We start from the raw sequence: 57,671 nt of genomic DNA, 5'->3' as shown, positions 1-57,671 counted from the left end.
ACGGAAAACTCTTGTAGTAAGCCGCGCCCATGTCTTCGAAGGCATCGGGATAGCCGGTAACACGCTTTCCACTGACCAGTGCTGAGCCATCCGACAAGATCAGGTTCACCAACCCGGCACTGCCGTGGCATACCGCAGCGACGACCCCGTCCTGTTGCTCGTAGATCCGCACCGCCAACGATTGCAGGCCGGCGTTGTCGGCAACGCCATACATTGCAGCATTGCCACCGATATACATCAGCGCGGCATAGTCGCCGGGATTCACCTCGTCGGGACGGCGCGAGTTCGCCAGGGCCCACATGAAGTCGCCATTGTAGATGCCGGCTTTGTGCTCGCTATTGCTGGTATCGATGTAGGCCAGCGGCACGGCGCCACCTTCGGGACTGACGAACTGCACGCCGTAGCCCGCCTCGCGGAATCCGGAGTAGGCATGGATGAGTTCGGCGAAGCTGTTGCCGGCTGCCAGGCGGGTGCCGGGAACGGTGCCGACGCTGGAGACCACCAACAGCACCTGGCGCCCATGGGCTGGGGCCGATTCGCGGGTGGCCGTTTTGCTGATGATCTTCCACTGTCCCTCCAGCTTCTTCAGCAGGAACAGATCGACGAAGCGCGCCTGGTCCTTGTCGACCAGGATCTCCGCCTTGGCGGTCGCGATGTTGCCTTCGACCTGGACGCCGAGCAGGCGGCCGATGCGGCCATTGAACTGGCCGGGGTTTCTGCTGAACCACCCGGCATACTCCGTGATTCCCACCTCACGCATGCCATCGGTTCCCTGGCTGAGGTAGAGCCGCGCATCGGGATGGAAGGCGCGCCGGAGCTGGTCGTCGCGGTTGTAGGAGCTGCCATGCAGATAGTCCTGGATGACTGCAGAGACCTCACGTCCATCCGTGACCGCATCGGCATGGGCCTGTTCGCCGCACAGCAGCGCGAAGCAGGCGAGGGCGAATCCTCTGATGAGGCGTGCTGGCAGTGAGGACGCGCCGATCACTGCCGGCTGGGGACGCGCTTCTGACATATGGGAGACTCCGTTGGGTATGTATCCGGAATCCTGCGGAAGTCCCTTTTGAATCAATACACTGAAGTGCGTTCTGCGACTCCCGGAACGCGTTTCAGGAGTCGCGCAGCTGGGCCTGCCGCCATGCCGCGGGGCTTGTTCCTTCCACCTTGCTGAAGCTTCTGTAGAAGGTGGAAGTGGACAGGAAGCCGGATGCCTCCGCGACCTGCTCCATCGATGCCGTAGCCTGTTGGCGCAGCAGCTGCTTGGCGGCCTCGATCCTGATCTGTGCCAGATAGGGCTTGAAGGCGGTCTTGTGGTTGTCATTGAGCAGCTGCGACAACCGCGCGGGGGGCATACGGAGGCGCCTTGCCAGCTTGGGCAGGGTCAATCCAGCGTCCTTGTAAAGGCCTTCGTCGACCATCAGCGCCTGCAGGGAGCGCAACGTCGCCTCGGCTTCGGTCTGCGCGATCTTGCGATCCCGGTAGGGCTCGACGGTGGCGTGCGGCTTGCGCCGGGCGAGCATCACGCTGATGCTCAGGTACAGCACCAGCGAGAATGACAGCGCGCCGACGATATACGATGTCAGGCCGGCGGTGGCATAGGCCAGCCAGATCAACGCCACGCCCGCGATCACCGATGCGACATGGGCACGGCTCAATGCATCGGCTGGCCCGACGGCGGGAACCTGGTTGGGTGTGCGCAGGAGCATGCCCGTCGCCAGCACCAGGCAGGCCAGCCAGCTTGCCTGGATGAAGCCCCAGACCGGTCCAGCCCACAGGCTTACATGGTCGGTATAGGGGTAGGCGACGCCAAAGGCGATTGCGAGCACGAGCAGACCCAGCGCGAAGAAGGGATCCTTCCGGGTCTGTCGTCGATCAGGATCACGCCAGGCGCGCACGAAGCCGATCAGGCAGACGCCAATGAGGAAACAGCCGGTCAGGCCGATCTGCAGAACCAGCTTGGAAATGTCCGGCCAGAAGTAGAACAGCACGGACTTTCCGGTGCGCAGGCTGAGCATCAGCACCAACGCTGCCAACCAACATTGCGCCGGCCTGACCGGTCGTCGCCATAGCAGATAGACAGACAGCGCCGCACCATTGAAGGCACCCAGGCCGGCGAAGAAGAACAGCAGGTAAGAATCCAGCATGTGGGCGTAGACGCGCTATCCAGTGCCACGGAGTATGCCCGCTTCACACCATGGTGTCCTGCGGCCGGGCCGGCGCCGCAACGGGAGGCCGCCGTGCCGTTTAAACCTTTCCCGTCCTGCGCGCATCCCTATCCGGACAGTGTGTAGACGACCGCCCATGGAGCGAGCATGAACTGGAATGTGATCGGACTGGCAGCCGTGCTGGCCACCTTGATGACCTGTGTGGGCACATCACAGGCGCAGGATCGGGAATCGCTTCAGAACCATCTTTCCTCAGTGGAGGCCAGTTTCGAGTCCAACCCGGATCGCTTCAAGCAACTCTTGGGCGAAACGGCGCCGGCTGTCGCTCTGGTGGAGGACGACCACCCACGACGTTCCAGCCCGGCGCGCGTCATTGCCTTCGACGAAGCCCAGGGGGCTGCTACGGTATTGCTGTCCGGCCGGCTTGTGGCCGGGGTCAGCGGCGATCAGACCTTCAATGCCCTTCTGTACTCAGGGCTGCACCGGATGCGCTGGACAGGCCAGCAATGGCACATCGCCGACCGTATTCCGATGGAGGCCAATGCCATCGTGTCGCAGGACCTGCGCGTTGAGCTGCAGCCTGGCCGAGGCATCCGGGTCGAAGACGTGATCGAAGCCGAGGTTGATTCCGAAGCGGGATTCTTCTTCGGCTTGAACCTCCAGGCCAAGGTGGACGACGTAACGGTCGACGGACGCAAGGCCGCATACGCCTTCCAGGATGGCTTCTTCTGGGTTGACGCGCCACGCGGGAGGCATCGCGTGAAGGTCTCCTATCAGCTGGAGGTCGAGCAGGAGATGGGCGGGAACTCCGCCATGTTCGGCGGCAGTTTCGGTCATCTGCGCAACCAGAACTGGTGGCACCCCTTCATGGGGTTCGGCATCGACAGGGGAGACGGCGAAGTCAGGGTGTCGATCCAGGCGCCGGAACGCTTCAGGATTGCCACCGACCTGCCGCAACAGGAGTCGGTCAGCCACGGCGTGCGGACGGTGGTTGCGCGCTCGACGGGCAAGGTGGGCGCGGTCAGCTGGGCCTACGATGATGCCTGGACGCCGCGGCACTACCAGGTCGGTGACGTACGGCTGGACATCTTCGCCACGGCAGATTATGCGCCGTCCGATGAAGTACTGAAGGCCAGCGTGGCGCAGGCCGTGCACGTGCTGTCGGCCCGTTTCGGCATGCCGCAGACGCGGCGCATCGCCATCATCCAGGCGCGTGGCCGTGATGGGGCGGGTTGGCACTTCCTGTCCAACCAGGCGATTTTCACCGGCGTGCGGGGCGGTAGCCCAACCCGGCTTGAGGGCTACCCGATACGGGCCTTCCTGGGGCATGAGGTTGCCCATCTGTGGACACGCCCCTCGGGCGCCGCCCGCAACTTCCTTGCCGAGGGCTGGGCGACCTATGCGGAGAGCCTGTTGATTGAAGACCTGCAAGGCGCTGAGCGCGCCCGATGGTTCTGGCGCGACCAGGCGCGATTGTTCGCAGCGAGCACGAACGCCAACACGACGGCACTCGACAATGATCCTTCCAATGGTGGCGTTGCCTACAGCAAAGGGGCGTGGGTGCTTGCTATGCTGGAACGGGCCGTGGGGCGGGCGGCGTTTGACCGTGGCATGCGCGCCTTTGCGGCTGCACCTCAAGGGCGAACCAGCTATGAGGACTTCCTGCGTAGCTTCGGTCCTGACGCAGCGACCGCCGAGCGCTTTCTCACGCCTTGGGTCAAGGAAATGGGGGCTGCCACGATCAAGCTTGAGCAGGCAGAGGGAGGGCTGATACTGCGGCAACCGGGGCCTGCTTACTGGCTGCCAGGATTCGAGCTGTTGCTGGAGATGGAGGACGGCTCGATGCACTGGCGAACCGTGGACATCGCCGGTAGCGAGACGTTCGTGCCGCTGGATGCACCGGTTCGGCAGGTTCACCTGGATCCTCTGGAGAAGGTCCTGTTGGTGGCAGGGCGCACGATTGACCTGGATCCGCGTCCGTCGCAGGCAGAGAAGCCGTAACGCGCCGGCCAGAGACTTCGATCACACTGGCTCTCTCGCTCTGTGAACGGACGGAAAGTGACTGATCCTTGCTCCCTCTCAATCAATCAGGAGTGGAGATGGAAACCGTCTTGGAGCAGCCTCCTACCGGGGAGGGGCGGCAGTTCAGTCACTATCGCATCGGAGGCACGTTGGGTGAGGGTGGCTTCGGGCGTGTCCACCTCGCATGGGATGAACGTCTGGCGCGCGAGGTCGCGATCAAGTTCGCGGTACGCGATGAAAGCGGCCAACGGGGACTGCGCTACGAGGCCCAGCGGCTCGCTGCGCAGGCGCATCGTGCGTTTGTAGCGGTGTATGCGCTGGAGGAGCATGCCGGTCAGCTCGCACTGGTGATGGAGCGCATCCATGGCAACACCCTGGCACACGCGTTGGACCGCGCCGGTGCGCTGCCTGCCGAGCGGGTACTGCGGTTGGGCACGGCGGTGGCCGAAGCACTCGCTGTCGCCCATCACCACGGCTGGGCGCATGGTGACCTGAAGCCTTCCAACGTGATGCTCACCGAATGTGGGGACGTGCGCATCCTGGATTTCGGCGCGGCTGCGGCAATCGATCCAGAGCAGACCGTCACCACGGTGTCGGCGCAGGGTGTAGCGGGGACGCTGGCCTATCTGGCCCCCGAACGCCTGCTCGGCGCTCGCGCCGGTGCATCCGGCGACATCTACGCGCTGGGACTGGTGCTGTACGAGGCGCTCAAGGGCGTTCGCGATTTCGAGGTTGACGCGGCCTGGGGCGGATTGCATCGGCGATTGCATGGCAGCGCTGCTGGACGACGGCTCCCACGGAGCATGGACGCAGCGTTGGCCGATCTGATCGAGCGCATGACACGCCGTCATGCGCAGGACCGTCCGCGCTCGATGTCCGAAGTCCACCGCCGGTTGGTGAAGGCGCAGGAACAGCAGCGCGAACGTGGGCGCAAGCGCGCGGATCACCGTGCAGTGCTGGGGCTTATCGTGATGTTCGGCCTGTTCGTCATGTTCGTGCATGATCGCGATATGCGTCGCACCGCGTCGCTTACCGGCGCGGAGCATACGGCGGGCATCAGCGATCCGGTGGCCCGCGCGGAACAACTGTTGGGCGAATTCGACACATCCGGCGCCGTAGCCGAAGCCGTGGCTCTGCTGGAGGGCAGGCTGGCTGCCGACCCGCACGATGCCGGCGCCGCAGCGTTGCTGGCCATCGGCTACTGCCTGCGCTACGCCGGCGATGAACGCGATGAAGTCTGGTTGAAACGCGCGCGCCAGGCGGCCGAGCAGGCCGAACGTGAGGAGCCACAGCAGGCCCTCGTGCAGGCGGCGCGAGGCTGGGTAGAGGAGTATCTGAACAACAAGGCCGGTGCCGAAGGTCACTATCTGCGGGCACGGAGGCTGGACCCGGATGATCGCCATGCACTACTGGGGCTGGCCCGCCTGTACTCCCAGTCGGACCGGGCGGCGCTGGCCCAGCGGGTGCTGACAGATGCCATGCGGCGCCACCCGGGTGACCGTGGGTTTGTCGATACCCAGGGGACACTGCTCTACCAACAGGGAGATCTCGCCGGCGCGGAGCAGGCGTTCCGGCGCAGCATCCTGCTCAAGCCCAGCGGCGTGCAAGCGTACGTTAGCCTGAGCGGCGTGCTGCTGCGCGCGAACCGTATTGATGATGGCCTGCATGTGCTGCAGCAGGGCCTGCGGCACGGCAGCAACGGCCGCCTGTATGGCAATCTCGGCACGCTGTTGTACATGCGCGGCGATTACGCAGAGGCCGCCACGGCGTTCGAGCGCGCACTGTCCGATGCGAAGGGCAGTCCCAACGACTATCTGAAATGGGCGAACCTGGGCGATACACTGCGCTGGTTGCCCGGCCGTGAAGCGCAGGCGCACGCAGCGCACCTGCGAGCCTTGCAGATGGTGGACACCCTGCTGCAACGTAGCCCGGACAGTGCAACGCTGCAGAGTCGCAGCGCGGTGTATGCCGCACGGCTGGGGCAAGCCTCGCTGGCACGGCAACGCATCGAGGCCGCGCTCGGGCGTGGCAGCAACAGTGCCGACCTGCAGTTCCGTGCCGCGCTGGTGGCCGAACTCGGCGGCGCACGCGAAACCGCATTGACGCACCTGCAGGACGCTATTGCGCGCGGCTACCCCACGCATATGATCGCCAGTGAGCCGGACCTCCTGGCTCTGCGCCGGGACCGGCGCTATCACCGCATGCTTACAGGGAAGCCAGAATGAGTGTGAACGCCATCCCGCCCGCGGCCGATGCCGCGATCATCCGGGTCAGTTTCGATATCGAACAGGTCAGCTCGGACCTGCTTTGGCAGGCTGCAGAAGTAAAGACCCATCGCGATCTCTATTCGCCGGTCGGCCGCTATGCCGGGGCCGTGCATTTCCGGGAAGGTGATACGGTCAGCGTGGAGGTCACAGCCTATGGGCGCACAGGCACCCTGCTGTCGACCAACATCCTCGACGCCATGCTGTACACGGTTCCGCATACTTCGGGCGAACGCTTCTCGGCACCGTCGCCTTTCTCGAGCGTACGAGCCACCACGCCGATCGAGCAATGGCAGCCGGCCCAGATCAAGCATGACCAGGAACCCGGCGTCAGCGCTTCGGTGCAGCGCTCGCTGACCCCGTTGACCGTCGTACAGGACGACGGGCGATGGAAGCTGTCGCTGATTCTGACTGTGGTGATCGAGCGCCAGACCAGCGCCGGTCCGCAACAGGAAATCCGGGTCTTCTCGTTCGACCCGGAAGCCGAAGTAGGGTCGGGCACCGAGCCGCCGGTCTGACATTGCGGCCGCCGTCACTACTCGACACGAATGATGTAGTAGGCGGCCATATTGCGTGGGCGCGTCTCGTGCGCGCTCACGCGCCCGCTGACAGGATCGCTGGTCTGTTGGCGCTGCACCGGCAGGTTGCAGGCCGCCACGGCATCGCCGGAGACCGTGCTGCCTGCAGGCTCGCTGTAGTCATGCTGATGCACCTGCAGGGCATCCCATTGCAGCGAGCCGACACCAGCATAGCCGGGGCTGCCATCCGGACGCCGTCGCTGGTCCAGGTCCGGATCGACGCCGGCGCCGTCGTCGACACCGCGCAGGAACATGCCGCGCAGATCCGGCAGGTTGAAGATGCCGCGAGCGAAGTCGCCGCCGTACAGACAGCCCAGCGCAGCGTACAGCTCCCGGTAGCGTGCGATGAGCATCTCGCGGCCATCGCAGGCCATCCAGCCCAGCGGCTCCAGCAAGGCCTGGAGCTGATCAGCCGGCTCGGCCACGGGGGCCGTCGGGCTGCCAGTGGACCATGCCGGGTTTGCCTTGTGGGAGACCTGGGCGAGGGCCCCGAAGTACAGGCAGACGCTGCCGACGGGTTGGATGGCGCTCACGGTTCCTCCGTGAAGTCGGGCAGGGCGTCGCCGTCCTGCAGCACGCTGATATCGGTGGCCACCATCAGCTCCCAGGCGTCCCGGACAGGTGCGAGGGACGGGCTGGCCAAGGCCACCTTGAGATCGTCGGCAAGGTCCAGATAACGCAGTGTTGCAGGCTCATTCACGAGCTCTGCCTCGAGCGTGGCCTGGAAGGTCGGTACGAGCGCGTCGTCGCCCAGCCACATCATTCCAGTTGCGAGGAAGTAGAGAAGTGCATTCTCGTGGCCTGATGCGACCGGAAGCAGCACCCGTGCGTGCGTGGCCTGCAGGAACGGGGTCAACCCTGAATCATCCGGGTCCAGCGCGGTGGCTGCCTCTGGATCATCAATCAGGGTATAGGTCAGCTCCCGCCATTCCAGTGCCTGATCCAGCCACAGCTGCAGGGCCGGCGTCAGGTGTGCATCGAGTGCATCGGCGCCGGTGCGCCGACGGGAGAGGGCAAGCAGCGCACGTAGTCCGGCCCGTTGCAGTTCAAGGCGGACGCTGCGCTGCTGCGCTTGGCGGCTGGTGTGGTGCCGGGGTGACGCGCCGGCGGCATCGAAGTAACGAAGCAGATCGTGCCTCCAGGCCTCCATCAACCGATCGTAGAGGCGTGACTTCCAAGCCGAGAGCAGATCCGGCGTACAGGCCAGTCGCACGTCGATGTTCAATCCGTAGACGGGGAGCGGCGTCGTGGCAGGCCCAGGGGAGGGAGCGTCCAACGCGCCGACCGGCGCGACCAGGACGATACTGATCGGCAGTGCGCCGGTCTGCCCGGCTAGGGCGAGATCGACCTTGGCGCCAGTCGCATCGCCTCCCGCGGTGAACCCGGCCGCACCGATGTTGCCGCACACGCTCCAGCCCGGACTGGCGTTGGCCAGGGCAATGCTGGCTGAAACCGCCTGGTATCCCGATGGCAGTGGCAGTTGTTGGCTCAACAATGGCGTGCCGTTCTCGAACACCGCGCAGGCATGTGCCTCGGGGGCGGGCGGAAGCTCGGTGATCGCCACGCCATAACGTGCAGACAGCGTGGCGTAGTAGCAGGCGCTATCCGGATCCAGCGACAGGTCATTGAACTGGCGCAGGCCCAGTTGCGACGGCGCCAGCGGCTGCGCTAGGTCCTCGCCGTATTGGTCGCGACGCGCGTTCACCATTCGCTCGCCCGGCCGCGGAACACGATATTCCAGCATCAGCCGATGGCCGACGGATACCACCCAGCACCGGTAGCGGGCGTTGAGCCAGCGATAGACGCCGCGCTGGTTGTCCACGCGACCGCGACGATCGAAGCACTGCGACACTTCACTGCGGCGGGTGTGCCGATGTCGCTGCAGTCTCTGCTCGCTCAGGCGGGTGGTGACACGCTGTGCGGCGCGCTGGACGATCCGGCGTGCCAGCGTAGCGCTGTCGGCACTGCTGCCCCGGGTGGGATTGGCGTCCACCGGCATCAGCGTGCAGCTTCCGTCCTGCTGGCACTGGGTGGGAGGGCCGTAGGTCGTCGAGTAGTCCAACTTGAACTGCTCGCGCAAGGCGCTGTGTACCTCCGACTCCAACGTGCTGGCGGCGCCGTTGCGCTCCTCCAGGTCGGTGGTGGCTTGACCTACCTGATTCGTATGCACGCTCTGTGTATCGATGCGCTCATGCCGGGCACGCACCTTGCGCTCATCGGCCATCACGCTCTCGATATGGCTGATTTCACCCAGGGAGTAGCCCAGCAGCCGGCGCTTGACTTGTTGCAGCTCACCGATGGCATAGGGTTGAATCGAGATCGCCAACGGGTCGCGCCCCCTGGCCGGACCCACAGCGGGCAGGGGGAAAACAGGGGCAGGCAACAGCAGAGTGGCGGTCAGGCCATCGCGCAGCCGTTGGGGTGGCCAACGGTCCTCCAGGCCCTGGGAAGTATCGCGTGACAGGCGGCCCAGCAGCATTGCGGCCCGGAGGACATGGGTGAGCGCGTCGCGCTGGCGGCGGTCGTAGCCAAGCACGCAGTTCAACGCGAACACGTTCTGCCATGTCCGGTCGATGGTCTGGGCAAATTCCGTCGAGGCCAGGACATCGGTGATGATCGCCCAAGGTTGGCCCCACACCTGCACGATCAGGCTGATCAGGTCCTCGCGCGTGGGCAGGGCGATGATCGCGGCGGCCATCGCGAAGCGCTCCAGTGCGACAACGTCGGGCCCCAGTGCGGCGATCGTGTGCGCGAACTGGCCGGCGTAGGGCGCATCTCCCTGTACGAACAGCATCGCCTGCTCGAGCATCTGGCTGCGGGCGCTGTCGCCACTGGGCAACAGCGCGGCCAGCTGGCAATACAGGCGCGAATCGTCGGTCGCGCAGTCTGCGGTGTAAGCGATGAAGTTGTCCTCCTGCGATCGGGCCGAAGCACCCGGCCACGCCCGCAGCTGGATGTAGGGGAACAGGTCGCCCGCCTCCTCGACCCGAGACTGTATGGGCTCGCTCTGCACCTGTTCGGGCAGTGGCTGCGGCGGCATGGCCTCGCCTAGAAGCTGCGGCGCGGCGCTACCACCTGGATAGCGAAGCTGGTCCAGCAGCAATGCGGCACGGCTGACATCGAAATGCAGCTGACCGACGATCTGCTGGCCCGGCGAGGTTTCGGCGCGCGCGTCGAACGCCAGTATTGGATCGCTCGGCACCAGCTGCATGCGTGCGAGCAGCTGCCGCTGCCAGAACACATCCACATCACAGGCAAGGGCATCGTCACTGAAGGTCCAGTCGATGCGTACCGGTCCATGCTCGAACACTCCAGTGGTGTCAGGGGTGTGCGTGCCCATGCGCACCTCCCTCGAACGGCCCTGCAATCCTGGCTAGGTCGGTGAAGCCGCCGGGATAACCGGCATCTACCAGCCACAACCCAATGGAACCCTCCAGATCGACACGCAGCTCGATCCGGCCCCACAGGATGCGATTGCTGGAGTACTCGTCCACAAGCGAGAACCGCAACCGCGAGGTGGTGCCATCCAGGATCCGGCGGGCAATGAGGTTGGTGGGGTTCATGGAGGAGATGGCCCTGTCGACCAGCATCAGGGCCACGTCGAAGGCACCCTCCACCGGATCACTCCAGTAGATCTCGATACTGGCGTCGGGCGAGGGGGCCCAGATGTTGCTGGGCAGCGGCGGCGAATCGGTGGACAGGGTGGGCGCAGTGGTCATGATGGGCTCCTTGCGGTGGAGCGGGACAGGCCGGAGCCTGTCCCGCTGAGGATCAGGCCTTGGTCAACGAATAACCCTTCCACTTGGAACCGGTGACGATCAGCGAATCGCCCTCCAGCACTTCGAGCTGGGTCTGGCTGATCTCTTCCTGCACGAGGCGCTGGCCCTTGTAGGTGAACTGCGAAACCACGGCGACGAACATGCTCGCGCGGACATCTTCCATGAACAGTCCGCCCGGCCAGATGACCTGCGGCTCATAGATGGCGTCCTGGCCACGAAGGATGGACGCCTCCACACCGATGCTGAAGTTGTTGACCACCCGCACTTCATTGAGCACCAGATCGGTGAAGCTCTGGTTGATCACCGCACCGTTGGAGCGGCGGTCCTGCGAGGCGACACTGTCGATGGTGAACGCGGCGGAGGTTTCGGCGAAAGAAGCCGGCTTGGCCGAGGTGTCCAGCTGGTCGGGACGGGAAGCGTCGTTTGAGTAGCGCACCTGCAGGCCGAAGTCATCCGGAATCTGGATGACCGAGTTGCCACCCGGCGGCGGCGCGGCAACCTGCCAGGCAATCGTGGCCAAGGTGGGGTTGCTCACCGGCTTCTGGAACACGGCCAGACGGACGGTTTCGCCGGTTTCGTTGATCAGAGTGATGGTCGACATGAAGGACTTCCTTGAGGTTGAGGGTGGATGGACGAGACGCCGAGCGCGCCTCGACAAGGGACTACACACAAACCGTGCCAACTGCGCCGAACCCGCAGCGGCAAGGGCCTAGCGCTGGTTCAGGCGGTTCCCGGTCGGGCATGGAGCGTGAACTGACATGTCGACTGACATGCCTGGCATGCCAATACGCAGCGCCTGTCGACTTCGGGTACGATCCGCCAACGGCAGGGAAGGGGCACGGACCGGTGTCGCGACGCACAACTGACAGGGAAGCCACGTTGTCCGCGCCGATCGAGGCGATGGCAGCACAGACCGCCGCAATACTTGGGTTCACCGTGCTCTGGCATCCGCGCCGCCGCCGCATCGGCGAGCAGGCGGCGCTGGTCCCTGAGGGCGGCGTGGCTGAGTTGAACCGGAATACGCCGGAGTTCTTTGCCGCCGGCAGCGAGGTCGGCGAGGCCTTGGAGCACCAGGGCATTTCCCGTCGGTCCGTGTGCTTCCGTGCCGGTGTCGACGGCGGTGTAGTGATGAGCATTCCTGCCTCGACAATGCGCTGCGAAATCGATGGCGTGCCGCTCGGCGAAGACATGCGTGAAGCGCCGATTGCGTTCGACCCGGCGCGACTTCGCCGCGGGGTCGTGCTTCGCTTAGGCGGCAGTGTCCTGCTGTACCTGGGCCATATCGCTCCCGGTGGTGCCGGGCAGGGCGACAGCGGGCTCGTCGGGGTGAGTCCGGCCATGACCCGGATCCGGGCAGCAATCGCCCAGGTCGCGGCCACCGACATGCCAACCTTGATCCTGGGCGAGACTGGCACCGGCAAGGAGCTTGTTGCGCAGGCCATCCATGCCGCCAGTGCGCGTTCGCACCAGATGCTGGTCAGCGTGAACATGGCCGCGCTGAATGAGTCGCTCGCAGCGGCGGATCTGTTCGGTGCGAACAAGGGCGCCTACACCGGTGCACAGGTCTCGCGCGAAGGCTATTTCGCCGAGGCCGATGGGGGCACGCTGTTCCTCGATGAAATCGGCGACACACCTGCCGCGATACAGCCGATGCTGCTTCGGGCGCTGGAAACCGGCGAGTACCGTCCGCTGGGAAGCGCACGCAGCGAGCGCGCCGACGTGCGCCTGATTGCGGCGACCGATCGGGATCTCTCGACGCCAGGTTTCAACCAGCCGTTACTGCGTCGCCTGGAGGCTTTTGTGATTGCGATGCCGCCGTTGCGCGAGCGTCGCCAGGACATCGGCGTACTGATCGTACAGTTGCTGCAGCGCTGGCAAGGGAGCGACGCAACGCCGTTGGAGCTGCCAGCAACGGTGATCCAGGCGCTGTGCCTGTATGACTGGCCGGGCAACGTCCGTCAGCTGGCCCACGTGCTGCGACGGCTGACCTTGTCCGCACAGGTGCAGGAATGGCCGGACATGCAAATGTTGCTGCCGGCCACGTTGCAGGCGTCTACGCCGCCGCTGGATACAGGGCCGGCAATGCCTGCGGCACCTTCGGTGCGCTACCGCTCACCGTCGCGGGTAGGCGAAGGCGATGTGATTGCCGCGCTCGAGGCGCACCAATGGTGTGTGCGCAAGGCCGCCGAGCACCTTTCCGTATCGCGTGCCTCCTTCTACGTGCTGCTGGAGGCATCACCGACCATTCGACGCGCCGATGATATTCCGCTGGATGAAATCAGTCGCGCTGTCGCACAGGCACCGGATGATCCGAGTCATTGGGCCTCGCAACTGCGTACGCCGCGCGAATCCCTGCGCCGACGCGTGCGCCAACTGGGCCTGATCGGGCGCCGCTAGTCCACAGGTCGCAAGGTGCAAAGTGGCGTGCGCAAGGCACGCACATGACTTGGCATGGATCGTGCGTTGACCCTTCGTGACAGCCATCCGGCCTGTCTCAACCTAAAGAGGGTCATCCCATGACACGCATCGACTTTGTCGGTCGCGGGCTGCTTTTGTCCGCGACTCTAACGCTGGCTGCCTGTGGCACAGGCATCATCAAACCTGCACCGCCGCTGGAGGGCGCTCCTGTCGTCAACGTGGTGGATCCGGGCAATCTGATCGTGCATACCCTGCCGATCGGCGCCGGAAACTGCCAGATCGCCCAGTGTCCTTCGGGAAACCGGCTGGTGGTGATGGACTGTGGCTCCAAGGGCGCTGGCACCCAGGATTGGGACGCAAGCAAGGTAAAGAGCTACGTCGAAACGCTGATCGATGACAAGAGCGAGATCACGGTAAGTGTCAGCCATCCTGACGAGGACCACTACAACTACCTTGCTCCCGCGTTTGCCGGCATGAATGTGAAGACGTTGTACCTGGGTGGCGACTGGAGCCAGTACAACAGCACCTTCCAGGACTGGGTGGAGACGCAGAGGATCAACCGCGCGGCGGCGGTCAACCTGTATCCGGGCTTCTACGCTTCCACCACGCCCGAGCCAGGGCTGAGTTGCTGGAAGCCACAGCAAGGGGGAAGCAGCATGCAGGTGGCCAGCTACATCCTGGGCGTCAACGCGGGCACAACCAAGAACGATGGGAGTATGGTTGTGGCAATGCGCTACGGGGATTTCACCACGACCTTTACCGGCGACATGACCCAGGCGACCGAGAACAAGCTGCAGTTGCCCACTGGACTCGGAAGCTTCAGGGCCAATCTGCTGGCCGGCGCACATCACGGCGCGTCCAGTCAGGGCAGCAATTCAGCGGAGTGGGCCGCTGCCACCCGCCCCGATTTCGTGGTCTTCAGCGCCGGCCTCCGATACAGCCACCCGCGTTGCGATTCCGTGGACCGTTACACCACCGTGGGGGCCTCGCTGCCCGAGCACGAGTACTTCTGCGGGGATTCCACGGGGGGGGAAACCCGGAAAACGAAGAACAATATCCTGGTGACAGACTCCAACGGGCTTATCGTCATCGAGGCCGACAGCAAAGGCGTGATGAAGGTGCTTCCGGTCAAGTTCTAATCCACGAGGCTGGGCGCTTGACGGGGCGGCTGCCCAGGGGTGGTCGCCTCTTGCGCCCCGGTGGGTGTCCTGGGAATCCAGCCTCGCTTGGAACGAATCACGTTTTGCAGATGCCTGCCTCTGACCGAGATCGGACAATACGAGGGGATAAGCGTGCGTTATCAGTGGTGGATCCAAAGCGCCTCTGGCAGAGCTCTAGCTAGTATGAGGATGACAAGGCGATGGAGCCATCCAGTTGATCACCTACGGAGTAATGGTCATCTCTCTCCTGGCGCCCTCGGTGGCAGCCTGTGGTCGCGTTGGTGCCAGGGTGGGAGCTCCGGTGCGTGGCGTTTGAGCATGGCCTGGATGTACGCATGCGCCTGATCCCTCTCCACGTGCTCGCATTGATCCAGAATCTCCGCAGCCAGCAGTTCAAACTGCGGCCAGAACTGCGCCGGATGCCGCACCTGTGCCAACCAGTGCACCAGCATGTCGGCCAGCGCATCAAGCTGCACCTTTATCTCGAGGCGAACGTTCATCCCGTGGCCGCACCCAGGTCAAGCGCGACCCGGTAGTGGTGGCCGTCATCCCGAAGCAGGACGGTAAGGCCAGACTGCAACATGCCATCCACATGTAGCGTTGGCTGGCCCTGCGCAGTGCGGGTCACCACGAACTCATAGAAGCTGCGACCGAAGCGGTAGCTCAGTTCGAATGACGGCCAGTGATCGGGCAGGCAGGGTGCAAGCGACAAGCGATCGCCTTCACGGCGTATACCGAGCAGGGATTCGACCAGCAGGCGATACATCCAGCCGGCCGAACCGGTGTACCACGTCCAGCCACCGCGCCCGACGTGCGGTGAAACAGCATATACATCGGCTGCCAGTACGTAGGGCTCGACGCGATAGGTCTGCACCGCCTCCGGGTCCAGCGCGTGATTGAGCGGGTTGATCATGCCGGCCAGCTCCCACGCACGCACCGCATCTCCCTGCTGTGCGAATGCCATGGCCGCCCACACGGCCGCGTGGGTGTACTGACCGCCATTCTCGCGTACGCCCGGTACGTAGCCACGGATGTAGCCGGGGTCCTCCGTCGTCTGGTCGAAGGGCGGATCGAGCAGCTGGATCAGCTTGGTGTCCTTTCGCACCAGATGCGTGTAGAGCGAATCCAGAGCTTGCATGGCGCGCTCAGGCGCGGCAACGCCCGACAACACCGACCAGCTCTGGGAAATCGAATCGATGCGGCATTCCTGGTTCTGTGACGAGCCCAACGGGGTGCCGTTGTCGAACCAGGCGCGGCGATACCATTCCCCATCCCAGGCATGCTGTTCCAGATTCTGGCGCAGGCTCTCGGCCTGCTGTTGGCACCACCGCGCACGGGAGGCATCGCCACGCACGTTGGCCACCCCGATGAAGCGGTGGAGCGTGTCATGCAGGAAGAACCCCAGCCACACACTTTCACCGCGCTGCTGGTCACCGACGCGGTTCATGCCGTCGTTCCAATCACCACTGCCCATCAACGGCAGACCGCGCTCGCCGAGCAGCCGGCAACCCCGCTCGAGGGCGCGGACGCAGTGCGCATACAGCGTGTCCCGCTGTGTCGAAGGTGTAGGCAGGTCGTAATACCCTTCCTCTTCAGCCGTAACCGCGCGCCCCTCGATGAAGCCGACCACTTCCTCCAGCACGCTGGCGTCGCCGGTGACCTCCAGATAGCGGCATGCGCCCTGGGGCAACCAGAGATAGTCGTCCGAGCAGCGGGTGCGCACGCCGCGACCTTGCGGCGGGTGCCACCAGTGCATCACATCGCCTTCGGCGAACTGGTGTGCAGCGCATAGCAGCAGGTGTTCGCGGGTCAGCTCCGGGCGAGCGTGCACGAGGGCGAGCGCGTCCTGCAGCTGATCGCGGAAGCCGAACGCCCCGCCTGACTGATAGTAGCCACTGCGCGCCAGGTAGCGGCAGCCCAGGGTCTGATAGACCAGCCAGCCATTGGCCAATGCGTCCAACGCCGGGTCCGGTGTGCGCACCTGCACCGTGGCCAGCACATTGCGCCAGTGGATGCGCACGGCGTCCAGGGCGTCAATGGCCTCCTGAGCGCCCTGGCGGCTTCGTGCCAACGCCAGCGCTTCCTCGCGGTCGTGCCCTGCGCCAAGGCGGAAGGTCGTTTCACTGCGGTCGCCCGGGGCCAGCTCCAGCGGCACCTGGATCGCCGCGCAGGGATCCAGGCCCGCACCCATCCGTCCATCCAGACGTTCGCGCCGCAAAGCCGCCGGTGCGTGCAGGCTGCCGTTGCGGCCGATGAACTCCAGGCGATCACAGGTCCACCAGCAGCCGTCGGCATCGGTGTCGAAGAAGGCCATCCGGCCGCCGAAATCGGTGCTGTAGGCGTTGCGTGCCAGCAGCGCTCCAGTCTGCGGGTCGCGTTCGGTGAGTACGTGCATGCGCGACTTCGCGCGCAGGTCACCCATCACCCATTCGACGTAGCCGATGGCCGACAGCCGCCGTGTCCTGCCCGACAGGTTGTGCAAGCGCAAGACCGAGAACTTCAGTGGCGCCGTGACGTCGACGAAGACCCACAACTCGCTGGCGATACCGTCCTCGACATGCTCGTACACCGTGTAGCCGAATCCATGGCGCGTACGGTAGGCCCCGGTGCCCCTGCGTGGCAGCGGCATCGGCGACCAGACACGACCGGTGTCCTCGTCGCGTACGTAGAAGGCCTCGCCGCCCGTATCGGACACCGGATCATTGAGCCAGGGAGTCAAGCGGAATTCGTGTGCATTCTCGAACCACGTGTAGCCCGGTGCACTCTCGCTCACGACCGTGCCCAGGCGGGCATTCGCGATCACATTGGCCCATGGTGCCGGCGTCGGCGCGTTTTCACGCACTACCACGACGTATTCGCGGCCGTCCTCGCTGAAGCTGCCGGTACCGTTGTCGAACTGGCCGGCGCCGCGGTAGGGAAGGAAAGGCCACGGGTCGTCCATCTCGTCGTCGTGCTCGGCGCCTGGGGGCAAGCCGGCGTCGGGGCCCGAACCGGCGACGATGGGCAGCCCCGGGGTCGGCTCCATCGACAGTGCCAGCTCCTCCTGCACCGCCTGCGGCACCAGCGGCGGGATCCGCCGCGCAGCCAAGAGCTGACGCCCCACCTGCGCGACCAGGGTGCCGTCCTCATCGCTGATCACCGCCCGGGCCACCGCCTGCAACAGAATGCGGTCCTCGTGGGTCATGTTCTGCACCGGCCGCACGAAAATGCCGCCGGGGCGATCAAGCAGGCCCGTCTCCGAACTGGCAGCGACCATTCCCAGAATCTGGTCCTGCAGTTCCTGCCGATAGCCGGCCTTGCTGTCGTTCCAGATGACCAGGTCGGTGTTGAGTCCCTTCTGGCGCCAGTAGGCATGTGCCTGCACCAGTTGCCTGACCAGTTCCACGTTGTCCGCGTCGGTGACCTTGAGAAGCACGATGGGCAGGTCGCCGGAGATGGCATGGCTCCACAGCCCGGATTGTCCGCGCTGGTTCTGCAGGAGGACCCCGGCACCCGCGCGCAACAGTGAACCGGCATACAGCACGTGGGCGGCCAGGCGCTCGTACAGTGCCGCTTCCGCCTGGCTCGCGTTGATCTGCCGGCGCACCACCTGGCTGTGGGTCCAGGCCAGGTCGAAGACGCGGTCGGCCAGGCGGCGATCGCGGTACTTGTCCACCAATACCTCGCAACCGGGTTGGTCGACGCCGACGCCATACACCATGTCCAATTGCACGGTCTGCTCGGGCTCAAGCACCACGCGGACGCGGATGGCCACGATCGGATCGAGCACCGAGCCCTCCGTGCCGGAAAGGTGGGTATCGGTGGTCAATGCCTGCGGGGTCCGCGGTGTGTTGCCACGGCCCAGGAAGCGCGCGCGGTCGGTTTCGTAGGAGATCGCCACCACCTCGGCGTCATGCACCGCAACCAGGTGGAACATCCACGGCGGCTCCTCGTCGTGCGAACGGGGCCGGCGGGTGCACAACACGGCCTGCTTGGCCGCCAGAATCTTGCTCTGCACGAAGAGATTGCTGAAGGCCGGATGCGCGTCGTCGGCCGTGGCGGCTGCCAGCACCACTTCGGCATAAGTGGTGATCTCCACCGTGCGCGGGCGACGGCTACGGTTGGTCAGGCGCAGGCGCCTGAGCTCGATGTCGTCCTCGGCGGAGATGGCAACCTGCAGGTGGCTCTCGCAGCCAAGGCGCGTACCGCGGAATTCCGCCTTGGCGTCCGAGAAAATCGCCTCGTAATTGTCCACCGCCACGCAGGTGGGCTGGTATGCGGCAGACCAGAACTCGCCGCTGTCCACATCGCGCAGATAGCAGAACGATCCCCAGGCATCGGTCGTGCCGTCCTCGCGCCAGCGGGTCAGCGACAGGTCGCCGTGGCGGCTGTAGCCGCCGCCGGCATGGGTCAACATTCCGTGGTAGCGGCCGTTGGACAGCAGTTGCACTTCCGGTCGCGGGCCACCCGGGTCCCGCAGCACCCGCAGGGACGTCTCGTCCTCGGCCATGGCCGAGTGCTCGCCCAGCGCTTCCACCTCATGTGGATGGAAGACGCCGATGCGCGGGATGCGCTCCTGCAGCAGCAGCAAGGTGGCCTGGAACTCGACGTCGGCGAGAAAGCGGCGCTGCATCGGCTGGTCGCGCAACAGGTAATCCAGCGACAGCAGTCCCATGCCCTGGTGGTGGGCCATAAACGAACGCAACAGCACGTGATCCTGCCCCGGCGGCAGCCGGGCAGCGGTGTAGTCGATTGCCTCGTACATGCCAAAGCGCCCGGCAAAACCCAATCCTTCCAGCACCTGCAGGTTCTGGCACGCCGCTTCCGGCGCCACCATCAGCGCCATCATGCTGGCATAGGGCGCGATGACCCGATCCTGGCCCAGACCGCGCTTGAGCCCCAAGCCCGGTACACCAAACGCCCGGTACTGGTAGTTCAGGCGGGCGTCGACGGCGTTGTAGCCGGACTCGGACACGCCCCACGGCAGGTTCAGGGTACGACCGTAGACGATCTGCGCCTCGACCGCGTGCCGCGAGGTCTGGTCCAGCAGCGTGTCCGGATAGCTGGGCATCACCAGCTGCGGCATGAGGTACTCGAACATCGAGCCACTCCATGACAACAGCGTCGGCGTACCGTTGACCTCGGTGAGCATCCTGCCCAGCGCGAACCAACTTTCCTGCGCCAACTGACCCTGCGCGATGGCGACGAAGGCGCACAGCCGCGCTTCGGAGGCCAGCAGATCGTAGAAGCTGTTATCGAGGCGGTGGTCGTCGACGTTGTAGCCGATCGAAAGCAGGTTGCGGGGGCGGTAGTACAGGAACCCGTATTCCATCAACGAGAACTGCCCGGCGCGGCGCGCCAGGCCCTGCAGCTGCTCGATGCGCGCGCGCGCGTCCGCACCCGCCGTACCGGGCAGGGCGGCCAGCTGGCGCAGGCTCGGCACCGGGGCCTCGTCGTCCACCTTGGCATCGGCAGGGAGGTCAGCGAGTGCCGCCTGGGCGGCATGGCATTCGGCAGCGAACAGGCCTGGCCAATGCAGTTCGCCTTCCTCGGGCGATGGCGGCGGGGGCCACTGCGCCAGCACTACGTCCGCCAGGCCGGCCAACTCCTGCAAGCGGGCGAGAGTCTCCGCCGTTCCGACAGGGCGGTCGAGACGCGTTGACGCCAGACGCTGGCGAAGGTGGTTGAGCGCCTCGACAAGTGGTGCATCGTCGGGGCGATGACGCTGCCGTTGCTCTTCCAGTACACCGAGCGTATCGGCCAGGCCATCGAACGTGTGCGGTGCCAGCACCGGCGCATCCACCAGCGCGAGCAGGCCTTGGCGCAGCGTAAGCAGATGCCCGGCAAGATTGCCGCTGTCCACGGTGGAGACATAGCGCGGCGGCAGCGGCGCCAGGGTTTCAGTGTCGTACCAGTTCAGGAAGTGACCGCGATGGCGCGGCAGCTGGTCCAGCGTATCGAAGGTGAGGGCGGTACGTTCAGCAACCGCACCCAGCTGCAGGTAGCCGAAATCCCACGCCGACAGATTGGCCAGCAAGGACAGGCCGATGTTGGTTGGCGAGGTGCGGCGTGCCACCACCAGCGACGGATGCTCCTGGATGTTGTCCGGTGGCAACCAATGATCCTGCTCACGCACCCAGGCCTGGAAGAAAGACCAGGTGCGCCGCGCCAGCCGGCCCAGGAATGCCCTTTGCGTAACGGACAGCTCCGCCACGCTGGCCGCAGGGGGACGGCCCAACCACGCCATCAACGCCGGCGCAAAGGTCCACGCCAACAGCAAGGGCAGGGCAAGCGGCAATGCCTGCGGGCGCAGGCCGGCCACTACAGCCAGCAGCGCCAGTGCCAGCAGTGAGGCCGGCGCCATGACCCGCCATTCCGCGCCGCGGTCACTGCCGAGGCGGCGCTCGACTTCGCTTGAAGGGTTCCACTGCAGCAGGTGGCGGCGCGTGACAGCCATGCGCCAGAGCGTGCGCAGCACCGCGTCACTGGCCAGCAACGCTTCGAAGGGCAGGCATGCGACCTGGGTCGACGCGCGCAGCAACGACTGCAACGTTCCGCGCCCAACCTTGATGTAATGCGCTTCCAGCGGCGTGTCGTCCGGAACGCTCAGGGCATCGCGCAGCATTCCTATCAGCGGCGGCGCGAACCACAGCGCCAGCACCCACGCCGTCCATGCAGCCGGGTTTCCGGCATACAACCAGCCCACCACCAGCAAGGCCAGGGCAGCGATCGGCACCAGGCTGCGGCGCAGGTTGTCCAGCAACTTGCCGCGTGACAGCAGACTGAGCCGGTTGCGCTCCCATCCCGGGCCCGGGCGCGGTGTCCACGGCATCAACCAGGGCAACAGCTGCCAGTCACCGCGGATCCAGCGCGCACGGCGCTTGGCGTCGGCGGCGTAACGTTCGGGGTAGTCCTCGTAAAGCCGCACATCGCTGACCAGGCCCGCGCGTGCATAGCAGCCTTCCAACAGGTCGTGGCTGAGGATGCGGTTCTCGGGCAGGCGACCCTCGAGTGCATGCTCGAAGGCTTCGACGTCATAGATGCCCTTGCCCACGAACGAGCCTTCGTCGAACAGGTCCTGGTAGACGTCCGAGACCATGCGCGTATATGGATCGATGCCGGGCTCGCTGCCGAACATCCGGGCAAAACGCGAAGTGCGGCGCCGGCCCAGGCTGGTGCCCACGCTCGGCTGCAGGATGCCGTAGCCCTCCACCACGCGTTGCAGCGTCGGATCGAAGCGCGGGCGGTTGAGCGGGTGCGCCAAGGTGGCGACAAACGCGCGTGCCGCATCCCGCGGAAGCTGTGTATCCGAATCCAGCGTGATGACGTAGCGGACGCCGATCAGCGCAGCCGCGTCACCGACGATGCGCATGAACGCAGCCGCATCGCCCAGGCGGAGCAGGGCATTGAGTGCCGCCAGCTTGCCGCGCTTGCGTTCGTGTCCCATCCACACGCCTTCACCCGGGTTCCATTGCCTGGGGCGGTGCAGCAGGTAGAAGCGATCGCCACGCGCGGGCGCGTAACGCCTGTTCAATTCCTCGATCCGTGCCGTGACGTGCACAAGCAGGGTGTCGTCCGTCGGCGCCGTCGCTTCCGCCGCATCGAGAAAATCCGTCAGCAGCACGAAGCGCAGCTGAGGATCACGGTTGGCCAGGAAGCGGACCTCCAGCGCTTCGACCAGCACGTCGATTCCGTCCACGCTGGACAGCATCGAGGGGACCGCGACCACGGTGGCGCAGGCGGCAGGAATGCCCTCGCTGAAATCCAGCTTGGGCAGCGGCCTGGGTGCGACCAGCACCGTCGCGGCCCAGTTCACCAGCACGATGCCCAGCTCACTGAACACCAGCAGCGCGAGCAGCGCGGCCGGCCAGATGTGTACGGAACCACTGCCGGTTGCCAGCAGGGCAGCGGTGGCCAGCACCGCCAACAGGGTGATCGGCAGCAGGTACAACGCAAGCGGCACGCGATGTGCCAGTCGCCGCGCCTTGCGGTGGCGTGGTGCCGCCTCCGCCACCGCTTCAACGGTGGCGTTCCGGCCTTCGCCAACCAGCCAGTAGCCTACGTGCGTGCGCGGCCCATCCAGCGGCGTAGCCGCCCGTGCCAGGTCCAGTGCGATGGTGGCAACGCGCTCCTCAGCCATTCGGCTGCCGCGGGCGATCTTCTCCACCACGTGGCGATAGCTGTCGCGGGTGGCGAAATCCATCTGCGCGTAGACGGCCATCGGGTCTTCCCGTAGGCGCTGCTCCACCACACTCATCTCTTCAACAAAAGTGCGCCAATCCATGGTGGACAGAAAGCGCAGGCTGCCGATGCTGTTGCCAATGGATACCTGATCGGCCGCTTGCTGCTGCCCCTCCGCCGCGACCAGTTCGTCGACGCGCTGCCCGGCCGCTGCCGCCCACTGTTCAAGCCAGGCGACGGGCATGGCCCACGCGCCACCGCGTCCCTGCAGCGACCGCGTCAGCTCGGCGATGAATGCGCCGGTCAAGGGCGGCGCGGACCGCGCCATGTCGGCAACCACCAGGACCACATCGGTAGGGGTCTCGGAAGCGGCTTGATTGAGGTTGTCAGCCCATTGCGAGGCCAAACGACGATCAGTGCCGTCGCGCATCACCCGCGCGGCCATGCGCCGCAGGTTCTCCAGCAGTGCCAGGCGCAACATGATGGGAACCGCCCACAGCTCACCCAGGCTCAGTGGTGCGAGAGACTGGTACGAGGCGATGAAACGGCCCAGCGTATCGGCGTCAATGCGCCCATCGCCGTGCGCAATGGCCTGCATCGACAGTTCATACACCCTCGGCAACCCAGCCGAGGGGCCGGTGGCAAGTGAAGGCAGCTGCCGACTATAGCCACGCGGCAGGTGGCGACGCGCGGTCTGGATCTGCTCTTCGATCAGGTAGTAGTTGTCGAGCAGCCATTCCCCCGCCGGGGTTACCGGCCGCTGTTCGCGCACCACGCTGCTGAGCAACGTGTTGGCGTCTTCCAGCACGCGCTCGTTGGCTTGCAGACGATCGAGCAAGCGCTCCGGGCTGGGCCGCAACCGCACGCGATGCTGGCGCGCAAGCGCGCGGCCGTACACCTCCATCTGTTCAACGCTGTACAGCGCGGCACGCAGTGGGCCCTCGGTGGCCTCGATGGCCGGGACCGAGGCCTGGTGCTCCCGCCAGCGCCAACGCACGCGACGACGCAGGCGCAGCCAGCGGCCAAATAGACGACGAAGGTGGGGCATGGGTTACCAAGAGGGGGGCGCGTCCTGCATGGTTGCATCGGATGTGCCTCGCTGGCTGTGAAGACCAGGCTCCGGCTGACGCCACCGGCGCTACTTACCGTAACGAACCCGATACTCTTCAAATGCGTACAGGTATAGAGCGGGCCAGGGATCTGACGAACTCATCTAAAGGAGTAAATCTCCCTGGACGGACGACTTGGAGTCGGCCGGCTTTTTTACGATGCGGATCACCAGGTCTCAGCAGGGCGATCGTGCGCTTAGGCGGCGAGCAGAATGTGTCCGCTCTTGGCCGATTCGAAAACACCCACCTGTTCCCGATGATGCTAGAAGCATGGAGTGGGGCTCGCCACCCGGCATAACGCCCTCCACGCAACGTGAAATTTTGCAGTAACGACCCCAAGTCGTTTGCAGGACAGTTCTCTTGAAAAGAAGAAATATGCTCGTGGAGACGAGCTTCATGTTGGCGTCCCTCCTGGCGTCGGCATCAACTCCGTTTCTAACAACATGACCTCATTAAACGAAAACGGCAATCGCTAGAGAGAGGGTACCGTGATCCTCTGTAGATCAAATTTTGCTCTAAGGGCGTAATGCTTGCGGGTGACCTGTACGGTGCTGGTCAAGCGCGGATCCAGATAGTCCTTGAACAGCGGCGGGCGCGAGGCGCCCAGATAGAACGGCCGATCCTGCTTGACCGCTGCCGGCAACAACACGTCGGACAGGTCGCTGTCGGACGCGTCGGTCACCAGGCAGGGGGCATGGCGGAAGCCGAGGCTGCGCAGCAGGTACAGGCGGTGGGAGCCATTGGTCAGGATGATCCGGCGACCCACGCGGGTGGCGCTGATCAGGTTGTCGCTGAAACCCAGATAGATGACAAGGGCATGGCTGGCCGCGCCAACCGGCTCGTAGCCGGTGATCGAGGCCGGATCGAGCGTCGCCACATCCAGGAAGCGCAGGTCGTTGGACGCGGATGCGAAGGTGTAGCTGCCATCGGACTGGGTAAAGCGCACGTCCGGGTGGGCGTGGCGTCCGCTGCGCGACACCAGGTCCATGATCTCCTGCGCGTCGGGCGTTGCGGACAGGGTCGCTGCAAGCTGGTCGATGTGGCGCAGGTTGATGCATTCCTGGAAGACCACCAGCCGGTCGATCTCCACCATCTGCCAGCTACGCGGCGTCAGGCTGGTCATGCGGTGCATCGACGGCTGCCGCAGGGCCTGCTCGGCCAGTGGCAGCAGTTCGTCCGGCAGCGGGAGGGCTTCGACCGCATTGGCGTCATCCGCTTCCTCCTGGAGAAGGCCACGCACCACCGCGCGGGCGTCCCGCCATTGCTCCACCAGCATCGCTTCGTCGAAGTGTCCGCGCGGGCAGCGCTCCCTGACGAAACGGATGAACTTCGGCAGCGGAAACAGGCCCTTCAGCAGAAGGGTGGGATCCAGGCCATCGTCATTGATCTCGGTGGGCATCCAATTCGCTCTCTGGAGACGGGCAGCAGGGGCGGCAGATGGCGTCGATCGTCACGCCAAAATAATATGTTATATCGTAACATTTCGGTGCCTTGACGGCAATCGTCCTGAAACACGCATGACGATGTTGGCTGGGCTGCTGTGCATCCATTGCATCGCGTGGATGCATCCACTGACTAGAGGAGATGTTCATGAACGAACTGATTGAGCTGGGCGTAGTGGCTGGAGAGCAGAATCCCGCAGACCAGGGTGAACTGATCGAGCTGGGCTCGGTGGTTTCCGAAACGAAGGCGCACAACCACGGCACGTTGTGGGATGGCGTCTTCCCGACCACCTCTCCCTGATCCCTCGCACCACGCATGACCTGCGGTGCATGCCCCCCGCATGCACCGCTTTGATGTCTCCAGCAGCAGGAGAACACCCACGCGATGGAACAGCACGCGGCCCCGTACTTTCTCTCCAGGCAGGCGCACGTCTGCGTGACCGGTGACGCGATGGTGATCCTCGACCAGGCCTCCGGCAGGTATCTGTCCATCGACCGTCGCGGCGCGGCAGGGCTCGGTGGGCTGGTCCTGGACTGGCCTCTGGCGCCGGAGGGAGCACCGCCTCCCAGGATGCTCCAGTCACTGCTTGACCGGCGCCTGATCACCCGCGATCCGCAGCGTGGAAAATCCGCAGCCAGCCCCGTAATCGAGTTGCCACGTTATTGGGTGCGCGAAGGCGAACCCAGGGGGTGCCCGCAGATCACCGCCGCAGATGTGGGCAGGTTCCTGGCCTCGGTCGCCCATGCCGCGTGCAGCAGGACCTTCCTGCCTTTCCGCTATACGGTCGCCGCAGAGAGCAGGCGCGGGCAGGTCTCCGCGCCGGGCGCGGTGGACAGCGAGGAGCTGGCTTTCAGGGTGCGCGTGTTCGATTGGCTACGGCCGATCGCCTTCCGGAAGACCGACGAGTGCTTCCTCTACTGCCTGGCCATGCGCGAGTTCCTGTCCTGGTACGGGATCGTTCCTGCCTGGGTGTTCGCGGTCCGGACCCAACCGTTCGCAGCGCATTGCTGGTTGCAGCACGGTGATCAGGTCCTGACCGACATTCCTTTCAATCTGCGCCGGATGGTTCCCATCCTCGTGCTGTAATCCGGGCTGCCGCATGTACCGATACATCGCTGTGCTCTGGAACGCGCATTCCGAATCCGCAACGGCCGAGGCCGCGCAGGCCACCGCACGGATCGAAGACGGTCGCCCCGGGATTGCCTGCGTGATGAGGGAGCGCGGCGCTGCGATCTATGCCCAGAGTGACAACCCTGGCTATTTCGAGTGCCACCGATCCGGCTCGCTGGCCGTACTCGGCAAACTGTTTCACAAGGCATTCGGTGCCGATACCGTTCCCGCGCAGGCATTCCTCGATGCCGACTCGGCGGACACCGCCTGCAGCACCCTTGGCAAAAGCATCGTGGAGCAGTACTGGGGGCGCTACGTGGCATTCGGCTACCAGCAGGACACTTCCAGCTGGTTCGTGCTGCGCGACCCCACCGCGGAAATTCCGTGCTACATGACGACGGTCGACCAGCTGACCGTCGTCTTCTCCAGCATGGAAGATTGCCTGTTGCTGGGCGTGCGCGACTTCAGCGTGGACTGGTCCTTCCTGTCCTACTCGCTTCTGTTCCCGTTCCGCGATGGCCTGCAGACCGGCTTCGAGGAGATCACCGCCATCGAGGCCGGAGAGGCCGTGACAATCCGCGATGGCCAGCCCGTCGGCCGGCAGTGCCAATGGGATGTGGTGCGGCTGGCCAGCGAGGCGCCGATCGAGGATCTCGAGGAAGCCGTACACCTGGCTCGCTCCACGTTGCTGGGCTGCATCGGCGCGCTGGCGAGCCAGCATCGATACATCCAGTTGCAGCTGTCCGGTGGGCTGGACTCCTCAATCGTCCTCGCCGGCCTGCTGCGTGCACCTTCCGCACCGGAAGTGAAGTGCGTTCACCATTACGACGCCGGCATCGGCGCCGACGAGCGTCTGTTCGCGCGCATGGCGGTTGCAGGTGCCAGCGAGTCATCCGGAAGAAGCTGTGAGTTCATCGAATACCAACGGCAGCCGCACTGCGCGCTGGAAGAAATCCTGGACTTCCCACGCACCGCCCGTCCTGCACACTGCTCGGGCTATCTGCTGCATCGCCACGACGTTGCTTTCGACGGAGACACGGTGCAGTTCACCGGTGTCGGTGGCGATGCGGTCTTCCTGCGCTTCAAGGGCAATGCGGCCGCCATCGACTATGCGTGGCGACGTGGGATCGACCGCGATTTCCTGCGCGTCGCATTCGAAACCGCGCAATCGGGCGACTCGCTGTACGGGGTAGTGAAGGATGCGATCCTCCACGGGCTGTTGAAGCGGCCAGCCATCATCAACGGCCGCTGGGGAAATCCGTGCGAATGGGTGAAGGTGGACGCGTCCGAACACGATGGCACGCCGCCGGCCTGGCTGCGGCATGCGCGCGCGAAGGGACACCGGGTCTCGCCGCAGAAGCTGGCGCATATCGGCCGGATGGTGTTCCCGACCAGCGTGCTCGATCCCTTCGAAGGAGCAGGGCGCTGGCACGGTGTGTCACCGATCAGCGCGCAGCCTGTCGTGGAGCTGTTCGCCCGCCTGCCGCTGCATCTGCTGATGGCCGGCGCCGAGGACAGGACGATTGCCCGCCGTGCCCTGCACGGGCTGCTGCCTGAGGCGCTGTTGTCGCGCAAGGTGAAGTCCTACCTCGACGATCACTCGGTTGCCGTCACCCAAGGGCATCAGCGGTTCATCAGGGGTTTGCTGGTGGATGGCGTGCTGGCGCGTCGTGGCTACATCGACAGCGCATCGGCCGACGCGGGCATCCGCACGGTCAGCCCGGATCACGCATCCCAGGTGCTGGGCATCTTCGGCCCACAGGTCAACATCGAAGCCTGGCTCAGGCGTTGGGCGGGCCGGCCGGGCGTGCCGGCAGCCGGAGTGGCCTAGATGCTCCGGCTCATTTCTTCGAGGTAGAGACTCTCAAGGTCATTGGCGGTGATCGTGCTGGCATCCAGCGTCCTGCGCAGCCGGCCGGCCTGCATCAGGCCGATCGTCGTGGCCACTTCGCGGGCACGGAACAGGTCGTGGGTTGCCATCAGGATCGCGGTGCCGCGATCACGCTGCCGCACGATCAGATCATGGAACTCCGCTGACGCGGTTGGATCCAGGCCGGAAGTGGGCTCATCAAGCAGCAGCGCCTTGGCCTCCTTGATGATGGCCAGCGCAATGCCGACTTTCTGCCGCATGCCCTTGGAATAGAGGCCCACGCGCCGCCCGAAGGCCTCGGGGGCCAGCCCGGCAGACCTGAGTGCCTCCTTCAGGCGAGCGGGCGAGCGCTGCTCCACAGCGGCCAGACGGGCGAAGTAATCCAGGTTCTCATAGCCGGTCAGCTCGTCGTACAACGCCACCGTCTCCGGGATGTACAGCAGCTGCCGGCGCACCTCCTGTGGCCGCTCGCACGCGCTGATTCCGTCGACCTCGGCCGATCCGGACGTGGGCTTCAGGAAGCCGAGGAACAGCTTGATCGTGGTCGACTTGCCGGCGCCGTTGGCGCCCAGCAGGCAGAAGATCTCGCCGGGCCGCACCGTGAAGCTCACATCATCGAGCGCCCGATGCGTGCCATGTTCCTTGACCAGGTGCTTTGCAGACAGCATGCGCGTTGTTCCTCAGTGAATGGCCAGCCGACGACGCATCGACCAGGCCGCGATCAGGAGAATCAGGGTGGAGACGGCCAGTGCGGCAAGGTCGGCCAGCACACCCCGCTGCAGAACGCCCGCCGTTTCCTGGAACGCGAAGCGGGGCAGGGCGTCATACTCGGCGAGCGTCTGTGGCGCGTCCCGGTCCAGGTAGGCCTTGTGCAGCAGCCGGCGCGCCTGCCAGAACGCGAGAACCTGATGCTGGAAGGCCAGCGCCCGGTCGGCATCCGAGCCGGCAAGGCGGTCCAGCGCATCCTGCACCGCAACCGAAGGCAGCAGCAGGCGCATCCGGTCAAGCGCGCGGCGACGCACGTCCTCGGCCTGTGCGTGCGCGGCGATCATCGGTGCCAGCGCCTGATCGGCCATGACCAGATCCGCGAACGCCACGCGCACTGCGTCAGGAATGCGTGGCGACGGCGAACGCGGGACAGGGGGCTGTGTCGAGTGGCGCAATGATTGATGCCTGGCGGTCTCCGCCAGTTGCGCCTTTACGTTGGTCGCGAGCTGCATCTGTGACGGTGGCGGAACCCTCAGATTCACTGCCGCCAGGGCCAGCGACGGCGCCATCACCACGATCAGCAGCCACAATGCACCGGCCGCAATGGCCGCCTCGGTGGTACGCCGGGCGAAGCAAGCGATGAGCACGGCCAGCGCCAGCCAGAAGCTGCCGTAAGCGAACACGATCAGGGCCAGCACGGCGAGGCCGGCAGGACGCGCCGCCCCGGAACCGGCAGCGACTGCGGTGATGATCATCGCCGCAGGCAGCAGCACGACGACGCCTCGGGTCAGTGCCTTCACCGCGATCAGCCGTCCCACGGCGGTGGGCTGTGACAGTACCAGCGCCGCGATGCCACGCTCGCGTTCGCGCGACCAGAGATCGAAGGTCGCGGCCAGGATGACCAGCGGCAGCAGGAACACGATGACGAACGCCAGATCGAAACGACCAGCGGCCTGTGCAGCGGGATTGCCGATGTCGGACCACACGTGCCTCAGCAGCTGGGTCTGGTCACCCAATGCAACCACATCGGCGGTGTAGGGGTAGGCGTCCGCCTGTCCGATCGACAGCGTCGCCATCGCACCGGGCGGAAGCACAGGCTGCACGCGTGGCAGTACCGAGGGCGCCTTGCCGACGAATCCCCGGCTGCGGTCCTGCGTATCCTGTTGTTCGGTCTTGATCAGGGCAATGGCCGCTTCCCGCTGGCCGACCCATGCACTGCCATTCCACGCCGCGTAGGCCGCCAGCACCACCAGCAGGCCACACAGCACCGGCAGCGCCCGGTCACGCAGCAGGCGACGGATCTCATGGCCTGCGATGGACAGGCTGCTCATGACGTACCCCCGAGGTGCCGCGCCGAGGTGAACACCAGCCCCAGGGCCAGCAGTACCCAGCCGAGCAGAATGGCCAGATTCACCGACTGCGCGCTGGCGATATCGGCCCACTGCGGCGGCTGCGGGCTATACACCACCGACCGGGTGATGGTCGCGATATCGGCCAGATGCTTGCCGCCATTCGCGGCCTTGTGCTGCTTCACCTCCAGGTTGAGTGCCTGGATCAACCGGTAGCGATAGTCTTCGACGCCGCGCAGGAACGCCAGGTGTGCAGGGAAATCCGTGCGGGCCAGCGCCCGTGATGCCGCCTGCAGGGCGATGGTGGGGGATATCGCCGCGAACGCGCGTTGCGTGCTCTCCTGCTGCTGGTAGGTGGCGTAGACGCGTTCGAAGTGCCGGTTGTAGGTCTGCGAGGAGTTCGCCTCGGCGAATTCCAGCGCCACGCCGCGGAAGTTGACCGGAAGATCATCCACATCGCGCACCTGGTAGCGCGCCAGCATCTCCGCCCTCAGTGCATCCAGCCGTTTGTCCGCAGGATCATGGCCATCGGCGCCGTTCTCCGCGTCCTCGGTAACGGCCGCGCGGAACGAGGGCACGGACGGCGTTGGGTGCAGTGATTCTGCCAGCGCGGGAGCCACCCGCGGCACGAGCAGGGTGGCCAGCACCCAGAAGCCGAGCAGCACGACCAGCGACGTGCGCGCCGAACTGAAACGCGCAGAGCCCCCGATCGTGATCGCGCAGAACACCAGCAGGTAGAGCGCGTAGGCAACGACCATCGCCGCCAGCGCCATGATGTCGGCCATGCCGAAGTTGCGCCCGGCCATCGCGGGAAGGCTGACGAGCAGCAGCGCGAGGATCAGCAACAACGACGCGGTCACCAGCGCGATCAACCGCCCACCGATCAGCACGTAGGCCGATGCACCACTGCCGAGCTCCTGGCGGAGCGTTTCGCGGGCGACATCGCCGGACAGGCTGGCGAACCCGGCAAGGATGATGAGCAGCGGCGCCACGACCTGCAGCGCCCAAGCCGCGGAGAAGCCATCGAACCGGCTGAGCGCGGTGCCGGCTTCGATGGGGCGGTGCCGGGCCGGGTTCTGCGCATGGCCTTCGATGAACACCGAGGTGCCGACGAAATCCGTGATGCCCGGATCGAGCGCTGCCAGCGGCCGCACCGGCGCAGGAATGGCGCGCCCCTCATGTGCGGCGGCATGCGGATCTATCGTGCCCTGGCTGTCCCACAGCCCCGCTTCCTGCTCCGCTACGGCCTGGCGTTCCAGAGTCTGCTGGGCGAGTCGCGCAGCGCCGGTGGCGACCGACGCACCGGCCAGCAGCAGCAGGGTCAGCGCGAGCCACAGCAGGCGCCGCTCGCGCCACATCAGCTTCAGCTGGGTCGCGGCAACGACCCGCGCCTGGCCGAAAGCCGACGTGGATGCAGGGAGAGTGGGGGAGGGGGCGCTCATCGAGGTCGCCCTACCAGCGATGGGTCAGGGTCATGGAAAGAAAGCGGCCCAGTGCGGTCGCGTTGGTGGGGTCGAATCCGGTATTGATGCCGTTGACGATGAAGGGCGGATTCCGGTCGAGCACGTTCTGCACGTTGAAGGCCAGCGAGGTGCCTTGCTCTGCGCCTGCAGAACCGTTGAAGTCATACCTGAGATTCAGATCGACCGTCGTCCACGAGCTGACATGCGAGTCGGCCCGGTTGGCGGGATCGCGATAGCTGTCCACGTAGTTCACGAACAGGCCGCCGGCCACCTGCTGGCGGCTGACGGCAATACCGCCGCGAACCTTGAGGTCGACCGGGAAGTACACCCTGTTCACCGCGTCGATCTCGGGCGAGGTCGCTGTCACGCGGCGCTTGGAATCGATGATGTACTGGCCGGCAACGTTCAACGCGATGCGGGTCTGGCCGGCGTCGAACCCGTAGGAAGCGTTGAAATCGATGCCGCGCTGCGCGGTGAATGCATTGTTGCGGAAGCGGTTGTCGAGGATGACCTGGGTGTTGGTTTCATCCGTTCCCGGGGGCAGGGCGTACGGGCCCACCCGCGAAACGAACAGCCCCTGGCCCGAGATGCCGAGCTGGCGCGCCTGTTGGATCTGCTGCGGTGTCGGATCGATGGTCAGCAGGTCCGCATAGGGCGCGGTGGACTGCAGGAACAGCGACGGGAAGCTGCCGCCGAAGCCGCTGCCGATGCGATCGGCATACTCGATGTCATAGTAGTTCGCGTCGATCCTGAGACCTGGCACGGAAGGCGGCGCGAACGAGACGCCGCCGGTCCAGGTCTTGGCGCGCTCGGGGCCGAGATCCGGGTTGCCATTGGAGAGCATCATCAGGACGGTGTTGCCGTTGGCGGCGCTCGGGTTGGGCACGTTGGCCACCACCACGGTGTTGTTCAACTGCATGTCCTGGTACACCGGCGCCCGGTAGGAGCGGCCGTAGCTGCTGCGGAACGTAAGCCCTTCGGTCGCCTCCCACAGCAGGCCAAACTTGGGGTTGAGCGTGGAGCCGAAATCGCTGTAGTCGTCGTAGCGTGCCGCCGCGGTCAGCGACAGGCGGCGGACGCCGGGCATGTCCTTCAGTAGCGGGATGTTGAGCTCAGCGAAGGCGGATCTGACCGTGCGCTGCAGATCCAGGGGTTTCTCAAGGCCGCGGTGGTCGAGCAGTTCATAACCATCCCGACGATAGCCGGCACCGAACGCTGCGCGCACCGCTCCAGCCGGAAGGCTGAACAGCTCGCCGTCGGCAACCACTTCAAGGTAGCGCGATTCGGAGTTGGTGTTGGTCGGTGGTGCGGTGCTGGCCGAACTGCCGGTGATGGTGGTTCTCTGGTAGGAGACATCACTCTTGCCGAACCCGGAATCCAGGCGTGCCTGCCACTGGCGGGGAAGCTCCAGGGTCAGCCCGGCGAACAGATCGAACTGCCGCGTGTGGGGGAACAGCCGGGTTTCGTCGGCGGTCCCGGAAATGGTGGTGTCCATGTCGCGCTTGGCGAAGGAGCCGGTCAGGTTGAGCGTCAGCACATCGCTGAGCGCCTGCACCCCGTCCAGGTACAGGCTGTGCCGCTTCGAGCCGGGATAGATGTCGTAAGGCTTGACCGTGACGTTCCTGGAAAAGTCCTTGTCGACCGCCGCCAGGTTGGCCTGTTTCAGGAACTCGTAGCTGGCCATCAGGTGGCCGCCGTCCCAGGACCAACCAGCCGACTGCGATGCCTGGTACTCATCCATGTTGCCGCGGGTGACGCTGCCGTAGCGCACCGAGGTTTCGTAGCCGGTGAAATCCCTGCGCAGGATGATGTTGACGACGCCGCCGACGGCATCGGTTCCATAGATGGCAGAGGCACCATCGGTGAGGATCTCCACGCGCTCGATGGCGCTCAACGGAATCAGCGAAATGTCGACGTACTGATAGCGGTTGGAGGAGGTCACGCGATGACCGTTGATCAGCGTCAGCGTGGTGCCGGTACCGAGGCCGCGCAGGTTGATGGCAGTGCCCTGGCCGAAGTTGTTGCCGGTATCGCGGTCGACCCCGAGGTTGCCGACATTGGCGCCGTTGGCACCACCGCCAAAGTTCTGCGGCAGTTTCTCGAAGAGCTGCTGCAACGAGGCCACTCCCGTGCGGTCAATGGCCTCCCTGTCGATCACGATGAGTGGGGATGCGCCGCCACCGATGGCATCGCGGATGTTGCTGCCGACGACCAGTACCTTGTCCAGCGTGGCGGTGGCAGGATCGGATCGACGGGCGTCCCGGCTGCTGGGAACGGCCGCGTCCTGCGCCATCGCTGGCACAGCCACCTGCAGGGCGGCGGCAAGGCCGGCGACTACCAGTGCCGCCGGTCTGGAGGTAGATGCGTTCTTCATGCCCCGGTCCATCGATCCCATCGGAAGTCCGTCTGCGGCACGAACCATCGCGCCTTTAATGGCGATGTTATATCATATCATTAAGGGCGAGTGAGGAAGCTCGTCAGTCCCGCAGGCGAGGGCAGGCGCACCGCCCCACAGGAGCCATTGCATCGATGCCAAACCCACGCTGATGAGAAGGCTCGCGCTCCCGCCGCCGGTCACCGAGATCCTTTCCGCGTACTGGAAGGCTGATCGCAGGCTGCTGATGCTGGTCGCAGCCATCGTTGTGCTGTCCAGCCTGGTCGCGGTGGCCGCGCCATATCTGTTCTCGCGCCTGATCGACCGCATCAGCATGGACGGCGCCCTCGCACTGGCGGGATGGTTCGTGCTCTACGCAGTGATGCTCGGCGCCGGCAGCATCCTGCAGAACACGGTGCAGTACCTTTCCTTTCTCAGTGGCGAGAATCTGGGCTTCATCACCAGCACCCGATACTTCGCGCGCCTGCTGAAGAAGACCAGCAGCTTCTTCCTGGACTACAACGCAGCGGAACTGCAGGTGGCCGGGGAGAAGGGGCGGGGTGCGCTGAAGATCGTGGTCCAGCTCGCACTGGTCGTGTTGATCCCCAGCAGCCTGCAGATTCTGCTGACCCTGGTGACGCTGGGTGCACTGATCAACCTGCAGGTGGTGGCGATCGTGCTGGGCTACGGTTCCGTTGCCGTCACGCTCTCTGCCATTGCCACCCGCCGAGCGCGGATCCATCGCGAAGCAGCGGTCGAGGCGGGCCAGCAGAATGCGCGTTTCGTTGGCAACGCGATGAACGCCATGGAGACGTTGAGGCAGTTCGGCGGCAGCGCCTGGATGATCCAGCGCTTTGACGACAAGGCCCAGCAGGTCCGCGACAGCTGGCGTGCCTATGTCCTGCAGCGCATCGGCTTCATCGCGCTGCTGGGCATCGGCCTGGCCGTCGAGTTCATCGTCACCTTTGCGCTGCTGCTGCCGCGCTACCACAGCGGTGACCTGAGCGTTGGCGACATCGTTCTGTTCAACCTGCTGCTTCTGCAGCTCAACATGCCCTTTGAAATGATCGCGCGCTCGATCGATGACGTCGCCCGTTCCTGGAGCCTGCTGGCGCCGCTGTCGGCCTTGTGGGCGGCACCGGAAGAACCACCGGCGCTGAAGGCCGCCACATTCTCCGCAGGAAGCGGCCAGATCGAGTTCCAGCACGTCAGCCACCGCTACGAAAATGGCCGCGGCGTCCACGATGCCTCCTTCCACGCCGGACGTGGCGGCATCACCTTCCTGATGGGGGAGACCGGCGCAGGGAAGTCGACGCTGTTCAAGCTGGCGCTGAAGTCGATCGAACCCCAGGGCGGCCGGATCCTGGTCGATGGGATCGACCTGGCGCAGATCGATCGAGCCGCGTGGCATGCCGCCATCGCCGTCGTTCCGCAGGACGTGATCCTGCTCAACGAGAGCCTGGCTGACAACATCCTGCTGGGCCGGCCGCGCGATGACGCGCAACTGCGACATGCCGCTGGCAAGGCTGCGATCCTGACGCTGATCGATGGCCTGCCAGAAGGCTTCGAAACGACGGTTGGCGAGCGTGGGCTGAAGCTCTCAGGTGGCGAAAGGCAGCGCATCGCTATCGCCCGAGCACTTTATGACCATCCTGCGGTGCTGCTTCTGGACGAGGCAAGTTCGGCGTTGGACGAGGCCACGGAGCGCGAGATCATGGCCTACATCCGTGCATTGGCTGAGGACGTGACTGTCCTGGCCATCACGCATCGATGGAGCGTGGTGACCGCAGCTGATCGGGTGATCGATCTGACGGGTGATCGGAGCTGTGGTGGATCTTCATCCGCTGACGCCATTTCTGGAGCTGCGTAGCGGTTGGTGAGAGCCAGATTGGGGGCTGAGCATGAAGAGCCAGCCCATGAGCTGGCCAGGATTCGATCTGGTCCCCCTAGGATGCATTGAACATAATATACAGAATGCGGCTGACCGGAGCTGGAAAAGCCCTGTGAATCAATGGCTTTAGCGCGGGCGACGCCTGGTGCTGTGAACACTACCAGCGCCAACACGGCGGCGACCGCGCTCAACCTGTCCAACGCGAGGCGCCACATCTTCCGTTCTGCCGGGGAAGTGGCGCGTTCGGCGTGTAGCCGTGCCGTCCACATCGGGCCGTCGAGCTTCGCGATCTCGCAAATCTGCGCAATTCGCTCATCTGGTACCGGGTAGAGGCCGTTCCGCCATGCGCTGATGACGGCCCTCGTAATCCCGAGCTTCTGGCTCAAAACATTGTCCGACGGGACTCCGGCGCCCTTTTTGGCGGCGTCGAGCATTTCCTGAACGGCGGTCATGTCTTAGGTTCCCTTGACAGGCTTGTATTAGGGCAACTATACATGCCGCGTGTCTTAGCTTGCCTAGACACCCCGCCACCGGCACCCCAAGGCCGCTGGCGGGCTCCCTTGGGGTAGGGGCTTGGGGCGGGGTAGGGCATGGACAACGCGTTCCTCATCATCGTTCTGGCCGTCGCGTGCATCAGCGTCGGCATAGTCCGTATCGGCTCATGGGTCATTGCCCATCACGAGCAAGAGCAGACCCGAGTTCTTCTTCAGCAGGTCTACGCGGCCTGCGCAATCGCCCAGGTACGTGCGGAGGTGCGTCGTGGGTGACCTTGCAGACTATGCCGCTATCGTTGGCGTCTGGATTCTGATCTGCATTCCGATCGCATTGGCCGGCGTGACCGAAAGGCGCAAGAAATGAGCGCCTTCCTCGACCGCCTCTACTGCTGGTTGTTCCGTTTGCCCGCGTGTACTCCGGGTCACTGCTATTGCCGACGCACCTGCATCTGCTTGATTCAGGAGCCGGAAGAATGAGCGCCGTCCAGCAACTGCATTGCGCCTTCTGCGGCAACGTCGCCACCTACCTTTTCAAGGGCGGTTGCTGCTACGAGTGCACCGAATCCGATGGCCGTATTGAAATCACCCCTGCACCTGTTGACCCGCGCTCGCCAGAGTTGCTGGCATTCGACTTGTCCGTTGCTATGGACAGGGCAGGGCAGCGCAGCGTGGAAATTGCCAACGAAGACATGCGCCGCGCGCAGCGCGCTTCTGGCACGTCCCTGCAAGAGTATTTCCGTGTCGGCGAACTGCTGAAGGGCGACGGCCGCGCAGCGGCCGACGCCCTTGGGCTTGTCTATTACAAAACAAGTGACACGCCGGCCCGTCTTGGCCGGGTCACCATCGAAATTGATCCCCTTCTTGCGAAGGCGCAGCGGCTGCGAAAGTCCGTCATCACCGGAGCACGGCTTCATGACCAAGAGGCGCAAAAAGGTTCGCGCCGTGGCGCGTGGTACTTCCTCACGCTCACCTACCGAGACGGAAGCGATAGCAGCCCTCGTGACGTTAGCGAACTACTTAAACGCATGCGCGGCTACTTCAATCGCGCTCGAAATCGGCGAGCACGGTGGAACGGTGAAGTGTTCCGTTACGTCTGGGTCGGCGAACTCACTCAGCGACTCCGTCCGCACTATCACGTGATGGTGTGGGTGCCGAAGGGCATGTGGTTCGGAAAGATCGACCAGCGTGGTTGGTGGCCTCACGGCATGAGTCAGATCGAAAAGGCCCGCAACTGCGTGGGCTATCTCGCTAAGTACGCGAGCAAATTCACCAGCGTCGTAGCAGGCGCATTCCCCAAAGGATTCCGTACCAGCGGCGTCGGCGGACTCAATGAAGAGTCCAGGCGCGAACTGCGTTGGTGGAAAGCACCGAAAGAGGCCCGTGAGGCACTCGGCGGTGATGCAGACATCCGCAAAACCAAAGGCGGGTGGTTCGACAAGGCTACCGGGGAGTTCTGGCCGTCCCCGTGGAAAGTCACATTCGCATTCGGCCGGACTATCGCTTGGAAGGTAATCCCACTATGAAAGTTCAGATCATGACCGAGCAGGTCGAAACCCGTTCGTTCCCGGCTCGCGATGGCAAGGCCGCAACCAACTTCCGCGAGCAGAAAGCTGCCGTCATTCGTGACGGTGATTTCCCGCTGCCGTTCAAGCTCACGCTGGACGACGACCAGCAGCCCTACAAGGTCGGCACCTATGAGTTGTGCCCGACCTCGTTGCAGTCGAGCAAGTACGGCGGCCTTGAGTTCGGTCGTCGCATTCGCTTGCTCACGCCGTCGCCCGCACCGGGCCCGGTCGTAGCGAAGGCCTAATCCATGCCAGACCCGGTCTACATCCAGTCGTGTGCGGTCCAGAACATCGGCACCGATGGCGTCTGCGCTGTGCCGGTCTGGATCGAAAACCCTCAGCCAGTCCTGCCACCGCTCACGCTGGCTGAGGGTACGCAAGTCGCATTCGCTATCGCGGCCTGCTGGGCACTGGGCGTCGTTTTCAGACAGTTCGCCCGTGTGTCCCGTGAGCGGTTCTAACCAACCTCAGAGAGTACAACCATGAAGATGAACAAGATCGCGAGCAATGTCGTGTCCTTCGCCCGTTCGACCGCTGGCAAGGTTGCCACCGGCGCAACCGCCTTGGTCGCCACCGGTTCGGCCTTCGCCAGCGGCGGGCCGGCCGAGGCCATCACCGCCGAAATCACCAACGGCAAGTCCAGCGTCAGCGGCATTCTGGTCGTTCTGGCCGGTGTGCTGGGCCTGTTCCTGCTGTGGTCGATGATCAAGCGCGCCAAGTAATCGGAGCCGGGTGTCATGCCCGTGCTGGTAGCGGTGATGGAGGTCCTCGCGACGGCCGCTTCGGTCATCGCGGGGATTCTCTCGGTTCTCGCAGCGGTGAAGGGACTGTTTCTGCTGTGGGGGAACATCAAACAGGCCAAGTAGGGGCGCACGTCGCCCCTACTTTTTTGGGGGTCCTATGGGCTATTTCGTGATCGTCGCAGTGCTGGGGGCGCTATGGCTTGCCTTCGATACCTGAGGATTCGTAGCACCGCGCTACTGCTGGTACTTGCTTGCGGATTCCTTCTCTCTCTTGTGGCTCCTGCTGATGCCAATGCGGCAGCCGCCTGCACCGATCCCAACGGGACGTGCGATGAGGGTGAGGCGTACCAAGCCGCGTGGGCATACATTCGCCCAGTAGCACAGGCGCAAGGCGCCGGGTACGTTGCGTGTGTTGATTCCACTGGCAGTACGACGTTCGTGGCTGCCGCGTACAGCGGCTATTGCGGTTCCGGCTATCGCGTCGGAACGCAGACGTTCTATTTCCGCATGCGGTGCAGTGCTCGCCTGGACGGCGAAGCCGGGATGATCAACGGCAGGATGTATAGCGGCGGCGTCTGTAACAAAGGGTGCAAGGTTCAACCCAATCTTGATCCAGCTACGAACTTTACGCTTTCAGATGCCGCAAATCCGGATGGCATCCCTATTCGTCGTGGCACTTGGAAAGCGACTGGCGGCGTGTGTGATAGCGAGTTGCCTCCGCAGCCTGAAAAGAAGGATGAGTACTGCCATCAGGCAGGCGCTTACAACGTCTGCAAGTCCAAGGACAAGACCTGTATCAGCACGGCAAGTGGCTTTCGTACGTGCGCGAGTGATACCAACAACAAAACTGGGCATACGGAAACTAACACCCAGCGCACTGAGGCAGCGTCAATCAGCGCGCCGAACACGTCACCGAACCCGCCGACCAATCGCCCGGGCGAGGATTGGAAGCCCTCCGGTGGCAATACCAACATCACGAACAACAACACCGGCAGCACTACCAACACGTCCAATTACGTCAACAACGGTAAGCCAAATGGAAATCAGCCCACGCCGGGCGACGGCTCGGGTCCGGGGCAGGGCGGCAGTAACGGAAACGGTGGCACGCCCGGCGAGGGTGGCAACGAGGGCAATGGCAACAGCGCGGGCGGTGGTGGGGATTGCAAGACGCCCCCCACCACCAGCGGCGATCCGATTCTCGGCATGATCGCGTCGCAGACCTGGGCAACGCGTTGTGCGACGGAGAAAGGCAATTCCGGCACCGTGACCGGCGACGTGGGCAACTGCGATGCGCCATTCTCGGTAACCGGCGACAGCCTGCAGGCGAACCAGCTTCGCGCCCAGCGGGCACAGCTGTGCAGCGGCAAGCCCGGCTCCGGCGAGGGCAACAATGGTGATCCGCATGAGGGCGCCGAAGACGTCGACGGGCCCGGCAAGTGGTCGTGGAAGTTCGATGAGAGCTTGATCGATAAGAGCGGCTTTGGCGGCGGCTCCTGCCCTCAGTTCGGCACCGTGGACTTTGGCCGATTCGGCGCGGTGTCTCTCGACAGCGTTACATGGTGGTGCCCGCTGGTTGCAGCGATGCGCGCGGTGATGCTGCTACTGGGCGCCTTCATTTCGTTCCGCATCGTCTTTGGAGATGGGTCATGACTATGATTTGGGACTGGATCACGCGCGGCGTGAACCTCGTTTGGACGGTTCTGTTCGGCGGCATTGGCAGGATCGTCACCAAGGGGCTGTCCGTGGCCGGTATCACGCTGGTATCCATGAATCAGGTGCTTCCGCAGCTGAAATCCTTCATCAGCGACTATGTCGGCGGCCTCCCTGATTGGGCGCACAACTTCTTGGGCGCGGTAGGCTTCGATCAGTTCATGACCATGGTGCTTTCCGCGCTGTCGGTGCGTTTCATGTTCAAGATCATCCCGATGCCCACCTCCGCTGCTCAACAGCTGGGAGTGACCAAGGAATGATCTACTGGTACACGGGCCAGCCTGGACACGGAAAGACGCTGCATGCGATCGATCATGCAATCGACTTCCGCAATGAGGGTCGCTTGGTCTACGTCTGCAATGTGCGTGGCTTCAAGCACGACGAAGCGCGCATGCTGCCGATGACACCGGAGCAGTTCTGCGACTGGCCGAACTTCCTCCCTGACGGCGCGGTGTGCGTTGTCGATGAGGCCTATGAACATGGCATGCTGCCCAAGCGGCGGCCCGGCTCGGCAGTTCCGCACCACGTTGAGCAGCTGGCGAAGCATCGTCATCGTGGCTTGGACTTCATCTTCGTCAGCCAGTCACCTGATCGGCAGTGCGACGACTTCGCGCAAGACCTCATTGAGCGACACGTCCACGTGCGTCGGCGATTCGGTTTGCCGTTCGCGCATCTGCGCACTTTCGACCGTTACGAAAAGAACCCTGAGAAGGGGCATCCGCTGATCTTGAAACGGGTCAAGCTGCCCAAGCGTCCGATGGGTCTGTATGAGTCCACCGTGATGGACACCAGCGAGAGGTCCATCCCCTGGTACTACCCGGCAGCTGCTGCGCTGCTGCTCGCGGTGATCGGTGGTGCGTGGTGGTCCGTGAATCGCGTGCATGCCCAGCTATCGGGGGAGCTTGATACGGGGCAACCCAAGGCAGAGGCGCCGCAAGCGGCGGAGAACGGAGCGGGAGCGACGGTCGCAGCCGCGCCGCAAGCCGACAAGCCCCCTGCGATCACCCGAAGTAGCGACTACGTGGCATGGGTAACGCCGCGAATTCAAGGTCAGCCGTGGACCGCGCCCGCGTACGACAGCCTTTCGATTCCGACCAACCAGCCGCCCCGGGTGTACTGCATGGCATCCGGTGATGGCCTCGACGCCAACGGCGAGCATCAGATCGGGCGTTGCAGCTGCAAGACGGAGCAGGGCACCACGTACGTTATGGATCAGGAACAGTGCCGCATGGTTGCGGTCAATGGGCAATACGAGCCGTTCCTCGACACCAATCAGGCTGAGGCGCGCCGCATGAATGACTATCAGCAGTCGGCACACTTTCAGGAGGAATCCCGCCGGATCCGCAGCGAGGCCGCAGGTGTCGCGCTACAGCACGTCGAGCGCAGCATGGGCAGCTTCCCCGAGTCGCCGCCTCATGCCACCACCAGCTACATGACCACGGCACCGGGGCCGAACAAGCTATGACCAGCAGCGCACGCGAGGTGTTGAAGTGGTTGGCCGTCGTTCTCATGACGTGCGACCACGTCGCTAAGGTCATCTATGGCGGCTATGTGCCAGGTCTCAGCGAGGCGGGCAGGGTGGCGTTCCCCCTGTTCGCGTTGGTGATGGCCTACAACCTCGCCCAGCCCGGCGCCGACGCGGTCAAGTCGGTCCGTAGACTCGGCGCGTGGGGGCTGATCGCGCAGCCGGTGCATGCCTTGGCGTTCGGGTACTGGTTGCCGCTCAACATCCTGCTCACGTTCGCCCTGTGTGCCGCTGCCATTTATGCGGCCGGCCAGCGCAAGTGGGTTGTCCTGGCATTCGCCGCGGCGGTGCTGCCAGCATTCGTGGACTACCAGTGGGCCGGGGTAGGGTTCGTGTTGCTGGCGTGGCTGGCCTTCCATCGGGGCCAGCACTGGCTGCTGATCCCGGCGTTCGCCGCGATCTGCTGGTTCAACGGCAATCTGTGGGCGCTGGCGGCGATCCCGGTGGCGTTGGGCCTGTCTCGGGTGGCGTGGCCGGTTCCGCGTGGCCGGTGGGCCTTCTACGGCTACTACGTGGGCCATCTGGCTTGCCTCGGGCTGGCTGCGCTTATACTCGCGCCATGACCCTGCGCCGCTACTTCGATCTGCACTATTGGGTGGCCCGATGCATGGATCGGGCCTATGCCCGCTCCCGCACTCGCCAGCTTCAACGCTGAGGCGGTAAGCTTCGCCCCAGCTACAGGGGGAAGTCATGGTCACAAGGATTGCAGCATTGACGCTGCTCGGTGCGCTTAGCCTTGGTGTTGGCGCTGAGGAGCCGGTCAATCTCGTTTACAAGTGCGTCAACAAGGCCGGAACGCAGTATCAAAGCCAGCCTTGCGCCAAGGGTGAGACGGTGCATATCCGCTTGGCCGATCCCGCGCCTTTATCGACTGAAGCGGCGGCCGCCAATCAGCGCTACCTGGACGAACTACGTCAGCAGAATGCGGCCGCCATTGCACCTCGGCCTGCACCAACGCGGCCTGTCTATCGGAATGGCGGCGGTGGTGCCCGTCTCCACAGTATTTCTCAGTACAAGGACCCGGACGCCTGCGAAGCCGCCAAAGCCGAGCGTGAGCGTGTCTTTCGCATGTACGGCTCCAACCGGCCTTATATGGTCGGTCGCCAGATGGACGACAAGGTCTGGTCCGCCTGCAAGTAGCGCCTCGCCAGCCATTGCCGGGGTGTAGGGGCAGCGCCCCTACGGAAGCGCCTCACACGCGCTGGCGGCGTTTCGGCCCCGGTACCGGCAGGACTGCCGCTGGTGGCTCGGCGTCGGGGCCAGCCATCGCCACCGATGACCGCTTTTTCCGGCGCTGTGCCAGGGCATCAGAGAGGTTCACCACGCTGGCGGCGTTGAAGGACAAGGGTTTCCGGGGCTCGCCGATCGCTCGGCCGCTCTCCATCATCCGACGCCATTCCTGTGCCTGCGCAGCGGTGAGCGACAGCCAGGCCAGATCCTGCGGTTCGAGCTCGCGGCCTTCGGGTGTGACCAGTCGGCCAGCCTTAAACGAAAAACCGGCCCAAGGGCCGGTTAGGTTCCGATCACGCACGATCAGGCTCCATGCCAGAGTAGGAGCCGGGGAGACGGCAAGAGCCGTGCCAGCCATGCCAAGATGATCTGAACATAATATACATTATGCGAAAAGGTATTAGGCGCTTCAGTCAGCGCTGGTCCTCCTTCGTCGGCTCCGCATGTGTCAGTTTTCTTGGTTCTTGTCCTTTTGCTTAGGATCGTGCCCCTTGTTGATTCTATTGAGAATTTTGAGGCGCTCAGGGACACGATCCTAAGTAAGCAAGTATGTGTCCGCTGTGATTCTATGCATCAGACAGTTGGAGTACGCTCTTTCCATGGTCAAGACCAATTCCGGCAGTTCCGAATCTGAGTCACCTGAAGTGGCCGAGAGCTACAACCAGTGGCTCCGTGAAAAAATTGAGCGCGCCATTGCCGATACACGACCGGCGATTCCTCACGATCAAGTGGTGGCGCGTGTGCAGGCGAGAATCGATGCGGCCAGGATACGTCGGAAAGCTGCAGAAGATTGATGCATCTCTTCGAGAACCCCTGGGCGGTTACGCTCACGTCGACTTCGGGCTCTGCCGCCGTGCGCGCGACGTTGGGGCCGCCTCCTTCGGTGCGTTCCGCTTAAAGGCTGCCTCCAGCTGCGCCGGAAGTTCTCGCAGGCTGCTGAGTTGCTGCTCAAGGGCCTCGCATCTGCCCCGGAGAACATCAGTAGCTTGACCGGCCGAGATGGCTGCAGATTGGGCTGCATGCAGCTCCTTGCGTAGCTGCCCCTCAATTGCCCTCTGGGCTTTAGCCTGATTGTTGAGTTGAGTCTGGAGATCTTTCGCCTCCTGGCGAGATCGATCTACTTCGCTGAGCGTTCGATTCTCGACAGATCTGACGTACTCGGTCCAGTCCTCTCGCTCAGATTTCGCCGTTTCCAGCGTTTCATTAAGCCGGGCATCAAGTTGCTGTCTTGCTGCCTCAGATCGATCGGCTCTCCGAAGCTCGAGATCCCGCTGCTCCGTGAGCTCTGAGATCTGCAGGCGCAGCTGATCGACCAGCCGCTCCAGTTCTGTAGCTTGCGTACTAGCAAGGCGTTCGCCGGCGATAGCGGCGGCCCGCTCTGAGCGCATTTGACTCAGTTCATCAGCCACAACTCGTGACCTGGCATCCAGTGCATCACGTTGGGTAGCCAGTGACAGCTCAGTCTCTGCGAACTCTCGAAGAGTCGCCTCCCTAGCGTGCTTCAGCGCCAGCTCCCACCATTGCCCAGCCAGTTCCGCCAATACAGCTGGTGCGTCATCAAAGTCCGAACGCCGTGGCTGCAGGCGCGTGCCGAGCCGGTTCCACCACGTCTCCAGCCAGCGAGTGACGGTGTTCGGAGAGCCGGTCCCCAAGTGAGCCCGGATTCGCTCAACGGTTGGGCGCTCGCCCTTGGCTACCAGCTCGTCGGCGGCGGTGTGAACGTCAGATTCGGTGATGCCGCGGGCCATGCGAAGTCTCCTGTACCGGCGCCCTGCTCTACTGGTAACGTACTCGCGATAAGTGATGATTATCACCACGACACAAGCAATTCATCAGGCTCAATGGAGCGCATCAGAAGTCTAGCCCTAATGGCCGACAAAAGGGTGTGTCGCCCCTTTTCGAACAATCTCCATTTTCCCAGCATCACTCACAGGCACGAGCACGGCAGTCCCTCGCGCCTGACTCCACAGCACATAGCTGCCAGCATGGCGCCCAACCAAGTTCAGACCACTTTGCACCTGCCCATCGACACTCACCGCTACCCTGTACTTGCCACTTCCAGATGAAATTGCCCTAGCGCACTCGAAAGCCAGCCAGCTCGAAGCAAATGAGTCCTTGTGGCAGAGGTGGGTCTTGCCTAACCGCCTCCTTCCTTGGAAGATCATTCCGGTTCAATTCAAAAGGAGTAGTTGCTATGGAGGCTGGGGATTCTCTGCCGGAAGGCACGAAAGGCTTTATCAACCGATTGATCAAAGACAGCGTCAAGGTCTTTCAACTAGCGGAAGAGCCTGAGCTTAAGGACTGGGCTGAGCGAGTTCACTCCGACTTCAACAGCGAAGCAGTTCAACGCCTTTTGAGAGCAGCGCTCGAAGGATGGCTCCACGAAATCGGCGACGGCCCTCACGTAGGGGCGGGCCCGGCGGCGGGCGAACCGATAGCCTATTCCCAGCTACTACATGAATTCAAAGCGCTCTTCAGCCGCAGGCCAAGAGTGCATGTATCAGCATCTGACTCGAGTGAGTACGACGGGCTTGACCACTCATTTGATCTGGGAGAGATCGCCCTGGACAGCCTTAAAGATGCTGTCGAAAATTACCCCCATGCCAAAGCTATCATCTCTGTCATCAAAGAGTTGGTTCAGATGGCCAAGGCAATCAGTCAGCGTCTGAAGGCCGGCTGGTAGTCATAGCTCGCATGACCAATTTCACTCCTCAACTTGCGCGGCCAGAGGTCGGTGCTGTCCACGAATTGCTTCAGCATTACGAGGCAGTAGTCGCACACTTCTCTAGCTGCCCGAGGCTTGCGCAGGCCAATTCGTTTACAGGCAAATTTCCAAGTGACCTTCTGAACGTTCTAAATGACAGGGCCCAAGGAGGCATCTCTTGTTCTGTGGTTAGCCAGAATGATCGGTTTGAGCCGTTTGGCGTCCGAAATGCAACTGGCAATGTTGGGCTCGTTGTTCGACTCCGCTCGCCTCAGTCTCTGGTTGCTGTGTCTCCCATGGACTGTGGCTCGATCGAGAGAGATGGAGTTCGATGGGCCCCTCAGGCAGACCAGCCCATCGCAATTTGGGAGGTCAAAGACAGCATCGACTCTCGTCCGACAGATCGTTACAACGAGTGGGTCGTCAAGGACTACGAGATCGTTGGGCTAATTCTGCAGCCACCCCTATCAGTACATGACCTTCTGACCGAGGCAACAATTGAAGAACTCTCTACCTGCTTCGGTCACTTGAATTGGTACACACTCCAACTTGGGGGCCTGCATCGTGTGAATCATGAAGCTATAGGAGAAAGGGTCTCTATCGCCACCCTTTACCCAGCAGCTGATTCAGCTTCAAAAAGTTAGCTCGCCGCCCTTTACCGAGGGAGGGTACGGTGGCCTGGAAATGCCGCTGGGTGGCTCGCGGGATTTGATGCCATTAACGTGATGCGTCACACCAAGTCGTCGCCTCCCCATTAGCGCCCCGCCCCGCCCCACTATAGTTCCAGCCCTCACACGGACGAAGCGGCACACATGCCCTATATCGGAATCGGACTCCACGTACTGGCAGCCATCTAACTCGCGGTGTACGCCTTCCGCTCGAGCCAGAGCCTCTACTGGCTCATCCTGCCTTTCTCGTTTCTGTTGCTCGACAACGTCGTCTACTTCCTGGCGATCTACTTTCCGGAAGTCCGCCAGTCGCACGGCGCCCTGCAGCTTGTCCACTCCGTCAAGCAGCTCATGTATGCGCCGGACATTGATCCAGCGCCAGTGGTTTCCGCTCAACGACGGCCGCCTCGGCTAGCGGTAAGGCTCGAAAGTTATTTCGCCATCGGGACCGCCCTCGACGATGAACTTCCCGCCTCCTCCGCGAATACTGGAGCCCCCATAGGGAAGTGGCATGAGCTGCACAACCACTCTTGAGCCCTCCAAGTACACGATTGCCTTGTAGTTATCAATATCCGCTAAGTGCCGATCCAGCTCAGTAGTACCTCGTGCTTGTGTCTTCAGCCGCCGGCCAAAGTCCTGATAGGCCCTGGAAAAGGCGGAAATCACATCTGGACCCGAGGGCTGAGCTACGTCTGACCCAAGCGCGACAGGCGGAAATAGCGCCACTCCGAGTCCGGCCATTACAGCCAGGCCACAGCACTTTCGAATTAAGCCATTCATATTATGGGATCCCTCCGCAGCTGCATGAGTCGGCATTTCTTCCTTGACGGCGGCCTGCTTCAGCCGCTCATGGGCTTCTTTCAGTGGCCTCACCACCACTTTATAGCCTCCGCATCGGGTCGGGAACGCCCCCCCCCCTACCTTCGATAAGTCTTCCCAAACACCAACCAGCAGCATCAACACTTACAACGCCTGGATGTGATCTTCGAGGCACTCCACCAGCGCGTTGAAGACCGCCACGCATCGCCTGCTTCCACGCAGGTCGCCATGCATCGTCACCCAGGTATCCAGGGGGAACGCGAAAGCGTCACGCAGCACGCGCACCAGCGATGCATCCTTCCGCGCCACAACTTCTTGGCATATGCCGATGCCGCACCCCGCGCGGATCATGGCCAGCTGCGCCAGGTCGCTGTCACTGCGCAGCGAAAAGGCTTCGCGCCTCCACGGCGGGAACCGCGCCTGGGCGGCACGCAGGAACGGCGTTTCTTCGTCAAAACCAATCAGAGCATGATGCTCAAGGTCAGCCACGTCGAAGGGTGTTCCATGCTGCTCCAGGTAGCTGGAATGGGCGAACAGCCCAAGTTCTACGACACCGATCCGGCGCGCGAGCAGTGCCTGCTGCGTCGGGGCGGTCATGCGGATGGCAATGTCGACTTCGCGGTTGAGCAGGTCTTGGACGCGATTTGTCGGGACCAGTTCGATGCGCAGTTGCGGATGCTCGGCCCGGAGTCTGGCCAGGGCAGTTGGCACCACCTCGACACCGATGACCTCGCTGGCCGAGACGCGGACCGTTCCCCCGATGCCGTTCGCTTGGCTCGATGCCTCCCTCTCCAAGGCCGCGGCCTTGCTCTGCATCGCTTCCACAAACCCCCGCAGCGCGGCGCCGGCCTCGGTCGGCTCCAAGCCCGTCTGAGTGCGTGTGAACAGGGACTGCCCGAAGGCCGACTCAAGCGCAGAGACATGCCTTCCGACAGTCGGTTGGGTGATGCCCAGTGCCCGCGCGGCACCGGACAGGGAACCCGCGTTGAGCACCGCCAGGAGGCTGCGGTAATGGTCCCAGCCGATTCCTTTATCCATACATAAATGTATAGCAGGAGGATCAAGTTGCGCAATTCCATCGGAACCTCGCGATAAGGATCATGGCTCGCACCCTCCCCACCTCAAGCGGACCACCGTGAATACACCCTCCCCTCCCGGTAACCGTGCACTCGTTCTTGGCGCCAGCGGTGGCATCGGTGGCGAGGTCGCTCGCCGATTGCGTGATGAGGGCTGGCAGGTCAGGACGCTCAAACGCGGCCTTTCAACGCACATGGAACAGCACGACGGCATCACGTGGTTGCGTGGCGATGCCATGAGCCGCCAAGACGTGCTCGATGCTGCGGATGGCTGCCAAGTGATTGTCCACGCCGTCAATCCGCCCGGGTATCGGCAGTGGGCAGAAAAAGTACTGCCGATGGTCGATAACACGATCGCCGCAGCGACCGCGCAGCGCGCCACGATCGTCCTGCCTGGAACGGTCTACAACTTTGGGCCCGACGCCTTTCCGCTGATTGACGAGGCGGCGCCCCAACGTCCACTAACCCGGAAGGGAATGATCCGGGCCCAGATGGAACAGCGCTTGCGTGAGTCAACGGCGCACGGTGTGCGCGTCATCATCGTCCGGGCCGGCGACTTTTTCGGCCCGCGTGCGGGCAACAGCTGGTTCTCGCAGGGACTGGTGAAGCCGGGTCAGGCGGTTTCAGCCATCCAGTACCCAGGCAGGAAAGGTATCGGCCACCAGTGGGCCTACCTGCCCGACGTGGCGGCCACCATGGCCGCGTTGATTCATGTGCGCGACCGGCTAGAGCCCTTCGCTCGGCTCCATATGGACGGTCATTGGGACGCGGACGGCACGCAGATGATCACAGCGATACGCCAGATCGCGCGCCGGCACGGACGGGAGGCGAAAGTGTCGGCGTTCCCTTGGTGGCTGACCGCGATTCTGGGTCCGTTCGTCCCCACGCTGCGCGAACTCAGGGAGATGCGATATCTCTGGGACTATCCGGTCCGCCTGGACTCCGCCCACCTCCGTGATGTACTTGGGGAGGAACCGCATACGCCGCTTGAAGCAGCGGTGGATGCGACTCTGAAGGGACTTGGGTGCCTCAGATCGTAGGCCCTGTCGCATCCGCCCTGCCCTTGGCGCTACCAACCAGGTGGCAACAGGAAACAGGCCTGAGTCACTAATACCGGCGATAGCCTTGCACCTCAATGCTCCCGCCCCGTCGCGCCCTATGCAACGATTCTGAAAATGTTGAAAGTAGTGTCGGTATCAGCCCTACTCCATTGGCATCGCGCACAACCGGGCGTATTCCTTCCCGTGCCACCGAAAACGGGTGGTCGGGACTTCGAAACCCCGGTTCTACGCTGAAGTAAGCGCTTGCCAGTCGGCATCACTCCCTGAGTGATGTCGGCTGGCAACCGTCGGCCGACTATGGCGGGCGGTGCGTGGGGGACTTGTGCCCGCCGGTTTAGCGTAGACCGGGTTTCGAACCACGCACCGTCCGCCACCTTTATCGGTGGCGGCTTCTGCCTGCACGCAAGGAGCCCAGCCATGACCCAGCCCCACTCCCCTGCCCCCCAGCCGATCCACGACGCGCCCGCAAACGGTCCTGCGCTGGATCCAAACACGCTCATCGCCCTGCTGCACAGCATTGGCTCGGGCGCCGCCTCTGATGGCCAGCCCTGGCCAGAGCGCCATCAGATGCCGGGCCGGCGGATCGCCTTGGCGGATACCGACTGCTCGCTGGCCGGCCTTCGCGTGGTGCTGGAGATCCTGCTGGCCGCACAGCGCGCCCGCGAGAACGGCGAGCTGGAGCAATACGTCGGCCCCCGGGTGATGGAGGGCCTGATCATGGCCGCGTTGGGTCTCGCCGCGCACGCAAGTACGCGAGTGCGTCCGGACGGTTGAGTGGCGTGGCGCCGCTGGGCGGCCACGGTGCTGTGCCTGGTAGCGGTGGTGGCGGCACAGGCGCAGTGGCCGGCACCGCCGATGCCTTCGTCTATCGGGTTCCAAAGCATCAACGACGATCGCTTCTTGCAGCTGCGCCGCCAAGCGATGCAGTTCGTGGAAGCTCGGCCACGGCAGGGCTTTCAGTTCGTCGAACGGCATCAAGATGCCGGATTCCGGATTCCGGATTCACTGCAAAGGCGTTCCGGTGCTGTGGCTGGAGAGGCGCTCGCAGTATCTGCTGTTGCAGGCCTCTTTGGATGCAGGGAGGCGGGCGCCCGCTGTTGTGCAGTTGCGGGCGCTCCTTCAGTGGCAGCTGGAGCCCATGGAGCATCTGGAACAGGTGCTGGCGGGTGTGCCAGAGCCTGTTGTGATGGATCGGGTGCTGTTTGCGATTGTCGGTGATGTAGCTGGCGATGCACGGTGTGGTGGTTGGCAGTAGTCGAGCAAGCTCGACTCTACAAAGGCATTGCGGCGGTTTCATAGGCGATACATGCTGCCCACGCTATTCGGCGCCGCCCTTTCAATGCGCTCGGCCATCGGCAAACCCTGCGACCAACCTGCCGCCATCGCCAACGCATCACGCACTGGATCGGACGCTTTGGCGCGCTCATTGCGGATACGGCAGGTTTCGGGGTCTGTGGCGAAGAGGCCGCGCGCGAACATCCGGCCCTGCTCTGCCAGCTTCGTGGTCTTGGGTCCGCGCACGGCGGCAAAGCGCAGCAATCTTTCGTCCAGTTCGCCATCGGCCCCCGCCAGGCATCGCGCCAGGTGCCACGCATCTTCCAGCGCCTGGCAGGCGCCCTGGCCGGAGGTCGGTAGCGGTGCGTGCGCCGCATCGCCGACCAGCAGCACGTTTGCGCGGCGCCATGTAGGCAACGGCTCCAGGTCGTGCACGGCAATCCGCTGGACGGAGTGCACCGGCGTTGCATCGATGAGGCGAGCAACAGGCTCGGGCCATCCTGAGAACAGATCCCTCACCTCGTTGTGCATTTCGGCCGCGGGCGCCGCCGCTGGCAATGGGCGTGCCTGGGCAGCGGCCCAGTACACCAGATCTTTTCGGATCGCCACGCAGCCGAAACGATCACCGGAACCCCAGTAGTCCTGGATTCCGACCGCGCTCACCAATGCCCCCTTGCCCTGCGCAACCCCGATCCAGTTCACGAAACCCTGGTAGACGGGCGTGTTGTCCCCTGCCACGAACCTGCGCGCCACCGAGTCCATGCGCCCATCCGCACCCACAAGCAGATCTGGACGGATGCTCTGCCCGTTATCGAACCGCGCCACGGCGTTGCCGCTGGCATCCAGCTCGATCGCTACCGCGCGGTGCCCGAACTGCACCGGAATTCCCGCTCGCGTCACATGGTCCAGCAGGACCATCTGCAGGTCCCGGCGCAGGATCGTATGGGTCGGGTATCCCATGATCTGGTCCAGCAGCGTGATATCCAGGCCACCCAGCGACTCACCCGCCGCGTCCATGCGGCGTACCGACATGGGCCGGCCACCGGCTGCACCGACGTCCTCCAGCAATCCTAGTTCCTGCAGCACGAAGCCCGCGTTCGGCCAGAGTGTCACGCCCGCTCCCATGACCGATGGCGCGGCGCGACGTTCATACACGCGGCAGCGGTGCCCCTGCTTGTGCAGGGCAAGTGCCACGCTGAGGCCTGCGATCCCGCCACCCAGTATTCCGATATCCACTCTGATGCTGCCTTTTCAGTGCGCCCGGACACGCCACTGCAGGGCATCCATGGGACGGGAGTGCAGTCTGGACTCTGCCAATGCGGCCCACTAGCATGCAAAAGTGAGAGATATTCGTACCTGTAGCGGGATGATTGTGCGCAGCGCCATCGACCTGAACACCGTCCGTGTCTTCGTGGCCGTCGTGGACGAGCAGAGCTTTGCCGGTGCAGCGCGCCTGCTGGCCCTGCCCTCTTCCAACGTCAGCCGCCACGTCGCTTCATTGGAGCGCAGGCTGGGCGTTCGGCTGCTGGAACGCAGCACCCGCCACCTGCGCATGACCGAAGCCGGGAGGCTGATGTACGCGCGCGCCAAGCCGTTGCTCGATGCCCTGCTCTCCACGGAGGAGGAACTCGGCGCGGTGCAACGCGAGTTGAAGGGGCTGCTGAGGATGAGCATGCCAAACGAAGCGCCGAGGCTGCTCGCCCCCATCCTCGCCGAATTCTGCAGTCTCCATCCCGGCATCGAACTGGAGTGCGACACACGCCTGACCGGCCCGGAAGTGTTGCGCGAAGACATGGATCTTTCCCTGTTCTTCCACCGCGGGCCGCAGGAGGACAGTGCGTTCATCACCCGCGTACTGGCGACATTGCCCAGCATCGTGGTCGCCGCACCGGCGTTGCTGGCCAGGACCGGGGTGCCGCGCCAGGTGCGCGAACTCAAGTCCTTGCCCTGCATTACCACTGTCAGTGCACTAAAGGGACAGCCCTGGCAGTTTCTCGACGCCGAGGGGAACATCGTCAAGGTGCCGGTGCGCAGCCGCTATCGGGTCAACAGCGGCGAGCTTGCAGTTGCGGGGGCGCGCCAGGGCCTCGGCTTCGCCATCGTTGCAGCCTACCCGTGCCGGGAAGATCTCGACGCGGGCCGGTTGCAAAAAGTGCAGCTGGATCTGGATCCTGCGCCGCTGCAACTGCTGGGCGCCTACAGCCACCGCCATTCGGTCACCGCGCGGGTTCGGGCGTTGTTGGAATTCATCCAGGCCCGGCTGCAGGGGATTGGAAATGCTTCAGCGTAGTGCCGGAACCGCAACAGCCCCAGTCCTCAGCGAAACCATTCAATTACCCAATGCCCCTTCAGGGAACGGGTGCCCTTCAATCAGGGCACCCACCCAGACCAACTCAGAAGAACAGCGTCGCCGACACCACATAGGTCCTCGGCACTGCCGCCGAGACCGCTCCCCACGAGGTCACCCCGGCCCAGTAGGCCTTGTTCGTGGCGTTCTGCACCGTCGCCCTGAGGGTGACGTCGTGCTTCGGCAGCCGCAGCGCGTAGCGGGCGCCCACATCAAGGCGGACGGCGGCCGGAATGCTGATCGTGTTCAACTGGTTCACGTACAGCTTGCCCGTGTAGCTGACATCGGCCAGCAGGGTAAGGTCAGGCACGAAGCCTGGATCCCATTCCACCCCGACATTTCCGGTCAGCTCGGCCACACCAATCGGGCGCTTTCCGGCCAGGCCCGGCACGGCTGACGAAGTGAACTCCGCATCGATCCAGGTGACGCCGCCCAGCAGCCTCAGGTTCGGGCGCGCCTCACCGTAGGCGTAGATCTCCGCGCCGCGGTTGCGTTGTTCCGCATTGACCGAGAAGAAGCCGTTGCTCACGCCACCAGAGGGCTTCTCGATCTGGAACAGCGACCCGGTCAGCATGAAGGTGCCCAGGTCGAACTTGCTGCCGATCTCGATCTGCTTGCTCTTGTACGGCGCAAGCACTTCGCCGTAGTTGAACGCTGAAGGGGGTGCGATGTCACCCTTGCTGATGCCCTCGATGTAGTTGGCGTAGAGGGAGACGTTCTTCTCGGGGTGGTACACGATGCCCAGGGCCGGCGTGGTCACGCTCTGGGAGTACCGGCTGCTGGTGCCGCCGGAGAGCGGATTGAAGTTGGTGGACTCGATCTTCTGCCTGCGCAGCCCGAGGGAGATCTGCAGCGCCTCGTCCATCATGGTCACCGTGTCGACCAGCGCAGCACTCTGGTTCTTGTTGTCGCTGATTCTGGGAACGGTAGAGGGGCGGCCGATCGCCTGTGCAGGATGGTCCACCGGATGGAAGATGTTGGAGGCTACCGACGAGCCCGGATTCAGTGCCCGGTTGAACTGTTCACTGTACGAGCTCAGCTGGAGGGTGACCGAGTGACGTACCGGGCCCGTCTCGAACTTGCTGCGCAGGCCGCCATCGACCGTCTTTCTGTCTACCTGGAAAATCGCGTACGTCGGGGTTATCAGTGTGTCGCCGGCGGCACTGACGAGACGGGGGGCGGAGTCATAGATCCGTGACACGTCCGAGTCCGAGGTGCCGGCATTGGCAAACACCGAGAGGTGATTGTTGATGTCGTACTCGGTGCGAAGCAGGACGGAGCGCTCCTTGTTCTTCGACCACTCCCAGGGTTGCGTCACGTTACGCTTGCCCGATGGGGCGGACGGCATCTCGAAGCCGGCACCGGGCATGACCGGGCGACTGGGCGCATCGATGGACTCATGTTGTGACAGTAGATCCAGCGTCGCGCGGAAGGTGTCTCCCTCGTAGTCCAGCGCGACGGCGCCGACGTTGCCTTCGACGGACTGCTTGTCCACGGCCGTATCACCATTGTAGTAGGCGCCGTTGATGCGGATCCCGAACTGCCTGCTCGATCCGAATCGCTTGGCGTAGTCGATGTGGCCCTTCGCCTGGCTGTCGCTGGTGTAAGTGGTGGTGATGCTGGCAACGTCGTCCAGTGCCCGCTTGGGCGCAATGTTGATCACGCCGCCCACCGAGCCGTTGGGCGACATGCCGAACAGGAGTGCGCCCGGTCCTTTGACCACCTCGATGCGTTCGACGTACTCGGTCCTGACGCGATAGTTGGGAGCCACGCCGTAGATGCCATCAAAGGCGATCTCGCCGGCGTTCCCCTCCCAGATGGGGAAGCCGCGAATGTAGAGATTGTCGACATTGCCGCCCGGCATCACGGTGTAGCGGACAGAAGGATCCCGGTTCACCGCTTCGGCGATCGTATTCGACTGCTGGTTCTGGATGGACTCGGCCGTGTAGCTGGTGGTGCTGAAAGGCGCGTTCATCAGATCGGTATTGCCCAGAACACCGAGCCGGACGCCCTTCGCCACCTGCCCACCGGCATAGGCCTTTGCCAGCAGGTTCACGGACTGGTCGCCCGCGGTGACGGTGAGCGTATCCAGGGTGGATACCTGCTGGGCGGGAACCAGCGTGTAGACCCGCGGCCCGGTGGCCCTGGCTTCCAGCCCGGTGCCCAGCAGCATCTGACGCAGCGCTTCGCGTGGCAGCATCCGACCCTTGACGGCACTCGCGGTCTTCCCGGAAATCAGGCGCTCATCGAAGAGCAGTTGCGTGCCCGAGGTTGCCGAGAACTGGGCCAGCGCCTCGGAAAGTGCCTGCGACGGCAGGGAGACGCTGATCGGGCTGGCAACTTCCTGGGCAACGGCGGCGCCCGAGAGAGCGGCGAGTACCGCGATCAGCAACGTGCGCGGAGCCAGGGTGACGCGTTGATTTTTCATGCAGATGCCTGAGCAATGGAGGAAATCGATGGCCGCTGTGGACCCACCTACTTCCTTGAGAGGGGATTTGCGGCAGGGAGTGAACCCTGCTTCTGCGAAATCACCGAGATGTTTCCATTGCTGTCCCGGATGACCCGGACCGGCACCAGGCTGGGCAGCGCATCAATGAACGCCGCTGGGTCACGGATGCTGGCGAAACCCGAGACCGGAACCGCGGAGACGTCTGCATCCACCGTGACGCGCTTTCCTGGCATGTATCCCGCAAGCTCCTCCGTGACATCTGCCAGCGGCACGGCCCGGAAGCGGAGTTGCCCGCTTCGCCAGGCGGCTACAGCACTCCCGGCAACCACCTGGGCGTGGGTATCGCCCGTGGCCCGGCCCACACTCAGCCCCTGGCCGGCGGTGAGGGTCGCCAAGGGTTTGTCACGCAGCGCGCTGTCCTGCACCGCAACGGTGCCCTGGCGCACCGAGACGAAGACTCTGGAGTGAGCCTGCCGGACATTGAACTCCGTACCGACCACTCGAACCCTGACGCGGTCGGCGTCGACGAAGAACGGACGGCCAGGATCGTGGGCGACCTGGAAGAGCGCCTCGCCGCTGACCAGGGTTACCGCGCGTATCTCCGGCCTCTGTTCCACACGAACGCTGCTGTGCTGGTTCAACTCGATGATGGAGCCGTCTGGCAGTGCGACCCGCTCGGGCGTGCCCGCCGTCGTCACCACCGTTCGGAAGACGTGCTCATCCTGCGCGGGCTGCCTGTACCAGAACGCGGCGCTGAGACAGACAGTGGCCACACAGGCAGCCGCCGCCAGGCGGACCACCGAGCGCACGCGCTGCCGACGCGCCCGGGCCTTTTTCGCAGCCACGACTCTGGAATGGATGGCCGAGGGTGAGATTTCTGCGGCACGTTGCCATGTCGCGACAACGGCATCGAAAGCAGCTCGATTCCCGGGTGCTTGCTTCAGCCACGCCTGGAACTCGGCTTCATCGGCGTCCGACCACGCACTGCTGTCGCTGCGCCGACTCCACCACAGCGCTGCGCTCGTCGCCGCGTGGACGTCTGTTGGGCGGGGCTCTTTGTTCCGAGTGTTCATGAGCGATCGAGCCTGGCCGCTGCCAGCGTGGCATCGGGGAACTGGATTCTAAGCTGGCAGTACGCGAGCGCATTGGCGATGTGCTTGGCCACCATGCGCCTGGAAATGCCCATCTCCGCTGCGATTTCGTCGTAGCTCTGATGGTCGAAGCGGTGCCGCATGAACGCATGGCGCTGGCGAGGAGGCAACTCTGCGATGGCATCGGCAAGACGATCCAGTGCCTGGTGGCTTGCCGCGTTGGCCAACGGACATGTCCCCTCGCTGGCGATGTTCTCTGCGGCGTCCTGCGGGCTGGACGCCGCGCGCTCCTGGCGCAGGCGCCGGTGCCGGGGCTCCTGCTCTGCGTTCAGAGCAATCCTGGCCAGATAGGATCTGGGGCTTTCCGGGCGCGTGGACGCGGGGCTTTCCGCCCATCGGGTGTAGGCCTCCTGCACGAGATCTTCCGCGTCTGCAGCGTTGCCCAGCCGTCGATGCAGCCAGCGTAGAAGCGGTTGCCTCCAAGTGGCATAGGCGTGCGAGAGGATGTCATCCCAGGTCGCCATCGCTAAGCCATTGCTCCACTGCGCCCGTAATGCGAATGAGTAGCAATACTATCAGCTATCAATCAAATGAATAGGCACAAATGGACGCTAAAGATGCGAATGATTAGTATCCGCGACACTACCACCTTCCGCCTGCCCCGCAGAGCACCGATCATGCCCGCCGCCAAATCTTCACCCCCTGCCCTCGCAATCCTGCCCCTGGCGCTGGTCATCGGCGGCCTGATCACAGGTCATGCAAGCGCCCAGAGCGCTGCTTCCAGTGCAGTTGATCTGGACACGGTTCGGGTGACCGCTCCGATCGCTACCGAAAGCGGCAGCGCGACCAAGACCGATACGCCGCTGCGCGATATTCCGCAGTCGATCTCGGTGATCACCGACCGGCAGATGCGCGACCGTGGCATCCATGGCGTTGAAGAGGCCGTGTGGTACACCGCCGGTGCCCAGGGTGGCCAGTATGGCGAGGACACCCGCAGCGACTGGCTGCTGGTGCGCGGCTTCAAGCCGGCGCGCTACCTCGATGGCCTGGC

47 protein-coding genes and 1 pseudogene (2 of these 48 running past the window's edge) are annotated in these 57,671 nt (G+C 64.0%); 27 read left to right on the top strand and 21 right to left on the bottom strand.

What is annotated here, in order from left to right:
* A protein-coding gene (locus ABH900_RS01945) for a nuclear transport factor 2 family protein (RefSeq protein ID WP_429620771.1) crosses the window boundary here: on the bottom strand, positions 1-1,015 show its 5' portion. The gene continues 194 nt to the left of window position 1, outside the view; only the first 1,015 of its 1,209 coding nucleotides appear in the window; it begins with the start codon at positions 1,013-1,015; its stop codon lies off the left edge, out of view.
* Between the two features lie 94 nt (positions 1,016-1,109).
* Positions 1,110-2,015: a helix-turn-helix domain-containing protein gene (locus tag ABH900_RS01940; RefSeq protein WP_429620770.1), complete on the bottom strand. Its 906-nt coding sequence runs from the start codon at positions 2,013-2,015 to the stop codon at positions 1,110-1,112.
* Positions 2,016-2,312: 297 nt separating this feature from the next.
* Between ABH900_RS01940 and ABH900_RS01935 the strand changes: the two genes are divergently transcribed.
* The 3 genes from ABH900_RS01935 to ABH900_RS01925 all read left to right on the top strand — a co-directional run bounded on the left by ABH900_RS01935 (position 2,313) and on the right by ABH900_RS01925 (position 6,969).
* Positions 2,313-4,166: a M1 family aminopeptidase gene (locus tag ABH900_RS01935; protein ID WP_429620769.1), complete on the top strand. Its 1,854-nt coding sequence runs from the start codon at positions 2,313-2,315 to the stop codon at positions 4,164-4,166.
* Positions 4,167-4,264: 98 nt separating this feature from the next.
* Complete coding sequence (locus tag ABH900_RS01930; RefSeq protein ID WP_429620768.1) at positions 4,265-6,412, top strand: protein kinase domain-containing protein; 2,148 nt, start codon at positions 4,265-4,267, stop codon at positions 6,410-6,412.
* A complete protein-coding gene (locus ABH900_RS01925) occupies positions 6,409-6,969 on the top strand; it encodes a hypothetical protein (protein WP_429620767.1) in 561 nt (186 codons plus the stop codon). Before ABH900_RS01930 ends, ABH900_RS01925 begins: the two co-directional genes overlap by 4 nt.
* A gap of 17 nt (positions 6,970-6,986) precedes the next feature.
* Here the strand turns inward: ABH900_RS01925 and ABH900_RS01920 are convergent, their stop codons facing one another.
* Genes ABH900_RS01920 through ABH900_RS01905 form a run of 4 tightly spaced genes read right to left on the bottom strand, consistent with a single transcriptional unit; the run spans position 6,987 to position 11,409 of the window.
* Complete coding sequence (locus ABH900_RS01920) at positions 6,987-7,562, bottom strand: tail fiber protein (RefSeq protein WP_429620766.1); 576 nt, start codon at positions 7,560-7,562, stop codon at positions 6,987-6,989.
* A complete protein-coding gene (locus tag ABH900_RS01915; protein WP_429620764.1) occupies positions 7,559-10,369 on the bottom strand; it encodes a hypothetical protein in 2,811 nt (936 codons plus the stop codon). Before ABH900_RS01915 ends, ABH900_RS01920 begins: the two co-directional genes overlap by 4 nt.
* Positions 10,350-10,748, bottom strand: a complete 399-nt coding sequence (locus ABH900_RS01910) for a hypothetical protein (RefSeq protein WP_429620762.1) — start codon at positions 10,746-10,748, stop codon at positions 10,350-10,352. The genes ABH900_RS01915 and ABH900_RS01910 overlap by 20 nt, the downstream gene beginning before the upstream one ends.
* Positions 10,749-10,800: 52 nt before the next feature.
* Positions 10,801-11,409, bottom strand: a complete 609-nt coding sequence (locus ABH900_RS01905) for a hypothetical protein (RefSeq protein ID WP_049429274.1) — start codon at positions 11,407-11,409, stop codon at positions 10,801-10,803.
* 140 nt (positions 11,410-11,549) lie between these two features.
* On the opposite strand from ABH900_RS01905, the gene ABH900_RS01900 reads away from it, so the two are divergent.
* Both ABH900_RS01900 and ABH900_RS01895 read left to right on the top strand, forming a co-directional pair.
* Positions 11,550-13,205 (top strand): sigma 54-interacting transcriptional regulator, encoded by a 1,656-nt coding sequence (locus ABH900_RS01900; protein WP_429620760.1) that lies wholly within the window; start codon positions 11,550-11,552, stop codon positions 13,203-13,205.
* Between the two features lie 119 nt (positions 13,206-13,324).
* Positions 13,325-14,365, top strand: a complete 1,041-nt coding sequence (locus ABH900_RS01895) for a ComEC/Rec2 family competence protein (protein WP_429620758.1) — start codon at positions 13,325-13,327, stop codon at positions 14,363-14,365.
* 257 nt (positions 14,366-14,622) lie between these two features.
* Here ABH900_RS01895 and ABH900_RS01890 read toward each other — a convergent pair whose 3' ends face one another.
* From ABH900_RS01890 to ABH900_RS01880, 3 genes are all read right to left on the bottom strand, one after another.
* Positions 14,623-14,886 (bottom strand): hypothetical protein, encoded by a 264-nt coding sequence (locus ABH900_RS01890; RefSeq protein WP_429620756.1) that lies wholly within the window; start codon positions 14,884-14,886, stop codon positions 14,623-14,625.
* Entirely contained in the window at positions 14,883-23,594 is an 8,712-nt protein-coding gene (locus tag ABH900_RS01885) for a GH36-type glycosyl hydrolase domain-containing protein (protein ID WP_429620754.1), read from the bottom strand. Before ABH900_RS01885 ends, ABH900_RS01890 begins: the two co-directional genes overlap by 4 nt.
* Before the next feature lie 533 nt (positions 23,595-24,127).
* Positions 24,128-25,054, bottom strand: a complete 927-nt coding sequence (locus ABH900_RS01880; RefSeq protein WP_429620752.1) for a hypothetical protein — start codon at positions 25,052-25,054, stop codon at positions 24,128-24,130.
* 191 nt (positions 25,055-25,245) lie between these two features.
* Between ABH900_RS01880 and ABH900_RS01875 the strand changes: the two genes are divergently transcribed.
* From ABH900_RS01875 to ABH900_RS01865, 3 genes are all read left to right on the top strand, one after another.
* Positions 25,246-25,398: a hypothetical protein gene (locus ABH900_RS01875; RefSeq protein WP_429620750.1), complete on the top strand. Its 153-nt coding sequence runs from the start codon at positions 25,246-25,248 to the stop codon at positions 25,396-25,398.
* Positions 25,399-25,482: 84 nt separating this feature from the next.
* The gene (locus ABH900_RS01870) at positions 25,483-26,184 is read left to right on the top strand and encodes a lasso peptide biosynthesis B2 protein (RefSeq protein WP_429620748.1); all 702 of its coding nucleotides are present in this window, start codon (positions 25,483-25,485) and stop codon (positions 26,182-26,184) included.
* A gap of 13 nt (positions 26,185-26,197) precedes the next feature.
* Positions 26,198-28,039 carry an asparagine synthase-related protein gene (locus tag ABH900_RS01865; protein WP_429620746.1) on the top strand — a complete coding sequence of 614 codons (1,842 nt, stop codon included), beginning with the start codon at positions 26,198-26,200 and terminating at the stop codon, positions 28,037-28,039.
* Here ABH900_RS01865 and ABH900_RS01860 read toward each other — a convergent pair.
* Genes ABH900_RS01860 through ABH900_RS01845 form a run of 4 tightly spaced genes read right to left on the bottom strand, consistent with a single transcriptional unit; the run spans position 28,036 to position 33,972 of the window.
* The gene (locus ABH900_RS01860; RefSeq protein WP_429620744.1) at positions 28,036-28,746 is read right to left on the bottom strand and encodes an ABC transporter ATP-binding protein; all 711 of its coding nucleotides are present in this window, start codon (positions 28,744-28,746) and stop codon (positions 28,036-28,038) included. The genes ABH900_RS01865 and ABH900_RS01860 overlap by 4 nt on opposite strands.
* 12 nt (positions 28,747-28,758) lie before the next feature.
* Positions 28,759-30,117 carry an ABC transporter permease subunit gene (locus ABH900_RS01855; protein ID WP_429620742.1) on the bottom strand — a complete coding sequence of 453 codons (1,359 nt, stop codon included), beginning with the start codon at positions 30,115-30,117 and terminating at the stop codon, positions 28,759-28,761.
* Entirely contained in the window at positions 30,114-31,577 is a 1,464-nt protein-coding gene (locus tag ABH900_RS01850; RefSeq protein WP_429620740.1) for a DUF3526 domain-containing protein, read from the bottom strand. The genes ABH900_RS01855 and ABH900_RS01850 overlap by 4 nt, the downstream gene beginning before the upstream one ends.
* A gap of 10 nt (positions 31,578-31,587) precedes the next feature.
* Positions 31,588-33,972, bottom strand: a complete 2,385-nt coding sequence (locus ABH900_RS01845; protein ID WP_429620738.1) for a TonB-dependent receptor plug domain-containing protein — start codon at positions 33,970-33,972, stop codon at positions 31,588-31,590.
* A 247-nt stretch (positions 33,973-34,219) separates the two neighbouring features.
* Here ABH900_RS01845 and ABH900_RS01840 point away from each other — a divergent pair, with 247 nt between their 5' ends.
* Entirely contained in the window at positions 34,220-35,842 is a 1,623-nt protein-coding gene (locus ABH900_RS01840; RefSeq protein WP_429620736.1) for an ABC transporter ATP-binding protein, read from the top strand.
* 137 nt (positions 35,843-35,979) lie between these two features.
* Here ABH900_RS01840 and ABH900_RS01835 read toward each other — a convergent pair.
* A pseudogene (locus tag ABH900_RS01835) lies at positions 35,980-36,132 on the bottom strand (DUF3693 domain-containing protein); the annotation flags it as partial.
* 321 nt (positions 36,133-36,453) lie between these two features.
* Here ABH900_RS01835 and ABH900_RS01830 point away from each other — a divergent pair.
* The 10 genes from ABH900_RS01830 (at position 36,454) to ABH900_RS01785 (ending at position 43,040) form a co-directional block, all read left to right on the top strand.
* On the top strand, positions 36,454-36,630 hold the full coding sequence (locus tag ABH900_RS01830) for a hypothetical protein (RefSeq protein WP_429620734.1): 177 nt from the start codon (positions 36,454-36,456) through the stop codon (positions 36,628-36,630).
* A 371-nt stretch (positions 36,631-37,001) separates the two neighbouring features.
* Positions 37,002-37,880, top strand: coding sequence for a rolling circle replication-associated protein (locus ABH900_RS01825; protein WP_429621404.1), 879 nt, complete (start codon positions 37,002-37,004; stop codon positions 37,878-37,880).
* A complete protein-coding gene (locus tag ABH900_RS01820) occupies positions 37,877-38,167 on the top strand; it encodes a single-stranded DNA-binding protein (protein ID WP_429620732.1) in 291 nt (96 codons plus the stop codon). Before ABH900_RS01825 ends, ABH900_RS01820 begins: the two co-directional genes overlap by 4 nt.
* Before the next feature lie 237 nt (positions 38,168-38,404).
* The gene (locus ABH900_RS01815; RefSeq protein ID WP_152682148.1) at positions 38,405-38,644 is read left to right on the top strand and encodes a hypothetical protein; all 240 of its coding nucleotides are present in this window, start codon (positions 38,405-38,407) and stop codon (positions 38,642-38,644) included.
* A gap of 15 nt (positions 38,645-38,659) precedes the next feature.
* Entirely contained in the window at positions 38,660-38,788 is a 129-nt protein-coding gene (locus tag ABH900_RS01810; protein ID WP_257473253.1) for a hypothetical protein, read from the top strand.
* 315 nt (positions 38,789-39,103) lie between these two features.
* Positions 39,104-40,315, top strand: coding sequence for a hypothetical protein (locus tag ABH900_RS01805; RefSeq protein WP_429620729.1), 1,212 nt, complete (start codon positions 39,104-39,106; stop codon positions 40,313-40,315).
* Positions 40,312-40,635 carry a DUF2523 family protein gene (locus tag ABH900_RS01800; RefSeq protein ID WP_049445231.1) on the top strand — a complete coding sequence of 108 codons (324 nt, stop codon included), beginning with the start codon at positions 40,312-40,314 and terminating at the stop codon, positions 40,633-40,635. The genes ABH900_RS01805 and ABH900_RS01800 overlap by 4 nt, the downstream gene beginning before the upstream one ends.
* Complete coding sequence (locus tag ABH900_RS01795) at positions 40,632-41,840, top strand: zonular occludens toxin domain-containing protein (RefSeq protein WP_429620727.1); 1,209 nt, start codon at positions 40,632-40,634, stop codon at positions 41,838-41,840. Before ABH900_RS01800 ends, ABH900_RS01795 begins: the two co-directional genes overlap by 4 nt.
* The gene (locus ABH900_RS01790; protein ID WP_429620725.1) at positions 41,837-42,463 is read left to right on the top strand and encodes a TraX family protein; all 627 of its coding nucleotides are present in this window, start codon (positions 41,837-41,839) and stop codon (positions 42,461-42,463) included. The genes ABH900_RS01795 and ABH900_RS01790 overlap by 4 nt, the downstream gene beginning before the upstream one ends.
* 148 nt (positions 42,464-42,611) lie before the next feature.
* Positions 42,612-43,040 carry a hypothetical protein gene (locus ABH900_RS01785; protein ID WP_429620723.1) on the top strand — a complete coding sequence of 143 codons (429 nt, stop codon included), beginning with the start codon at positions 42,612-42,614 and terminating at the stop codon, positions 43,038-43,040.
* A 52-nt stretch (positions 43,041-43,092) separates the two neighbouring features.
* Here the strand turns inward: ABH900_RS01785 and ABH900_RS01780 are convergent, their stop codons facing one another.
* Positions 43,093-43,431 (bottom strand): DUF3653 domain-containing protein, encoded by a 339-nt coding sequence (locus ABH900_RS01780; protein WP_429620721.1) that lies wholly within the window; start codon positions 43,429-43,431, stop codon positions 43,093-43,095.
* 298 nt (positions 43,432-43,729) lie between these two features.
* Here ABH900_RS01780 and relB point away from each other — a divergent pair, with 298 nt between their 5' ends.
* Positions 43,730-43,924 carry a type II toxin-antitoxin system RelB family antitoxin gene (gene relB, locus ABH900_RS01775; RefSeq protein WP_108267280.1) on the top strand — a complete coding sequence of 65 codons (195 nt, stop codon included), beginning with the start codon at positions 43,730-43,732 and terminating at the stop codon, positions 43,922-43,924.
* Positions 43,925-43,957: 33 nt separating this feature from the next.
* Here the strand turns inward: relB and ABH900_RS01770 are convergent, their stop codons facing one another.
* Positions 43,958-44,878: a DNA-binding protein gene (locus tag ABH900_RS01770; protein WP_429620719.1), complete on the bottom strand. Its 921-nt coding sequence runs from the start codon at positions 44,876-44,878 to the stop codon at positions 43,958-43,960.
* A 446-nt stretch (positions 44,879-45,324) separates the two neighbouring features.
* On the opposite strand from ABH900_RS01770, the gene ABH900_RS01765 reads away from it, so the two are divergent.
* Positions 45,325-45,813 carry a hypothetical protein gene (locus ABH900_RS01765; protein ID WP_429620717.1) on the top strand — a complete coding sequence of 163 codons (489 nt, stop codon included), beginning with the start codon at positions 45,325-45,327 and terminating at the stop codon, positions 45,811-45,813.
* An 884-nt stretch (positions 45,814-46,697) separates the two neighbouring features.
* Positions 46,698-47,036 carry a hypothetical protein gene (locus ABH900_RS01760; RefSeq protein ID WP_429620715.1) on the top strand — a complete coding sequence of 113 codons (339 nt, stop codon included), beginning with the start codon at positions 46,698-46,700 and terminating at the stop codon, positions 47,034-47,036.
* 429 nt (positions 47,037-47,465) lie between these two features.
* Here ABH900_RS01760 and ABH900_RS01755 read toward each other — a convergent pair whose 3' ends face one another.
* Positions 47,466-48,359: a LysR family transcriptional regulator gene (locus ABH900_RS01755; protein WP_429620713.1), complete on the bottom strand. Its 894-nt coding sequence runs from the start codon at positions 48,357-48,359 to the stop codon at positions 47,466-47,468.
* Between the two features lie 97 nt (positions 48,360-48,456).
* On the opposite strand from ABH900_RS01755, the gene ABH900_RS01750 reads away from it, so the two are divergent.
* The 3 genes from ABH900_RS01750 to ABH900_RS01740 all read left to right on the top strand — a co-directional run bounded on the left by ABH900_RS01750 (position 48,457) and on the right by ABH900_RS01740 (position 50,713).
* The gene (locus ABH900_RS01750) at positions 48,457-49,437 is read left to right on the top strand and encodes an NAD-dependent epimerase/dehydratase family protein (protein ID WP_429620711.1); all 981 of its coding nucleotides are present in this window, start codon (positions 48,457-48,459) and stop codon (positions 49,435-49,437) included.
* Positions 49,438-49,875: 438 nt separating this feature from the next.
* Positions 49,876-50,232, top strand: coding sequence for a hypothetical protein (locus ABH900_RS01745; RefSeq protein ID WP_429620709.1), 357 nt, complete (start codon positions 49,876-49,878; stop codon positions 50,230-50,232).
* Positions 50,233-50,437: 205 nt separating this feature from the next.
* Positions 50,438-50,713, top strand: a complete 276-nt coding sequence (locus ABH900_RS01740) for a hypothetical protein (RefSeq protein WP_429620707.1) — start codon at positions 50,438-50,440, stop codon at positions 50,711-50,713.
* Between the two features lie 38 nt (positions 50,714-50,751).
* Here ABH900_RS01740 and ABH900_RS01735 read toward each other — a convergent pair whose 3' ends face one another.
* The gene (locus tag ABH900_RS01735) at positions 50,752-51,969 is read right to left on the bottom strand and encodes an FAD-dependent oxidoreductase (RefSeq protein ID WP_429620705.1); all 1,218 of its coding nucleotides are present in this window, start codon (positions 51,967-51,969) and stop codon (positions 50,752-50,754) included.
* Between the two features lie 130 nt (positions 51,970-52,099).
* Between ABH900_RS01735 and ABH900_RS01730 the strand changes: the two genes are divergently transcribed.
* Positions 52,100-53,023 (top strand): LysR family transcriptional regulator, encoded by a 924-nt coding sequence (locus tag ABH900_RS01730; protein WP_429620703.1) that lies wholly within the window; start codon positions 52,100-52,102, stop codon positions 53,021-53,023.
* 103 nt (positions 53,024-53,126) lie between these two features.
* Here ABH900_RS01730 and ABH900_RS01725 read toward each other — a convergent pair whose 3' ends face one another.
* From ABH900_RS01725 to ABH900_RS01715, 3 genes are read right to left on the bottom strand one after another with little or no spacing between them, the layout of a single operon-like run.
* On the bottom strand, positions 53,127-55,508 hold the full coding sequence (locus ABH900_RS01725) for a TonB-dependent siderophore receptor (protein WP_429620701.1): 2,382 nt from the start codon (positions 55,506-55,508) through the stop codon (positions 53,127-53,129).
* A 47-nt stretch (positions 55,509-55,555) separates the two neighbouring features.
* Positions 55,556-56,602 carry a FecR family protein gene (locus ABH900_RS01720; RefSeq protein ID WP_429620699.1) on the bottom strand — a complete coding sequence of 349 codons (1,047 nt, stop codon included), beginning with the start codon at positions 56,600-56,602 and terminating at the stop codon, positions 55,556-55,558.
* Complete coding sequence (locus ABH900_RS01715) at positions 56,599-57,144, bottom strand: RNA polymerase sigma factor (RefSeq protein WP_429620697.1); 546 nt, start codon at positions 57,142-57,144, stop codon at positions 56,599-56,601. The genes ABH900_RS01720 and ABH900_RS01715 overlap by 4 nt, the downstream gene beginning before the upstream one ends.
* 285 nt (positions 57,145-57,429) lie before the next feature.
* On the opposite strand from ABH900_RS01715, the gene ABH900_RS01710 reads away from it, so the two are divergent.
* Positions 57,430-57,671, top strand: the 5' portion of a protein-coding gene (locus ABH900_RS01710) for a TonB-dependent siderophore receptor (RefSeq protein WP_429620695.1). It continues 1,753 nt past the right edge of the window; only the first 242 of its 1,995 coding nucleotides appear in the window; its start codon is at positions 57,430-57,432; its stop codon lies beyond the right edge, outside the window.

Source organism: Stenotrophomonas sp. AN71 (assembly GCF_050435725.1).
In the GTDB taxonomy this organism is placed as follows: domain Bacteria; phylum Pseudomonadota; class Gammaproteobacteria; order Xanthomonadales; family Xanthomonadaceae; genus Stenotrophomonas.
The sequence above is the reverse complement of the archived record's forward strand: the minus strand, read 5'-3'. Positions and strand labels throughout refer to the sequence as shown.

Coding starts and splice junctions, on each gene's coding strand:
- ABH900_RS01940 (WP_429620770.1), bottom strand. CDS start 2,015: ATGCTCAGCCTGCGCACCGGAAAGTCCGTGCTGTTCTACTTCTGGCCG.
- ABH900_RS01935 (WP_429620769.1), top strand. CDS start 2,313: ATGAACTGGAATGTGATCGGACTGGCAGCCGTGCTGGCCACCTTGATG.
- ABH900_RS01930 (WP_429620768.1), top strand. CDS start 4,265: ATGGAAACCGTCTTGGAGCAGCCTCCTACCGGGGAGGGGCGGCAGTTC.
- ABH900_RS01925 (WP_429620767.1), top strand. CDS start 6,409: ATGAGTGTGAACGCCATCCCGCCCGCGGCCGATGCCGCGATCATCCGG.
- ABH900_RS01915 (WP_429620764.1), bottom strand. CDS start 10,369: ATGGGCACGCACACCCCTGACACCACTGGAGTGTTCGAGCATGGACCG.
- ABH900_RS01910 (WP_429620762.1), bottom strand. CDS start 10,748: ATGACCACTGCGCCCACCCTGTCCACCGATTCGCCGCCGCTGCCCAGC.
- ABH900_RS01905 (WP_049429274.1), bottom strand. CDS start 11,409: ATGTCGACCATCACTCTGATCAACGAAACCGGCGAAACCGTCCGTCTG.
- ABH900_RS01900 (WP_429620760.1), top strand. CDS start 11,550: ATGGAGCGTGAACTGACATGTCGACTGACATGCCTGGCATGCCAATAC.
- ABH900_RS01895 (WP_429620758.1), top strand. CDS start 13,325: ATGACACGCATCGACTTTGTCGGTCGCGGGCTGCTTTTGTCCGCGACT.
- ABH900_RS01890 (WP_429620756.1), bottom strand. CDS start 14,886: ATGAACGTTCGCCTCGAGATAAAGGTGCAGCTTGATGCGCTGGCCGAC.
- ABH900_RS01885 (WP_429620754.1), bottom strand. CDS start 23,594: ATGCCCCACCTTCGTCGTCTATTTGGCCGCTGGCTGCGCCTGCGTCGT.
- ABH900_RS01880 (WP_429620752.1), bottom strand. CDS start 25,054: ATGCCCACCGAGATCAATGACGATGGCCTGGATCCCACCCTTCTGCTG.
- ABH900_RS01875 (WP_429620750.1), top strand. CDS start 25,246: ATGAACGAACTGATTGAGCTGGGCGTAGTGGCTGGAGAGCAGAATCCC.
- ABH900_RS01870 (WP_429620748.1), top strand. CDS start 25,483: ATGGAACAGCACGCGGCCCCGTACTTTCTCTCCAGGCAGGCGCACGTC.
- ABH900_RS01865 (WP_429620746.1), top strand. CDS start 26,198: ATGTACCGATACATCGCTGTGCTCTGGAACGCGCATTCCGAATCCGCA.
- ABH900_RS01860 (WP_429620744.1), bottom strand. CDS start 28,746: ATGCTGTCTGCAAAGCACCTGGTCAAGGAACATGGCACGCATCGGGCG.
- ABH900_RS01855 (WP_429620742.1), bottom strand. CDS start 30,117: ATGAGCAGCCTGTCCATCGCAGGCCATGAGATCCGTCGCCTGCTGCGT.
- ABH900_RS01850 (WP_429620740.1), bottom strand. CDS start 31,577: ATGAGCGCCCCCTCCCCCACTCTCCCTGCATCCACGTCGGCTTTCGGC.
- ABH900_RS01845 (WP_429620738.1), bottom strand. CDS start 33,972: ATGAAGAACGCATCTACCTCCAGACCGGCGGCACTGGTAGTCGCCGGC.
- ABH900_RS01840 (WP_429620736.1), top strand. CDS start 34,220: ATGCTGGTCGCAGCCATCGTTGTGCTGTCCAGCCTGGTCGCGGTGGCC.
- ABH900_RS01830 (WP_429620734.1), top strand. CDS start 36,454: ATGGACAACGCGTTCCTCATCATCGTTCTGGCCGTCGCGTGCATCAGC.
- ABH900_RS01825 (WP_429621404.1), top strand. CDS start 37,002: ATGGACAGGGCAGGGCAGCGCAGCGTGGAAATTGCCAACGAAGACATG.
- ABH900_RS01820 (WP_429620732.1), top strand. CDS start 37,877: ATGAAAGTTCAGATCATGACCGAGCAGGTCGAAACCCGTTCGTTCCCG.
- ABH900_RS01815 (WP_152682148.1), top strand. CDS start 38,405: ATGAAGATGAACAAGATCGCGAGCAATGTCGTGTCCTTCGCCCGTTCG.
- ABH900_RS01810 (WP_257473253.1), top strand. CDS start 38,660: ATGCCCGTGCTGGTAGCGGTGATGGAGGTCCTCGCGACGGCCGCTTCG.
- ABH900_RS01800 (WP_049445231.1), top strand. CDS start 40,312: ATGACTATGATTTGGGACTGGATCACGCGCGGCGTGAACCTCGTTTGG.
- ABH900_RS01795 (WP_429620727.1), top strand. CDS start 40,632: ATGATCTACTGGTACACGGGCCAGCCTGGACACGGAAAGACGCTGCAT.
- ABH900_RS01790 (WP_429620725.1), top strand. CDS start 41,837: ATGACCAGCAGCGCACGCGAGGTGTTGAAGTGGTTGGCCGTCGTTCTC.
- relB (WP_108267280.1), top strand. CDS start 43,730: ATGGTCAAGACCAATTCCGGCAGTTCCGAATCTGAGTCACCTGAAGTG.
- ABH900_RS01770 (WP_429620719.1), bottom strand. CDS start 44,878: ATGGCCCGCGGCATCACCGAATCTGACGTTCACACCGCCGCCGACGAG.
- ABH900_RS01765 (WP_429620717.1), top strand. CDS start 45,325: ATGGAGGCTGGGGATTCTCTGCCGGAAGGCACGAAAGGCTTTATCAAC.
- ABH900_RS01755 (WP_429620713.1), bottom strand. CDS start 48,359: ATGGATAAAGGAATCGGCTGGGACCATTACCGCAGCCTCCTGGCGGTG.
- ABH900_RS01745 (WP_429620709.1), top strand. CDS start 49,876: ATGACCCAGCCCCACTCCCCTGCCCCCCAGCCGATCCACGACGCGCCC.
- ABH900_RS01740 (WP_429620707.1), top strand. CDS start 50,438: ATGCCGGATTCCGGATTCCGGATTCACTGCAAAGGCGTTCCGGTGCTG.
- ABH900_RS01730 (WP_429620703.1), top strand. CDS start 52,100: ATGATTGTGCGCAGCGCCATCGACCTGAACACCGTCCGTGTCTTCGTG.
- ABH900_RS01725 (WP_429620701.1), bottom strand. CDS start 55,508: ATGAAAAATCAACGCGTCACCCTGGCTCCGCGCACGTTGCTGATCGCG.
- ABH900_RS01720 (WP_429620699.1), bottom strand. CDS start 56,602: ATGAACACTCGGAACAAAGAGCCCCGCCCAACAGACGTCCACGCGGCG.
- ABH900_RS01715 (WP_429620697.1), bottom strand. CDS start 57,144: ATGGCGACCTGGGATGACATCCTCTCGCACGCCTATGCCACTTGGAGG.